General features: G+C 60.1%; 53 protein-coding genes and 2 tRNA genes (2 of these 55 running past the window's edge). 16 read left to right on the top strand and 39 right to left on the bottom strand.

The window, feature by feature from the left end; genetic code table 11:
* The 8 genes from scpA to NZ453_RS07785 form a co-directional block, all read right to left on the bottom strand.
* Positions 1–1,595, bottom strand: the 5' portion of a protein-coding gene (gene scpA, locus NZ453_RS07820; protein ID WP_263769929.1) for a methylmalonyl-CoA mutase. 571 nt of this gene lie to the left of the window's left edge; 1,595 of the gene's 2,166 nt are visible here — the first part of the coding sequence; its start codon is at positions 1,593–1,595; its stop codon lies beyond the left edge, outside the window.
* Between the two features lie 230 nt (positions 1,596–1,825).
* Positions 1,826–2,626 carry a sulfite exporter TauE/SafE family protein gene (locus tag NZ453_RS07815; RefSeq protein WP_263769928.1) on the bottom strand — a complete coding sequence of 267 codons (801 nt, stop codon included), beginning with the start codon at positions 2,624–2,626 and terminating at the stop codon, positions 1,826–1,828.
* Positions 2,627–2,728: 102 nt separating this feature from the next.
* Positions 2,729–3,910, bottom strand: a complete 1,182-nt coding sequence (locus NZ453_RS07810) for an iron-containing alcohol dehydrogenase (protein WP_263769927.1) — start codon at positions 3,908–3,910, stop codon at positions 2,729–2,731.
* A 182-nt stretch (positions 3,911–4,092) separates the two neighbouring features.
* Positions 4,093–4,644 (bottom strand): tetratricopeptide repeat protein, encoded by a 552-nt coding sequence (locus tag NZ453_RS07805; RefSeq protein ID WP_263769926.1) that lies wholly within the window; start codon positions 4,642–4,644, stop codon positions 4,093–4,095.
* Between the two features lie 595 nt (positions 4,645–5,239).
* Positions 5,240–6,238: an ABC transporter permease gene (locus tag NZ453_RS07800; RefSeq protein WP_263769925.1), complete on the bottom strand. Its 999-nt coding sequence runs from the start codon at positions 6,236–6,238 to the stop codon at positions 5,240–5,242.
* The gene (locus NZ453_RS07795; protein ID WP_263769924.1) at positions 6,235–7,770 is read right to left on the bottom strand and encodes a sugar ABC transporter ATP-binding protein; all 1,536 of its coding nucleotides are present in this window, start codon (positions 7,768–7,770) and stop codon (positions 6,235–6,237) included. The genes NZ453_RS07800 and NZ453_RS07795 overlap by 4 nt, the downstream gene beginning before the upstream one ends.
* Positions 7,767–8,774 (bottom strand): ABC transporter permease, encoded by a 1,008-nt coding sequence (locus NZ453_RS07790; protein WP_263769922.1) that lies wholly within the window; start codon positions 8,772–8,774, stop codon positions 7,767–7,769. Before NZ453_RS07790 ends, NZ453_RS07795 begins: the two co-directional genes overlap by 4 nt.
* A 72-nt stretch (positions 8,775–8,846) precedes the next feature.
* Positions 8,847–9,785, bottom strand: coding sequence for a sugar ABC transporter substrate-binding protein (locus tag NZ453_RS07785; RefSeq protein WP_263769921.1), 939 nt, complete (start codon positions 9,783–9,785; stop codon positions 8,847–8,849).
* Between the two features lie 281 nt (positions 9,786–10,066).
* Here NZ453_RS07785 and NZ453_RS07780 point away from each other — a divergent pair, with 281 nt between their 5' ends.
* Positions 10,067–10,921, top strand: coding sequence for an L-ribulose-5-phosphate 3-epimerase (locus NZ453_RS07780; RefSeq protein WP_263769920.1), 855 nt, complete (start codon positions 10,067–10,069; stop codon positions 10,919–10,921).
* A complete protein-coding gene (locus tag NZ453_RS07775) occupies positions 10,921–11,616 on the top strand; it encodes an L-ribulose-5-phosphate 4-epimerase (RefSeq protein ID WP_275983102.1) in 696 nt (231 codons plus the stop codon). Before NZ453_RS07780 ends, NZ453_RS07775 begins: the two co-directional genes overlap by 1 nt.
* A gap of 71 nt (positions 11,617–11,687) precedes the next feature.
* Here NZ453_RS07775 and NZ453_RS07770 read toward each other — a convergent pair whose 3' ends face one another.
* Complete coding sequence (locus tag NZ453_RS07770) at positions 11,688–12,500, bottom strand: DeoR/GlpR family DNA-binding transcription regulator (protein WP_263769919.1); 813 nt, start codon at positions 12,498–12,500, stop codon at positions 11,688–11,690.
* Complete coding sequence (locus NZ453_RS07765) at positions 12,497–13,990, bottom strand: FGGY-family carbohydrate kinase (protein ID WP_263769917.1); 1,494 nt, start codon at positions 13,988–13,990, stop codon at positions 12,497–12,499. Before NZ453_RS07765 ends, NZ453_RS07770 begins: the two co-directional genes overlap by 4 nt.
* 169 nt (positions 13,991–14,159) lie before the next feature.
* Here NZ453_RS07765 and NZ453_RS07760 point away from each other — a divergent pair, with 169 nt between their 5' ends.
* Both NZ453_RS07760 and ulaG read left to right on the top strand, forming a co-directional pair.
* On the top strand, positions 14,160–15,200 hold the full coding sequence (locus tag NZ453_RS07760; RefSeq protein WP_263769916.1) for a P-loop NTPase family protein: 1,041 nt from the start codon (positions 14,160–14,162) through the stop codon (positions 15,198–15,200).
* A gap of 159 nt (positions 15,201–15,359) precedes the next feature.
* Positions 15,360–16,424, top strand: a complete 1,065-nt coding sequence (gene ulaG, locus NZ453_RS07755; protein WP_263769915.1) for an L-ascorbate 6-phosphate lactonase — start codon at positions 15,360–15,362, stop codon at positions 16,422–16,424.
* Between the two features lie 54 nt (positions 16,425–16,478).
* Here the strand turns inward: ulaG and NZ453_RS07750 are convergent, their stop codons facing one another.
* The 3 genes from NZ453_RS07750 to NZ453_RS07740 all read right to left on the bottom strand — a co-directional run bounded on the left by NZ453_RS07750 (position 16,479) and on the right by NZ453_RS07740 (position 20,494).
* A complete protein-coding gene (locus NZ453_RS07750; protein WP_263769914.1) occupies positions 16,479–17,474 on the bottom strand; it encodes a 1-phosphofructokinase family hexose kinase in 996 nt (331 codons plus the stop codon).
* 66 nt (positions 17,475–17,540) lie between these two features.
* Positions 17,541–19,544 (bottom strand): transketolase, encoded by a 2,004-nt coding sequence (gene tkt / locus NZ453_RS07745; protein ID WP_263769913.1) that lies wholly within the window; start codon positions 19,542–19,544, stop codon positions 17,541–17,543.
* Positions 19,545–19,669: 125 nt separating this feature from the next.
* On the bottom strand, positions 19,670–20,494 hold the full coding sequence (locus NZ453_RS07740) for a pyridoxal phosphatase (protein ID WP_263769912.1): 825 nt from the start codon (positions 20,492–20,494) through the stop codon (positions 19,670–19,672).
* A gap of 234 nt (positions 20,495–20,728) precedes the next feature.
* On the opposite strand from NZ453_RS07740, the gene NZ453_RS07735 reads away from it, so the two are divergent.
* Positions 20,729–21,529: an IclR family transcriptional regulator domain-containing protein gene (locus NZ453_RS07735; protein ID WP_263769911.1), complete on the top strand. Its 801-nt coding sequence runs from the start codon at positions 20,729–20,731 to the stop codon at positions 21,527–21,529.
* On the opposite strand, the gene NZ453_RS07730 is transcribed toward NZ453_RS07735, so the two are convergent.
* Entirely contained in the window at positions 21,502–21,792 is a 291-nt protein-coding gene (locus tag NZ453_RS07730; RefSeq protein ID WP_263769910.1) for a hypothetical protein, read from the bottom strand. The two genes, NZ453_RS07735 and NZ453_RS07730, sit on opposite strands and share 28 nt — an antisense overlap.
* 100 nt (positions 21,793–21,892) lie before the next feature.
* Here NZ453_RS07730 and NZ453_RS07725 point away from each other — a divergent pair, with 100 nt between their 5' ends.
* Genes NZ453_RS07725 through uxaC form a run of 4 tightly spaced genes read left to right on the top strand, consistent with a single transcriptional unit; the run spans position 21,893 to position 25,317 of the window.
* On the top strand, positions 21,893–22,231 hold the full coding sequence (locus NZ453_RS07725; protein ID WP_263769909.1) for a cupin domain-containing protein: 339 nt from the start codon (positions 21,893–21,895) through the stop codon (positions 22,229–22,231).
* Positions 22,232–22,241: 10 nt separating this feature from the next.
* Positions 22,242–23,078 carry a 5-dehydro-4-deoxy-D-glucuronate isomerase gene (gene kduI / locus NZ453_RS07720; protein ID WP_263769908.1) on the top strand — a complete coding sequence of 279 codons (837 nt, stop codon included), beginning with the start codon at positions 22,242–22,244 and terminating at the stop codon, positions 23,076–23,078.
* A gap of 10 nt (positions 23,079–23,088) precedes the next feature.
* Entirely contained in the window at positions 23,089–23,859 is a 771-nt protein-coding gene (kduD, locus tag NZ453_RS07715) for a 2-dehydro-3-deoxy-D-gluconate 5-dehydrogenase KduD (RefSeq protein ID WP_263769907.1), read from the top strand.
* 36 nt (positions 23,860–23,895) lie between these two features.
* Positions 23,896–25,317, top strand: a complete 1,422-nt coding sequence (gene uxaC / locus NZ453_RS07710; RefSeq protein WP_263769906.1) for a glucuronate isomerase — start codon at positions 23,896–23,898, stop codon at positions 25,315–25,317.
* A gap of 213 nt (positions 25,318–25,530) precedes the next feature.
* On the opposite strand, the gene NZ453_RS07705 is transcribed toward uxaC, so the two are convergent.
* The 16 genes from NZ453_RS07705 to ruvC all read right to left on the bottom strand — a co-directional run bounded on the left by NZ453_RS07705 (position 25,531) and on the right by ruvC (position 36,268).
* Positions 25,531–25,606, bottom strand: a tRNA-Lys gene (locus tag NZ453_RS07705).
* 48 nt (positions 25,607–25,654) lie between these two features.
* Positions 25,655–25,730, bottom strand: a tRNA-Lys gene (locus NZ453_RS07700).
* 72 nt (positions 25,731–25,802) lie between these two features.
* Positions 25,803–26,510: a 7-cyano-7-deazaguanine synthase QueC gene (queC, locus tag NZ453_RS07695; RefSeq protein ID WP_263769905.1), complete on the bottom strand. Its 708-nt coding sequence runs from the start codon at positions 26,508–26,510 to the stop codon at positions 25,803–25,805.
* A 78-nt stretch (positions 26,511–26,588) separates the two neighbouring features.
* Positions 26,589–26,972: a PilZ domain-containing protein gene (locus NZ453_RS07690; protein WP_263769904.1), complete on the bottom strand. Its 384-nt coding sequence runs from the start codon at positions 26,970–26,972 to the stop codon at positions 26,589–26,591.
* A gap of 21 nt (positions 26,973–26,993) precedes the next feature.
* Entirely contained in the window at positions 26,994–27,653 is a 660-nt protein-coding gene (gene queE, locus NZ453_RS07685; protein WP_263769903.1) for a 7-carboxy-7-deazaguanine synthase QueE, read from the bottom strand.
* A gap of 3 nt (positions 27,654–27,656) precedes the next feature.
* Positions 27,657–28,460, bottom strand: coding sequence for a tol-pal system protein YbgF (gene ybgF / locus NZ453_RS07680; RefSeq protein WP_263769902.1), 804 nt, complete (start codon positions 28,458–28,460; stop codon positions 27,657–27,659).
* 1 nt (position 28,461) lies between these two features.
* Positions 28,462–28,989 carry a peptidoglycan-associated lipoprotein Pal gene (pal, locus tag NZ453_RS07675; protein ID WP_263769900.1) on the bottom strand — a complete coding sequence of 176 codons (528 nt, stop codon included), beginning with the start codon at positions 28,987–28,989 and terminating at the stop codon, positions 28,462–28,464.
* A 49-nt stretch (positions 28,990–29,038) separates the two neighbouring features.
* The gene (tolB, locus tag NZ453_RS07670) at positions 29,039–30,331 is read right to left on the bottom strand and encodes a Tol-Pal system beta propeller repeat protein TolB (protein ID WP_263769899.1); all 1,293 of its coding nucleotides are present in this window, start codon (positions 30,329–30,331) and stop codon (positions 29,039–29,041) included.
* A gap of 90 nt (positions 30,332–30,421) precedes the next feature.
* Positions 30,422–31,291, bottom strand: coding sequence for an energy transducer TonB (locus NZ453_RS07665; protein ID WP_263769898.1), 870 nt, complete (start codon positions 31,289–31,291; stop codon positions 30,422–30,424).
* 28 nt (positions 31,292–31,319) lie between these two features.
* A complete protein-coding gene (gene tolR, locus NZ453_RS07660) occupies positions 31,320–31,727 on the bottom strand; it encodes a protein TolR (protein ID WP_263769897.1) in 408 nt (135 codons plus the stop codon).
* Between the two features lie 12 nt (positions 31,728–31,739).
* A complete protein-coding gene (tolQ, locus tag NZ453_RS07655) occupies positions 31,740–32,417 on the bottom strand; it encodes a protein TolQ (protein ID WP_263769896.1) in 678 nt (225 codons plus the stop codon).
* Complete coding sequence (ybgC, locus tag NZ453_RS07650) at positions 32,414–32,857, bottom strand: tol-pal system-associated acyl-CoA thioesterase (RefSeq protein WP_263769895.1); 444 nt, start codon at positions 32,855–32,857, stop codon at positions 32,414–32,416. The genes tolQ and ybgC overlap by 4 nt, the downstream gene beginning before the upstream one ends.
* 70 nt (positions 32,858–32,927) lie before the next feature.
* Positions 32,928–33,992 carry a Holliday junction branch migration DNA helicase RuvB gene (gene ruvB / locus NZ453_RS07645; RefSeq protein WP_263769894.1) on the bottom strand — a complete coding sequence of 355 codons (1,065 nt, stop codon included), beginning with the start codon at positions 33,990–33,992 and terminating at the stop codon, positions 32,928–32,930.
* A gap of 9 nt (positions 33,993–34,001) precedes the next feature.
* Positions 34,002–35,075, bottom strand: a complete 1,074-nt coding sequence (locus NZ453_RS07640) for an AI-2E family transporter (protein WP_263769893.1) — start codon at positions 35,073–35,075, stop codon at positions 34,002–34,004.
* On the bottom strand, positions 35,075–35,650 hold the full coding sequence (ruvA, locus tag NZ453_RS07635; RefSeq protein ID WP_263769892.1) for a Holliday junction branch migration protein RuvA: 576 nt from the start codon (positions 35,648–35,650) through the stop codon (positions 35,075–35,077). Before ruvA ends, NZ453_RS07640 begins: the two co-directional genes overlap by 1 nt.
* Positions 35,651–35,710: 60 nt before the next feature.
* Positions 35,711–36,268: a crossover junction endodeoxyribonuclease RuvC gene (gene ruvC, locus NZ453_RS07630; protein WP_263769891.1), complete on the bottom strand. Its 558-nt coding sequence runs from the start codon at positions 36,266–36,268 to the stop codon at positions 35,711–35,713.
* Positions 36,269–36,720: 452 nt separating this feature from the next.
* Between ruvC and NZ453_RS07625 the strand changes: the two genes are divergently transcribed.
* The 5 genes from NZ453_RS07625 to NZ453_RS07605 all read left to right on the top strand — a co-directional run bounded on the left by NZ453_RS07625 (position 36,721) and on the right by NZ453_RS07605 (position 43,476).
* Positions 36,721–37,683, top strand: coding sequence for a TAXI family TRAP transporter solute-binding subunit (locus NZ453_RS07625; protein WP_263769889.1), 963 nt, complete (start codon positions 36,721–36,723; stop codon positions 37,681–37,683).
* 110 nt (positions 37,684–37,793) lie between these two features.
* The gene (locus NZ453_RS07620) at positions 37,794–39,860 is read left to right on the top strand and encodes a TRAP transporter permease (RefSeq protein ID WP_263769888.1); all 2,067 of its coding nucleotides are present in this window, start codon (positions 37,794–37,796) and stop codon (positions 39,858–39,860) included.
* Between the two features lie 2 nt (positions 39,861–39,862).
* Entirely contained in the window at positions 39,863–40,234 is a 372-nt protein-coding gene (locus NZ453_RS07615) for a DUF1850 domain-containing protein (RefSeq protein WP_263769887.1), read from the top strand.
* Between the two features lie 42 nt (positions 40,235–40,276).
* A complete protein-coding gene (locus NZ453_RS07610; protein WP_263769886.1) occupies positions 40,277–42,130 on the top strand; it encodes a sensor histidine kinase in 1,854 nt (617 codons plus the stop codon).
* The gene (locus tag NZ453_RS07605; protein WP_263769885.1) at positions 42,127–43,476 is read left to right on the top strand and encodes a sigma-54-dependent transcriptional regulator; all 1,350 of its coding nucleotides are present in this window, start codon (positions 42,127–42,129) and stop codon (positions 43,474–43,476) included. The genes NZ453_RS07610 and NZ453_RS07605 overlap by 4 nt, the downstream gene beginning before the upstream one ends.
* 72 nt (positions 43,477–43,548) lie before the next feature.
* On the opposite strand, the gene NZ453_RS07600 is transcribed toward NZ453_RS07605, so the two are convergent.
* Together NZ453_RS07600 and NZ453_RS07595 are read right to left on the bottom strand one after the other, a co-directional pair.
* Positions 43,549–45,798 carry a DUF6600 domain-containing protein gene (locus NZ453_RS07600; RefSeq protein ID WP_263769884.1) on the bottom strand — a complete coding sequence of 750 codons (2,250 nt, stop codon included), beginning with the start codon at positions 45,796–45,798 and terminating at the stop codon, positions 43,549–43,551.
* Positions 45,799–46,066: 268 nt separating this feature from the next.
* Positions 46,067–46,792, bottom strand: coding sequence for a YebC/PmpR family DNA-binding transcriptional regulator (locus NZ453_RS07595; protein WP_263769883.1), 726 nt, complete (start codon positions 46,790–46,792; stop codon positions 46,067–46,069).
* Positions 46,793–46,922: 130 nt separating this feature from the next.
* On the opposite strand from NZ453_RS07595, the gene NZ453_RS07590 reads away from it, so the two are divergent.
* Both NZ453_RS07590 and leuE read left to right on the top strand, forming a co-directional pair.
* Complete coding sequence (locus NZ453_RS07590; protein WP_263769881.1) at positions 46,923–48,461, top strand: DUF853 domain-containing protein; 1,539 nt, start codon at positions 46,923–46,925, stop codon at positions 48,459–48,461.
* A gap of 55 nt (positions 48,462–48,516) precedes the next feature.
* On the top strand, positions 48,517–49,167 hold the full coding sequence (gene leuE / locus NZ453_RS07585) for a leucine efflux protein LeuE (RefSeq protein ID WP_263769880.1): 651 nt from the start codon (positions 48,517–48,519) through the stop codon (positions 49,165–49,167).
* A 32-nt stretch (positions 49,168–49,199) separates the two neighbouring features.
* Here leuE and NZ453_RS07580 read toward each other — a convergent pair whose 3' ends face one another.
* The 7 genes from NZ453_RS07580 to ahcY form a co-directional block, all read right to left on the bottom strand.
* Entirely contained in the window at positions 49,200–50,375 is a 1,176-nt protein-coding gene (locus NZ453_RS07580) for an ABC transporter substrate-binding protein (protein WP_263769879.1), read from the bottom strand.
* A 167-nt stretch (positions 50,376–50,542) separates the two neighbouring features.
* A complete protein-coding gene (locus NZ453_RS07575; RefSeq protein WP_263769878.1) occupies positions 50,543–52,990 on the bottom strand; it encodes a PAS domain S-box protein in 2,448 nt (815 codons plus the stop codon).
* A 35-nt stretch (positions 52,991–53,025) separates the two neighbouring features.
* Positions 53,026–53,667, bottom strand: coding sequence for a response regulator transcription factor (locus NZ453_RS07570; protein ID WP_263769877.1), 642 nt, complete (start codon positions 53,665–53,667; stop codon positions 53,026–53,028).
* Between the two features lie 251 nt (positions 53,668–53,918).
* Complete coding sequence (locus NZ453_RS07565; RefSeq protein WP_263769876.1) at positions 53,919–54,281, bottom strand: TfoX/Sxy family protein; 363 nt, start codon at positions 54,279–54,281, stop codon at positions 53,919–53,921.
* On the bottom strand, positions 54,281–55,117 hold the full coding sequence (gene metF, locus NZ453_RS07560; RefSeq protein WP_263769875.1) for a methylenetetrahydrofolate reductase [NAD(P)H]: 837 nt from the start codon (positions 55,115–55,117) through the stop codon (positions 54,281–54,283). Before metF ends, NZ453_RS07565 begins: the two co-directional genes overlap by 1 nt.
* 16 nt (positions 55,118–55,133) lie before the next feature.
* Positions 55,134–55,481 carry a phage holin family protein gene (locus NZ453_RS07555; RefSeq protein WP_263769874.1) on the bottom strand — a complete coding sequence of 116 codons (348 nt, stop codon included), beginning with the start codon at positions 55,479–55,481 and terminating at the stop codon, positions 55,134–55,136.
* Between the two features lie 19 nt (positions 55,482–55,500).
* On the bottom strand, positions 55,501–56,599 hold the 3' portion of the coding sequence (ahcY, locus tag NZ453_RS07550) for an adenosylhomocysteinase (RefSeq protein WP_263769873.1). Its footprint extends 305 nt past the window's final position; 1,099 of the gene's 1,404 nt are visible here — the last part of the coding sequence; its start codon lies off the right edge, out of view; it ends in the stop codon at positions 55,501–55,503.

Below are 56,599 nucleotides of genomic sequence, written 5' to 3'. Positions count from 1 at the left end.
ATCGCTTTGACCGTAAGGTCGAGCAGGTTGCCTTCGCCCGTTTCGGCACACTTGGTGAGGGCGGCGAGGGCGGCCTGGACGGCGGCGCTGTCGCGCGTGGCGCGGATTTGCTTCAGGCGCGTGATTTGCGATTCGCGGACGGCGTGGTTGTCGACCTCGAGAATCTCGATCGGGGCTTCCTTCGCCAGCTTGTACTTGTTGACGCCGACGATGACCTTCTTGCCGGAGTCGATCTGCGCCTGCGTTTCGGCCGCGCACTTCTCGACTTCCATCTTGGCCCAGCCCGACTCGACGGCCTTCACCATGCCGCCCATCTTGTCGATTTCCTGGATGATGGCCCACGCCTTGTCGGCCATATCCTGGGTCAGCTTCTCCATCATGTATGAACCGGCCCACGGATCGACGACGTTACAGATCTTCGTTTCTTCCTGGATGACGATCTGCGTGTTGCGGGCGATGCGCGCAGAGAATTCGGTCGGCAAGGCGATCGCTTCGTCGAGGGCGTTGGTGTGCAGCGACTGCGTGCCACCGAAGACGGCAGCCATGGCTTCGATCGTCGTGCGGATTACGTTGTTGTACGGATCCTGCTCGGTCAGCGACCAGCCGGACGTCTGACTGTGCGTACGCAGCATCATCGACTTCGGGCTCTTGGCGCCGAATTCGCTCATGATGCGGTGCCACAGCATGCGGCCAGCGCGCATCTTCGCGATTTCGAGATAGAAGTTCATGCCGACGGCCCAGAAGAACGACAGGCGACCGGCGAAGTCGTCGACGTCGAGGCCCGATTCGATACCGGTGCGTACGTATTCCTTACCGTCAGCGAGCGTGAAAGCGAGTTCGATTGCCTGGTTGGCTCCCGCTTCGGAGATGTGGTAGCCGGAGATCGAGATCGAGTTGAACTTCGGCATGTTCTTGGCGGTATATCCGAAGATGTCGGCGATGATCTTCATCGACGGCTTCGGCGGATAGATGTAGGTGTTACGCACCATGAACTCTTTGAGGATGTCGTTCTGGATGGTGCCGGACAGCTTGTCCTGCGGAACGCCTTGCTCTTCCGCGGCGACGATGTAACCGGCCAGAACCGGCAAAACGGCGCCGTTCATCGTCATCGAAACGGAAACCTTTTCCAGCGGGATGCCGCTGAAGAGGATCTTCATGTCCTCGACGGAGTCGATCGCCACGCCGGCCTTGCCGACGTCGCCGACGACGCGAGGATTATCGGAGTCGTAGCCGCGGTGGGTCGCCAGGTCGAAGGCGACGGAAACGCCCTGGCCCCCGGCGGCGAGCGCCTTGCGGTAGAAGGCGTTGGATTCTTCGGCCGTCGAGAACCCGGCGTATTGGCGGATGGTCCACGGACGCACGGCGTACATCGTCGCCTGTGGGCCGCGGATATAGGGAGCTTGACCCGGCAGCGTATCGGCGTAGGGCAGGTTCTCGACGTCGCTCTTCGTGTAGAGCGGCTTGACGACGATGCCTTCGGAGGTGACCCAGTTCAGGGCTTCAACGTCACCGTTCGGGGCGGACTTGGTAGCCGCTTTTTTCCAGAGATCCAGATTCTTGGAATCTGGAAATACCGGCTTGCTCTCGCTAGACATGGTATGACCTTTCAGGAAGTAAAAACTTGGGGGCGGCCTTGGCCGGATAACCGTGAATCGGAAACCGACTGCAAGGGTTGCGCGGACATTGTGCGGATGTACGCTGCAACGGCGCCTTGAATACGCGATGGTACTTTATCGATTGGCCCGAAGCAAGGAAAAGCGGGCGTTTCCGGCGATTCTCCCGTTACAAATCAAGGACTACGGAGCGGTTCCTGCCCCCTTCAGGTTCACGAGAAAAGCTTCCATAACATGCGGACGGCAAGCGCGATGAGAAGCCCCGCAAAAACGCGTTTGAGCGTCGCCACGGGCAGGCGATGCGTGAGCATGGCGCCGAATGGAGCGGCGAGCATACTGGGCACCACCATCCAGATGAGCGCGGGTACATACACGAAGCCCAGACTCCATGCAGGCAGCGCGGCGTGGTCCCAGCCGTTGAAAACGTAACCGAGCGAACCGCCGAGTGCGATCGGAAAACCGACCGCTGCCGAAGTGCCGATGGCGTTCTGCACTTTGACGTTGCACCACGTCAGAAAAGGGACGGTGAAAGCGCCTCCTCCGATAGCGGCCAATGCCGAGACGGTGCCGATGCCCAAGCCGACCGAGAACACGCCTGCTGCCCCCGGGAGTTCGCGCGACGGTTTTGGCTTCAGGTTCAGGATCATTTGCGTCGCTACGAGGCAGACGAAAACGGTGAAGAAAACCGCCAGCGGGCGGGCCGGCACGTGGGCCGCGAACAGCGTTCCGATACCCGTTCCGACCAGGATGCCGGGGGTGATCTGACCGACCACGCGCCACAGAACCGCGCCGTGCCGATGGTGGGCGCGCAGGCTCGAGAATGAGGTGAAAAGGATCGTCGCCATCGAGGTACCGAGCGCCATATGAAGGACTTCGGCGCGCGGAAAGGCTTCCTGCGCCGAGAACAACATGGCGAGCATCGGCACCATGACGAGTCCACCGCCGATTCCCAGCATTCCGGCAGAAAAGCCGGTGAAGAGTCCCAGGGCGATGTAAGCCAGCCACCAATCCACGGTGCCTCCCAATGTGCTTTTTGTCTTGTTTTGCTGTCGCGGGATTTCTTTGTTGCCTGACGCCGACCGAGAGCCGGGTCGGCGTCGCTAGAATTGTTTTGCCTAAAGCCGGGACCGCAATACCCCGGTCATCTGTTCGCGTGACAATTGTACCGGTGCGTTCTTGTTGTTCGACTTGTCGAGGATTTTGTCCAGATCCGTTTCGCGCACGCCGAATTGCCCCAGCCTCGGAATGCGCGTCCTCTCGATCCATGTCTCGAGCGTTTCCACAAGCAATCTGCTGTCGCCGACGACGTCCCCGGTGGTCCGACCGGTGAGCAATGCGCCTGCTCTCGCGTATTTGTGCAGCGCAGCGTGGTATCTGCCGGTATCGCTGATCAACGCGTCGACGACCGCTCGCGTCGCGGCGCCGACCAGTGTGCCGCAGACGACGCCATGCGGAATCTCATGGAAGCCTCCGATCGGTCCGGCAAAGCCGTGAACGACGCCGAGGCCCGCGTTGGCCAGTACGGCGCCTGAGATCAACGCGGCATAAGCCATGTCGCTACGTGCCTCACGGTTTGTGGCACCCTGTTCGAATGCGGCCAGGAAACCTGACGCGGCCCGGATCAAGCCGCTCTCTGCCAACGCATCAGTGATGGGCGACGCTTTCGTGGAGACGTAGGCTTCAATCAATTGCGTCAGGGCGTCGAGGCCGCAGGCGGCGGTCACGTCCGGCGGACAAGTCAGAATGAGTTCGGGGTCGACAAGCGCAATGTCGGGAACGAAAGCGTCGTGCCGTAAAGATGACTTGTAACCGTCGGGTCCGATGTCGCTCAGCACGGCATTCTTGGTCGATTCGGCGCCCGTTCCGGACGATGTGGGTACGGCGATGAAGGGTACCTTGCGGCCGTCGTGCTTGCGCGTTTCCATGCCTTCGAGAAAGGCGGTAACCGAGCCTTCCTGCAGCAGCATTGCGGAGATCGCTTTACCAGCGTCGACGACACTGCCGCCGCCAATCGCGGCCACGCAGTCTACCGTGCCGCGAAGCCGCGCCACGGTATCGTCAACGAAGCGGGGAGAAGGTTCGCCGGACACCGACACATGGTCGATGGCGACCCCATTTTCAGCCAGCGACGACGTCAGTTGGTCGTAATGTGGCGAGCGCAAAAAGGACTTTGCCCCGGTAACCAGCAGAACCTTGCGCCCTTTTTGCGCAATCAGGTTCGGCAGTTGTCTGATTTTTCCCGGCCCGAAATGAATTTCCGGCATGCGGGCGAATACAAACGGCTCGATGGTTTCCATGGCGTTTCTCGATTGGCTGCGACCGGGCCGGCAGGGCGAAACAAATCGTTGTACGACGAAGTTCGCTCGTCGCCCGATGTCTTGGTTTAGGACATTGTAGCGATTGCTTGCCGTCGGAACCTGCTTGTCTCGCGGAGGGTTGGGGCCGGATTGGCTCTTGGCTAGTGCTCGTTGTCGGGGCTTCAGTGGGCGGTCGACGTCTTTACCGTTTCCTTCTCGCCACTCGCATGGTCTGTGGCGGAAAGGTTTTGAGCCTTGCGAAGTTCGTCCACGGTCAAAACACGGGCAATGGCTTCGCGCTCGCGAACCGCGTCAATATTGCGAGCGGCTGACGCGCGGTTGAACCACGCGTAGGCAAGAATCAGGTCTTTATCGACCCCGATCCCATCTCGATAGAGGCGCCCCAACTCGAGCATACCTTCCGGGTGGCCACGCCGCGCCGCGGTTCGTATCCATTTGGCAGAAAGATCGAAATCCTGCAGGACGCCGACGCCGGTCCGCGAGAGTCGCCCAAGGTAGATCATGGCCTCGGTATGTCCGTTTTCCGCTGCTGTTTTCAGCCAACGCACGGCATCTTTTGAATTCTCCGGCGTGTGCGCCGGGTCGAGAAGGAGCGCTTCTCCCAGTCGGAACTGGGCTTCGGGGTCACCGGCCTCCGCAGATTTCCTGACTTCCGGGTCAAGAGACGCGACCGTGGGAGAGCCATCCAGCGGCGACTCGCTACTGTCGGGCAACAGCCACAAAAGCGCTGCGAAGACGACGACCGCAACGAACGCCGCCGGTGCGTACGCAGTCGCCGGGTTTTTAGCCGCAGGCGCAGGTTTGGCCGCAATGAAACGGTGCGAGCACTTGAGGCACCTGTACGGCGCGCTCTCAGGGTGATTGTTTTTTTCTGTCGCGGAAAGCCACCGGGAATCACGACATTCCGGACTCTGGCAGCGTGGGCATATCACGGCGGAGGGGCGAGACATAACGTTGCATCACCTCGATTCGATGGCGTCCGGCCAGCACATCATAAATGGTAGTCCGGGAGTGCCCGGAAACAACCAACTATTCTAATTGAATTATTGCTCGTGCTTATCGCCTGATCCTGGGCGGCATTTCGCCCGGGGCCCTGGGACTTCGCGCAAACGTCGGCGGCGCAGTACCGGTTGGCTCATTGACTGCTAGCGACCCGAGACAGGCCGTTTTGGTTCCACGTACGCACTCTAAGTACCCGCCTGTTTAGGGTTCCTCGACGTCGGACGAAAAAAATCCCGGGAAACCCCGGGATTTCGAAAGCGGTAATGGAAAGCTCTTCTTGGAACGGCCTTCAGCCGTGGAATTTCGCTACTTTGCCGTACCGACGGCGGTTCCCCGGGAAAACCACTTTCGGAATACTGTAAGCGGGCTGACCCCCTGGTTCATGATCAGCGCGAGCAGGATGACGATGCCGGTAGCGATCGGGTGGAAAGCGGACGGCATGTCGAGCAGGTTCAGGCCGTTATTGATGAAGCCGACCATGATTGCACCGATCAGGGCCCCGGCGACGGACCCACTGCCGCCCATAAGGCTCGTACCGCCGACGACGACGGCTGTAATGACATCCAGCTCGTAACCCGAGGCGTTCATGGCGTAGGCCTGCTGGGTGAGCGAAGCCATCACGATGCCGGCGATCGTCGCGGTGAGCGAGGAAATGACGTAAGCGTAGATTCTCGTGCGATCAGGATTCACTCCGGACAGCTTGGCTGCCACTTCATTGGCGCCCACCGCAATCGACTGCCGGCCGAATACCGTGTGCCGGAGAAGGATGTGGCTGACCACAGCCAACAGCGCCATGATGTAGATCGGGATCGGTATGCCAAGGAACTTCCCTACGCCGATGGCCAAAAACGGTTTGGGTTCCATGATCGTGATCTGGTCGCCGTTTGAGATCAACATGGCGAGACCGAAAAGATAGGTCTTCGCCGCCATGGTGACGATGAACGCCGGGACCATGAATTTGGTCGTAACGATTCCGTTGATCCAGCCGATGAGAATCCCGAAAGCCAGCGTCAAGAGCAAGGCGACAATCCAGTTCATGCCATAGGTGTTCATCAGCACGTTGGCCACGATTCCGGCCAGCGCCGCCATCGAGCCCACCGACAGGTCGATGCCACCGGTAATGGGCGAGTAGATGAAGCCAGCCGACATGATCCCGATCAAACAGACGGACCAGAGAACGTTGGTCAGGTTGTCCACCGTGAGGAAACGGTTGGAAATAAGCGACAGGAACAGCATCAGCAAGAGGAGGATTCCGAACAGGCGGAACTCTTGCGGAAGCTTCCTGGAACCGAGCAGGCTTTTCATTGGACACCCCCTTCGACGATACCCGAGGCAGCACGCAACACCTGTTCCTCGGTGACCACGCCTTGGGTGAATTCCTTGATGATCCGACCCTTGCGCAGAACGATGATCCGGTCGGAGAGGCGCGTCAGTTCGGGAAGGTCGGACGAGATCACGATGACGGCAACACCTTCTTGTGAGAGTCGTTCGATCGTCTGGTACATCTCTTCCTTGGCTCCGATATCGATACCGACTGTGGGTTCGTCGACAATCAGAAGCTTGAGGTTACGGATCAGCCATTTGCCGACGACCACCTTTTGCTGGTTACCTCCCGACAAGTTGCCTACAAGAACGTCGGGATTGGCCGGTTTGACGTTGAGCAAGGTGATCGCTTTGTTCGACAACTCGAGTTCCTTGCTGTCGCTGACGAACCCCGCACCATTGGAGATTGAGTCGAGGTTGGGAATGCCGATGTTGCCGGTAATCGAGATGGCTCCCATGATTCCTTGCAGGCGCCTTTCCTCCGGTACAAAACCGAAGCCGCTGGCGATCGATTTTTCGACGGTCGGTGCATAGGGTTTGCCCTGGTACTTGATCGTCCCGCTATCATACGGATCGATTCCATAGATTGCGCGCATCAGTTCGGTTCTGCCCGAACCCACGAGGCCGCCAAAGCCGAGAACCTCGCCTTTGTGCAGTTTGAACGAGATGTCCTTGAGCTTGCCTTCGGAGCTGAGCTGGTTGACTTCGAGGACCACTTCGCCGGCGCTTTTGTCCACCATCTGGTGGTGCGACTCGTCGGCTGTGAGTTCACGACCGATCATCAGGCGAATGATCTCGGCTGGGCTGATTTCGTCGCCTTCAAGCACCGAGACGAGCTTGCCGTCGCGCAGCACGGTCACGCGGTCGGAGAGGTCGTAAACCTCTTCCATCCGATGCGAGATATAGACGACGGTGATGCCTTCGGCCTTGAGCATGCGAATGATGCCGAACAATCGCTCGCTTTCGGTGGCGGTGAGCGAACTCGTCGGTTCGTCCATGATCATCAGGGACGCCTTGTTCGATAGCGCCTTGAGGATCTCGACGGTCTGCCGCTGTGCGATCGGAAGCCGGTCGATGACGTCGGTGGCCTTGAGATCGAAGCCGTATTTTTCGATCATCGCTTGTGCCATCTGATTCATCTTCTTGATGTCGATGATCGGCAGTCCTGGTAGCAAAGGCTCTTTGGTCAGAAAGATATTCTGTGCGACCGTCATGCCATGAATCAGGCTGAGTTCCTGGTAGATGACGGCGATGCCGAGTTTCTCTGAAGCGCTCTTGCTGTGTTCGAGAGGGACGTCGTATCCGTCGAATGCAATCGTCCCGGCGTTACGGTTCGTGATGCCGGTGATGATTTTGATCAGTGTTGACTTGCCGGCGCCATTCTCCCCGACGAGGGCGTGGATTTCGCCACGCCGCAGGAAGAAATCGACACCGCTCAGAACCTGCGGACCGTTGTAGTTCTTGTCGATGCCTCGGCATTCGAGCAGCAGTTCGCTTTTGCCGTTGGTGCTCATGCTCCCGCCTCCTTGCCTTGCATCGCCTTTCTCCGTGCCGCTTGCGCTGCCTTCTTCTCCGCGAACGCCTTGTACCAAACGTCGACGACGACCACGACGATAATGATGCCGCCAATGACGATCGGCTGAATATAGGGCGACAGGCCCAGCTTGAGGATGCCGTTCTTGACGAGCGCAAGGAACAGCGTGCCGATGACCGTTCCCCAAATGTCGCCGATACCGCCGGTAAATGGCGTACCGCCAATGACCACCGAAGCGATGACGTCCATTTCCGAGCCAATACCGAACTCCGGCATGGCGGTCATCATCCGCGCCGCCAAGAAGATCGAGGCCAGTGCCGCGCAGAAGCCCGAGAACATATAGACGCCAATCAAGGTTCGATCCGTGTTGATGCCCGAAAGGCGGGCCGCCGTCGGGTTCGCGCCTGTCGCATACACGTTGGTGCCGGCGCGGGTCCGCTTCAGGAAGAACTGAGTTGCCGCGGCGAGCAGTACGAATACGATGGTGACGATATAGACCGGGCCGATCGTTTCTCCGAGTGAGAGGAAGAGTTCGTCCTCGATGAAGACGTTCTTCACGAATCCCTGGTCGTCTTTCACCGCGACGATGAGCGCAAGCCCGGCCAAGATGCCGCGGGTTGCCAGGGTGACGATGAATTCCGGAAGCTTGAAATGCGTGATGAAGAACCCGTTAACCCAGCCGATGGCACAGCCGAAAGCCAAGGCCACTGGTATGTAAACGTAGGCCGGCAGCTGCGTGTAGGAGATGAAGTTGACGCAGATCATCGACGTGATAGCGATGACGGCGCCAATCGACATGTCGATCCCGGCGGTGATCAGAATCAGGGTGAAACCGATCGCCACGATACCCGTCAGCGACGCGTCCTGAAGCAGCGTCATCAGGTTATCCAGCGACAGGAAGGTGGGGTTGGCGAACGACAGGGCGATGCCGATGGCAACAAGCAGCCCGGTCAGAATTAAGCGTCGTATAGCACTGACCGACACAATGCGACCTCCGAACTTGTTTCTCGTGATGTGGCAGGCGGCAGAGCGTGGCCCCGCCGCCGCGTCAGAGGCTTACCAGCGTTCTTCCGGCTTGATTTGCGCGACGGTGTCTTTGGTCGCCGCGAAAGGCGGGACCGTGACGATTTCCGTCTTGTCGCCCTTCTTCTTCGCTCCGGAAAGCATGTCGAGTGCGTACTTCGCCGCCGTCGCGCCCTGGTTGTAGGCGTTGGTGTAGGCGGTGCCGGTGATCTTGCCTTGTTCGATCAGCGTCAATGTGCTCTTCTGTCCATTGAATCCCCAGATCTTCACCTTGTTCAGGCGGCCGGCGGATTCGGCGGCGATCATTGCACCTTCGGCCATGTTGTCGTTAACCGCGAACACAGCATCGAGGTCCTTGTTGACCTGCAGGAAGCTGTTCATGATCTCGATCGCCTTGTCCTTGTTCCACTGGCCATTCTGCGCCCCAACGATCTTGATCTCCGGGAAGAGCTTCGCCATGGCGGCGCGGAACCCTTTTTCGCGTTCTACGCCGGCTTGAGCTCCCGGAGGCGATTGGATGATGGCGACGTTACCTTTGCCGCTCAGCGCCTTGCCGATCTGCTCTCCGACCAGGTAGCCCGCGCCTTCATCGTCCATCGTCACGCAGGCGGCGTGCGGGAGCTTGGTGTCCGTATTCAGCGTGATGACGGGAATCCCTTTGCCCTCGGCCTTTTTGACACTTGCCGTGAGAGCGGCGGCGTCGATCGGCTGCAGGATGATGGCGTTGTAACCCTGGTTGATGAAGTCGTCCATCATCGTCACCTGGATTTCGGCCTTCATTTGCGCGTCGAGCGCCTGGAAGCTGACGTTCTGTCCCTTCAGGGTGTTTTCAATCCCGGTCTTCCATGCCTGGGTCAGCGCCTGACCGACCGTGCTCGGCAAGTACCCGATCTTCATCGTCTGTGCTTGAGCTACGCCGCAAGCCAGTCCGCATACGGCTAATGCGGTTGCGATCCACTTTTTCGTTGCCATCGTCCCCTCCTAGAGATTTGGTTATGCTGCGTGTGGCGAAACGATCAATATGAACGTTACGGAACCATTCTATATTCAAAATGTCAGCTTTGGCAAGCTGAATTTGTAAGGGCTATATATTATGAAAATCAACAAGTTAAACGCTAGCATGTGATTGGAGAAAAATTCGTGTTGATCGGTGATAAGAAAAAATGTGGTCGTTTAATCGCCAAATAGCGATCATAATGTGCTTATTGAGGTAGAATGCGCTCGTCTTTGTAAGGGGTGGAGTCGGAGGGGGCATGGAAAACCTAGTCGGCATCTATGAGAAAGCGCTGCCGAGACAAATGTCTTGGGGGGAGCGTTTCGCTGCTGCGCGCGACGCCGGATACGATTTTGTCGAGATATCGGTCGACGAAACGGCGGAACGCATGTCGCGTCTCGACTGGAGCGTGGCCGAGCGGTTGGCGTTCTTCCGCGCGTCGCGAGAGAGCGGAATCCCTGTGCCGAGCATGTGCTTGTCGGGGCACCGAAAAATTCCTTTCGGCAGCGCGGACCCGGAGGTGCGCTCCCAGGCGGCCGCTTTCATGGAGAAGGCGATCCGCTTTGCGAGCGACACCGGAATTCGCGTCATCCAACTCGCAGGGTATGACGTGTACTACGAACCTACGACGGCCGCCTCGCGCGAGCATTATTACGAGGGCATGGCACGGGCGTTGGAAGTCGCGGCGCGGTACCAAGTGACACTCGCTCTTGAGATCATGGACACGACGTTCCAGAACTCGATTAGCAAGTATTTGCGGCTCAAGGAGCGCCTTCCGTCTCCTTGGTTCTTCGTCTACCCGGATCTTGGCAACCTGACGGCTTGGGGGAACGATGTGCCGGATGAGTTGCGGCGCGGCATCGAACACATCGTCGGCGTGCACGTAAAGGAAACGTTACCCGTTACGCCGGGGTTTCCCGGCGCGTTCCGCGACATTCCATTTGGCGAGGGAACGGTGGACTTCGTCACCTGCTTCAAAACCCTGCACGACCTGCATTATGCGGGGCCGTTCCTGGTGGAGATGTGGACCGAGAAGGCTGCAGACCCGTTACGTGAGATTGCTGCGGCGAGATGCTGGGTCGGCGAGCGGCTCAAACAAGGAGGATACGAGTAATGCTGGAACAATTGAAGGAAGAAGTCCTTGGGGCCAATCTCGAGTTGCCGCGCCTGGGGTTGGTGGATTTCACCTGGGGCAACGTCAGTGGGAAAGATCAGGAAACCGGGGCGATTGTCATCAAGCCCAGCGGCGTGCCGTACGAGAAGATGAAGGTTTCCGATATGGTCGTGGTCGATGCAGGCGGCCGCGTGATCGAGGGCGATTTGCGCCCGTCGTCCGATTTGCCAACCCACGTGGTCTTGTACCGCGATTTCCAGGGAATCGGCGGCGTAGTGCATACCCACTCCACATGGGCGACGGTTTGGGCCCAAGCAGGCAAAGGAATTCCTGCCCTCGGGACAACGCACGCCGACTATTTCTTCGGCGAGATTCCCTGCACACCGGTCCTGTCACAGCAGCAGACGTCCGGCGATTACGAAGTGGAGACGGGGCTGGCAATCATCGAGCGGTTCCGTGCCGGGAAACTCAGCGCAGTCGACATGCCGGCCGTCCTGGTCGCCAACCACGGGCCGTTCGCCTGGGGGGCAAGCGCGGAAGACGCCGTGCATAACGCCGCTGTCTTGGAACTCGTCGCCCGCATGGCAATGCTTACGTTGCAGATGGATGGCGCTTTACCCGCGATGCCGCAGCATTTGCTGGAAAAACACTTCTTCCGCAAACACGGGCCTAGCGCTTACTACGGGCAGAAGTAGTTCTTCGGCAAGAGGGCGGGTGGGTCGGCGGTTGTACCCAACCACCTGACTCTTGTCTCGCTCCCTCGTTCCTAGTCCTCGTCCTGAACGCGAACGACGGCGACCCCCGCTTCTTCGAGCTCGGCGCAGAATGCAGCCGGCGTCCCCCAGTCGGTGACGATCATGTCGATACGGGCGAGCGGGCAGGTGAGAAAACTCGAAACACAGTTCATCTTCGAGTGATCGGCGACCACGATCACTTTGCCGCTCGAGTTTTCGATCATCGCCTTGTTGACGCCCGTCTCTTGGTGGACGGCGGAAGTGCAACCCTTCTTGATGCTGACGCCATTGATCCCTAGCACGGTGATGCTCGAGAAAATGCTGTGCAGGCCGGCGATGGTGAGATCGCCCACGAGGGACTTGGATTGGCTGCGATACTCGCCGCCTAACAGAATGAGCTCCGTCTTAGGGTCAAGATCGAGTCCGAGGCAGGCCGCATTGTTGGAGACGAGACGCACCTTCTTGCCATTCAGATGACGTATGACTTCGAGCGTAGTCGACCCGGCGTTGACAAATACCGTGTCGTTTTCCGCGATCAGGTCGGCCACGTAACGGCCGATAAGCAGCTTCTCGCGTTTGGCGACGCTGTCTTTCTCTTCGAAGAATTCTTCCAGGCGAAGCCCCGAGGCGAGCACGGCACCGCCACGCGTACGCTCGAGGAGTTTGTTATTGGCGAGCGTGTCGAGGTCGCGGCGTATCGTGATTTTCGAGACGCCGAATTCGTTCGACAGCTCATCGGCCGAGACCGATTGCCGTTGATACAGCATCTCCAGAATCTTCTTGTGCCGATAGTTCGTGATGATCATTTTCGGGCTGGCAGCGGGTTCGATATGGGGTGTCGTCACTTCATCCTCTCCCGCAAGTCAGGTGTGGCAAGCGCTTCATAGAGAGCCTGCGCGCGTCGGCGCTGGCGTTCATACAGAGGCGCTAAGGCGGGATCGGGTCGATATGATACCGAAGAACCTTCCCGAGTAGCTGCCGCGAAAGCGTCCGGGTAACTGCCGTGCGCGCCGCAGGCCACGGCGGCGGCCATCCAGGCGCCCCGAGATGTCGCCTCGTTGTCGCTGAAGCGGACAACGTCGCGTTCCAGAACATCGCTTTGAATCTGATTGAATAGGTCGGAGCGCGTCAGGCCCCCCGATACGCTGACGGACTCCACCCGACCGCAGAGGTTCTCCACGAGTTCGAGGCTGCCTTTCATTTCGACGGCGATGCCCTCGAGGATCGCCCGAGCCATGTCGCCGCGCGTAGTTTCCAGCGAGAGATTGAAGAACGTCCCTTTTGCCCCTGGATCCCAATACGGTGTCCCGCTGCCCTTGAAGTGCGGGAGAAGAATCAGGTCGCTGGCTCCCGGGGGCGACTGAGCGGCTTCCTTGTTCAACATGGCAAAGCCCTCGCCTCCGTGGCAGGTTTCGGAGAACCACCGGTAAATGCTGCCCGATGTAAGCACGGCCGCTTCCACAATGTAGGCTCCGGGAATGGCGGAAACGTTGCACGATACGCGCATGCGATCGTCGAACACGGGGTGGCCGGAATGCCCGATCAGGTATGAACCGGTACCCGTATTCGTTACGGCGCGCTTACCGGAGAACAGTCCGAGTCCGAGCGCGGCGCACTGTTGATCACCGCCCGCGCTGACGATCGGCAAGCCGGATGGGAGGCCCACGGTGGCCGCGATCGAGGATTGCAATGTGCCGACGATCGACCCGGGTGGTACGAGATCGCAAAGTTTCTCGCGGGGAACCTCGAAAATGCCGAGCAACTCGTCGTCCCAACTGCGCGTTGCCAGGTCGAGTAAATTCGTGCGGCCGCCGAACGTCTGATCGGTGACCAGTTTGCCGGACAGGAGAAACACGATCCAATCCTGGATGCCGATGAGGCGCGCGGCGCGCGTCCACAGGTCGGGGCGTTCTCGCCGCAGCCATCTCATCTTCAAGGCAGAGAAGACGGGCGAAATCTGCAATCCCGTTTTTCGATACACGATCGCGTTGTGCTCCGCCATCTCCCCGGCGAGCGAGGCTGTCCGCCGGTCCTGCCACATGATCGCCGGGTGTAGCGGCGTCCCGTTCCGGTCAATCGGAATCAGCGATGAGCGTTGTGCCGTTAGAGAAAGGCAAACGGGGGCAATGCCCGCGCTTTTCGCGAAACGGCTGATCGAGCTCAAGAGTTCGACGAGCAGGCTAGACCACGCGCCGGCGTCCTGCTCCACCCTCCCATCGTTGAAATGTTGGGGAGCGTTGTCCTTTTGCTCTATCCGAACGATCTTGCCGTCGGGTGCATGCAACGCGGCGCGCATGCTGGTCGTGCCCACATCGATCGAAACAATACCTTCCATGAGCCTCGTTTCCCGGGCAGGTCCTTATCGACGACCTTTCCCGATTCCGCGCCAGCGGAAAAATCCGTTCTAAGTCACACAAACGATCGATATGATCGTTATTGGCTTCTTGTTTTTACCATAATGATATAAAATTTGTCAAAACAAGTCGTTTTGATAAGAGGCCAGAATGAAAATCGAAAAGCGTTTTCTGACAGAAATGAACCGTTGCTATTCCGCTGCCAGTATCCAGGTCGACGGCGGTACGCGGATACTTCTCGCCACGGAAGGGGAGGGCCCTTGCTTGGCATGGAACGCCCCAGATTACGCTACGCCGCACACCGTGTGGGAGGGGCCTGGGGGGACGATGTCAATGGTGCCCATTCCCGGAACGAACGGCGAGTTTCTCGCCGTGCAAAAGTTCTTCAAGATGTTCCAGTGGGAAGAAGCCAAAGTGGTGCACGTGCGGCCCTTGGCTTCTGGCGGCTACGAAGTGACGGACATTCTACAGCTGCCGTACATCCATCGCTTTGATCTCCTGTCGGTCAATGGCCGTCACTATTTCATCGGCTGCACCTTGGCGACGCACAAGGACTCCAAAGAGGATTGGTCTTCGCCAGGCAAGATCTGGGTCGGTGAGTTTACAGGGCCGGGGCCGCTTGAGGTCCGCGTTCTCAAGGATGGTTTGACCAAGAACCACGGGTACAGCCGGCTGGTGCTTTCCGGTGCCATGCATGGCCTCGTGACGTGCGAGCAGGGCGCTTTTCGCGTCTCGCCCCCCCAAACGCCTGGAGCGGACTGGACGGTCGAGCAGTTCATGGACTGGCCGATCAGCGACATATCTGCGATTGACATCGATGGGGACGGCGAACTCGAGTACGCGACGATCGAGCCGTTCCACGGCCAGTATTTTCGCATCTACAAGAAGGTGGGAGGCGCTTTCAAGCGCGTTTATGAACACCCCGAGGTAACCGAGTTTTATCACGTCGTCGTTGGCACGCACTTGGCGGGAAGGCCCGTGTTTATTGGTGGCTGTCGGCGAGGAAAGCAGCAGTTGTTCTACGTTCGAGCGACTCAAACGTCGCCGTTGCGGCTCGAGGCGACAGTGATTGAAGAGGGCGTTGGGCCGAGCAACGTCCATGTCCTACACGAGAAAGAACGCGACATCATCGTCGCTGCGGATCGGGAAGTCGCGCAAGCGGCTTTGTATGTGGTCACAAAGAGCGAGTAATCCCCCGATAACGATCAAAACGATCTTGTAAAAGAATAGTTTTGATCGTACTATGAGCGCATTCGACATGGCGACCGGCAGAAAGATCGGCGCTGTGGCTGACCTGACAACATCGGCAAGTCGGCGGTACGCCGATAAGGATTGACTGGAGAAGATGGCATGGCGAAGGTAGACGAGATCACCAAGGAATCCTGGGTGCTGAGCACGTTCCCGCAATGGGGTACCTGGCTTAATGAAGAAATCGAGCGGGAAGCGGTCAAGCCCGGCACATTCGCCATGTGGTGGCTGGCCTGTACCGGCATCTGGGTGAAGACCGAGGGCAATACCAATATTTGCATCGATTTCTGGTGCGGTACTGGCAAGCGTTCGATGAAAAATCCATTGATGGATCCGCATCACCAGATGGCGCGCATGAGCGGCTGCGTCGCGCTGCAACCGAACCTGCGCGTATCGCCGTTCGTTCTCGACCCGTTCGCCATCAAGCAGATCGATGCCGTCATCTCGACGCACACGCATAACGACCACATCGACATCAACGTCGCCGCCGCCGTGCTCAAGAACGTCGAGGCCAAAGTGCCGTTCATCGGCCCGAAATCCTGCGCCGACCTGTGGAAGAAATGGGGTGTGCCGGAAGACCGCATCATCACGGTCAAGCCTGGGGACACGATCAAGATCGGCGACATCGAACTCGTCGCGCTCGAGTCATTCGACCGCACGATGGCCATCACGCTACCCAAGGAAGAAACCGCCAAGGACAAGATGCCGGTCAACATGGACGACGTGGCGGTCAACTACCTTGTCAAGACACCAGGTGGCAACCTCTACCACAGCGGTGACTCGCATTACTCGAATGGTTACGCCAAGCATGGCAACGAGCACAAGGTCGATGTGGCGCTCGGCTCCTACGGCGAAAACCCGCGCGGCATCACCGACAAGATGACCTCGTCGGATATCCTGCGCATGGCCGAGGCGCTCAACACCAAGGTGATGATCCCGTTCCACCACGACATCTGGTCGAACTTCATGGCCGACCCGATGGAGATCACGACCTTGTGGAACATGAAGAAGGACCGCCTGAAGTACCAGTTCAAGCCGTACATCTGGCAGGTCGGCGGCAAGTTTGTCTATCCCGATAACAAGGACGACATGGAGTTCCACTTCTACCGCGGCTTCGACGACGTATTCACCAAGGAAACGGACCTGCCGTTCCCGTCATTCCTCTAGTTTCCAAGTTCTGGACGGTGAGGGCCTTTGCCGGGTTTCCGGAAAGGCCTTTTTTTAAAGTCTCGGTTGGGTGCCCGCATCCATGACGCCCGGGCTTAACGTTCGCGCGCTTGCTTGCGCACAGAGCGCGCCGAACTCGATGGCCGGACCGAGCTCGCCCGGTGCATTCGCGCCTCGTGTGGAAAGCTGGCCGGAGGCGAGCAGTTTCGCGACCAAACCGGCGAGGAACGTATCTCCGCAGCCAATCGTGCTCAGCGTCTCTGAAGGAGAGAGCGGGAACACACCGAATTCTTGCAAGAAATTGCCTTGCGCTGCGAGGACGCTCTTTGCGCCTCGGGTTAGGACGAAGGTCGTTGTCGGATACCGCTGCACAATGGAAATGACCGCCTTCCGCAGTGCTTCCCCGACGGTGTCCTCCGCGAGAATGCCGCTGTGTTCGCCGCCGGCGAACGAGGTGTCGAGAAACGCGGCAGCAAACTCGGCGAGGTTGATTTTGACCAGCGTCGGTCGGGTCGTCATTACGTCGCGTAGCGCGACGCCTTGCAGGTCGACAATCACGGGTATGCCTCGATCGCGGGCGGCCGCCGCCAATCGTGTCTGGTATCCGGATGGGAAACCGGGAGCCATCGATCCGGCAATTACGAGAGCCGTCGCGGTCCGCAGGTGGTCTTCGAACGCCCTGTCCATCGCGGCGACGCACTTCGCCTCAACTGGCGCCGTCGGCTCCACCAATTCCGTGACACGCCTCCCGCTGGGTGGCGTCAGCTCGACAATCGAGGTACAGGTACGCAGGCGACCCGATGAGGGAATCAGATGCAAATTGAGACCTTCGCTCCTCGCCAGATCCAGAATCTCGTCTGCGTTGTCGCCTCCTTGGCCCAGGCACACAGCATCGAGGTCAAGGCGCTGCAGGACTCGGCATACATTCACGCCCTTCCCGGCGACGTCAATGGCTACTGACTGCAGGCGATTGACTTCTCCTACCGTCAGAGAACCGATCGTTACAGTGCGTTGCAGGCCCGGACTCAAACAAATGGTCAGGATAGTCATGGCTTCGATGGCTCCAAAAAAAAGACCCGGCGCGGCGGCCGGGTCCTGATTGGGTAACAGCTCGCGTTAGCGGGCAACCACGCTTTCGACCGCCTCTACCACTTTGGCTGCGGTTACCCCCAAGTACTCGAACACTTGAGCCGCCGGACCGCACTCGCCGAAGCGGTCGATGCCGACCACCGCCCCTTCGAGGCCGACGTACTGGCGCCAGTATCCGGTGACGCCCGCCTCGACAGCTACCCGCGGCACGCCGCGTGGAAGGACGGATTCGCGGTAAGCCGCATCCTGTTGCTCAAAGATGAACGACGAAGGCAGCGAGACGACGCGCGTCGGCATGCCTTTCTCAGCGAGCGTAGCCTGCGCGGCAACGGCAAGGCTAACTTCCGAGCCCGTGGCAATGATTACCGCCTTGGGTGTTCCTACGCAGTCCTTCAGCACGTAGCCGCCGCGGCGAATAGCCTTCAATTGTTCCGCATCGCGCGTCTGATGTGGCAGGTTTTGGCGCGTGAGAACGAGGGCCGTCGGGGTCGCCTTGTGTTCGACGGCGATTTGCCAGGCGATGAACGCTTCGACGCTGTCACAGGGACGCCACACGTCGAGGTTGGGCATCAGGCGCAACGTGGCGGTCTGCTCGATTGGCTGGTGCGTCGGGCCGTCTTCGCCCACTCCGATCGAGTCGTGCGTGAACACGTAGATCGGGTTGATCTTCATCAGCGCTGCCATGCGGATCGCATTGCGAGCGTATTCGGAGAACATCAGGAAGGTGCCGCCGAACGGCCGGAAGCCGCCGTGCAGGACGAGGCCGTTCATGATCGCCGCCATCCCGAACTCGCGTACACCGTAATGGATATAGTTGCCGCCGCTCGCCATCGCTTTCACGCTCAGATCGCGCGAACCTTTCCACTGCGTCAGGTTGGACGGAGCGAGGTCGGCCGACCCGCCGACGAATTCAGGGACCACCGGCGCGAGCGCCTGGATGGCGTTCTGCGAAGATTTCCGGGTGGCAATCGCTTCACCCTTGGCGATGATGGCGTCCAGCGCTTCGGTTGTTTTCGCAGCATAGTCCGGGTGCAGGTCGCCCTTCACGCGCCGCTCGAATTCGGCGGCCAGTTCCGGATACGCCTTGCGATAACCGGCGAAGAGACTTTCCCATTCGGCCTGACGTTTTGCGCCGGCTTCGCGTGCATTCCATGCGGCCAGTACATCTTGCGGCACTTCGAAAGCGCCGGCAGTAATGCCGAGCACGGCCCGGGTCGCCGCGATCTCGTCCTTGCCGAGCGGAGCACCGTGAACGTCATGCGTACCCGCCTTATTGGGCGAGCCTTTGCCAATCACCGTCTTGCAGCAGATCAACGTCGGTTTCTCGTTCTGCGCCTTGGCGGCCTGGATCGCACGGTCGACCGCTTCGACGTCGTGCCCGTCAACGTTCCGGATGACGTTCCAGCCATACGCTTCGAAACGCTTCGGCGTATCGTCGCCAAACCAGCCTTCGACGTGACCGTCGATCGAGATGCCGTTGTCGTCGTAGAAGGCAATCAGCTTCGACAGCTTCCATGTGCCGGCAAGCGAACAGACCTCGTGCGAAAGCCCTTCCATCATGCAGCCGTCACCCATGAAGGTGTAGCTGTAGTGGTTGACGATCGGAAATCCCTCGCGATTGAATTCGGCGGCCAGCAGCTGTTCCGCAAGCGCCAGGCCAACGGTGTTCGCGATCCCTTGCCCGAGCGGTCCGGTTGTCGTTTCAACGCCAGGCGTATGGCCGTACTCTGGGTGTCCGGGCGTCTTGCTGAGCAATTGGCGAAACTTCTTCAGTTCGTCCAGCGGCAGATCGTAACCCGTCAAATGCAGCAGCGAGTAAATCAGCATCGAGGCGTGACCGTTGGAAAGGACGAAGCGGTCCCGGTTCGGCCATTTCGGGTTCGCCGGGTTGTGTTTCAGGTGCCGGGTCCACAAGGCGACGGCCATTTCGGCCATGCCCATCGGCGCTCCGGGGTGTCCCGAGTTGGCTGCCTGAACTCCATCCATGGACAATACGCGAATCGCGTTTGCCAACGAGGCCTGAGAAACCATTTGCATACTCCTGATCATTCAGCAGTGGAAAAAACGTCGATCAGCCCAGGTTTCTACGCCTTTTTGACTCGGTCGGAGAATGGAAAAATCGGGGCTGATCAAAAGTATTCTATTTTATACAAATGTTACACGGGTGTCAGTACGAAGCGGTTCAATGCAGCGGCGATTCCGTTGCTGTCGTTATTGCCGGTAACCCAGTCGGCGCAAGCCTGTATCTCCACTCCGCTATTGCCCATCGCGACGCCGCGGCCCGCCATACGCAGCATCTCAATGTCGTTCTGTTCGTCGCCGAAAGCAATCACTTCCTCGGGTGAAATACCTTGCTCCGTAATCCATTCCGCGAGGCGTCGCCCTTTGCTATTGCCGGGGCGGGTGATGTCGAGCCGCGTTTCGCCAGACCAAACGCAGGCGAGCCCTAGCGTTTGCCGCACCTCTTCGACAAAGGGCGCAAGTTCTTCCCGGTGACCAGCACAGATGAACTTCCAGATCGACTGTGCGTTCTCAATCAATGCTTCGAACGACTGGACATGGTCGATCCGTGGGCGAACATGCTCTGGTAACCCTGTGGCCCAGCGGAGCATTTTCTCGAGATGGGCGTTTTTCGTTTCGTACGCCATAGATTCCTGGATATAAACCATCGAGTAGATCTTTCGACGTCGTACCGTGTTCAACAGCGTTCGTGCCTCGGGCAAAGTCAATGGGTCGTTAGCGAGCGGACGACGCGTCTTGAAGTCGTACATGTAGGCTCCGTTGCAGCAGATCGCCGGGAGCTCCAGGCCGAGTTGATCCCAGTAAGGGTAAGCCGCGATGTGGTGCCGCCCGGTAACGATCATGGCCTGCACGCCGCGTGCCCGGGCGCTTCTCAGTGCCTCAATGGTCTCATTGCGAATCCGAAGGTTGCTATCGAGTAGCGTTCCATCCAGGTCGAGGGCAATCAGGCGGTACGTCATCGTTTCTCCGTTGGCCGGTTCCGCGCATGGACGCGGCCGTTTGCGATGGGTGCGATCAACTTGGTAGACCGCGAGTGTCAAGTATACTGGCCGCCCACGTGCTGGGTCGGGCTTTCGACACAAACCCTCGATCGCGCCTGTGGCTGCAACGAGCGGAGCTTTAATTGCAGCAAAGTGGATGGTACTGCTTGACGTCAAGGTGGATAATCCCGAGAATGGACCGAAGGTCCAAAAATGGCAAAAAAGAACTCTTCGAAATCACCCGCTGTTCCGCTCGTGAGCGCCGCCGTGCGCGTGCTCGCGGTGCTCGATCGTCTCTCCCGGCAGCGCAGTATCGGGCTCGAAGAGATTTCGCGTGAGATCAAACTAGCAAAGCCGACGGTTTATCGCTTCCTGCTCACGCTGCAAGAATTGGGATACGCGCGGCGCGTAGACGGTGACCGTTGGGCGATCACACTGAAGATGTTCAACCTTGGGTCGCGCGCTCTCGACTACCTCGATTTGTATGCGGCGGCGCGTCCGGTGGCCGAGGAGTTGTCTGAGGAACTTGGCGAAACGATCCATATGGGAGTCATGGACGGCGACTCGGCGGTCTACGTGCTGAAGATCGAATCCAGATATACCATTCGCATGTATTCTCGTGTTGGACGCCGCATGCCGCTCTATTGCACGGCGATCGGCAAGGTTTTGCTGGCATTTTCTACCGACGAGGAGCGCGAAGCGGCGCTCAAGGGCGTCCGTATGCTGGCGTTCACCAAAAAGACACTTACGTCGCGCACGAGTCTATTCGCCGAATTGGAACAAGTGCGTGAACGCGGCTTCGCGATCGATGATGAGGAACGCGAAGAAGGTCTGCATTGCATCGGTGCGCCGATTTTCGACTACACCGGAGCTGTAGTGGCGGCACTCTCCGTGTCCTGGCCCGGCTTCCGCTACAGTCGCGGCGAAGAAGGTGAGAAGGTGAACAAAGTCACCGAAGCCGCCGCCCGTATTTCCGCCGTTCTCGGTTATAGCGAAGAAGCGGTCGTCGCCTGAACGTCATTCCGCCGTAAACCAAACACTTTCGCGTCGGCGAATTCTCTGTTGCGCATTTCTTCCCGGTTCTCGGGTAGCGCGACTTTGCGTGCCGCCAGCCACGCCTGGTTCTCATCCTTCGCCTGCAAGCTTGTCCATACGGGCGTTTGTCGGCTTATGGATAAAAATGAAACGACGTTCCAAAAAAACTTGAGCCGCTCAGGAGCTTGGTGTAAATTGGCGAAGTCGGCGGGAACGGTCGAAGCTCTGAAAGGCTTGGCCATTTTGCCAGGCTACATCCGCGGGGTCGCTTCTCATGTCGTGAACACCCCGGTGGCTCGAGGCCGAAAGAACGCCACTCCACACTTGAAAGGCATAAGTACGATGAGCAATCTCTTCTTTCCTGATTCCGAACTGCCGTTGGAAGTCCTCGAACCCGGTAAGGTCAGCCGGAAGATTCGCGCCCGGGGCGGGAGCTTGATGATGGTCGAAGTCTTTTTCTCCACGGGCGGCGAGGGTTACGAGCACCGCCACGTGCACGAACAGACGTGCTACTGCCTTTCCGGGGAGTTCATTTTCAACATCGAGGGCAAGACGACCACGTTGCGTGCTGGCGACTCGGTCTATATTCCGGCGTCTGCACTGCACGGAACGACCTGTGTTGCCGAGGGGCGCTTGCTCGATGTCTTCACCCCGCAACGTGAAGACTTTCTCAAGTCCTGAAGGAGATTTCATGAAGCTCGACATCCGCTACTCCCACCACCCGGAAGACGTCAAAGGCTACGATACTGCCGCTCTGCGCCGTCACTTCCTCGTAGAGAAGATTTTCGTCCCGGGCGAGCTGAACCTCGTCTATACACACGTCGACCGTGTCGTCTTCGGAGGCGCTGTGCCCACGGGACAGGATCTTGCACTTGAGGGAGGGAAAGAATTCGGAACGCCGAATTTCCTCGATCGGCGCGAGCTCGGTGTCGTCAACCTCGGCGGCGCCGGCCGGGTGCGCGTTGAAGGCGAGGCGTATGCGCTCGGGAACGGCGACGGCCTGTATGTCGGCATGGGGGCCAAATCCGTCTCGTTCGAAAGCGAAGATGTCGCCAATCCGGCTAAGTTCTATATCATGAGCTGCCCGGCTCACGCGACGTACCCGACCGTCCGTATTACGCGCGCCGATGCCAATCCGCGCAAACTCGGTGCGGCGGAAAGCTGCAACGTACGCACCATCTACCAATATGTCCATCCGGCTGTTTGTAAGAGCTGCCAGTTGGTCATGGGCGTTACGGTGCTTGAACCGGGAAGTGTGTGGAACACGTTCCCCCCGCATACGCATGAGCGCCGCATGGAGGTGTACCTCTACTTCGGCATGTCGGAAGCGACGCGCGTATTCCACCTGCATGGTCAGCCCGCAGAGACGCGTCATATCGTCGTGGCCAACGAACAAGCGGTTATTTCCCCGTCGTGGTCCATTCACTCCGGCGTAGCTTCCGGACCCTACTCTTTCGTTTGGGGTATGGCTGGGGAGAACCAGACATTCGACGACATGGACAATCTTGGGCCGAACGATCTTAAATAAGGACAAAACAATGAGCGGAATTCTTGATGCATTCAAACTCGACGGCAAGGTCGCTATCGTCACCGGCTCGGAACGTGGCTTGGGACGCGGCATGGCCGTTGCGCTGGCTCAGGCCGGCGCTGATATCGTCGGCGTGACGTACGCTGAAAACGCCGAAGAAACTGCCGCCGCGGTCGCTGCCGCTGGACGGAAATACGTTCACGTGCAGGCGAACCTGCTCACCATCGAGCCGATCGAGCGCGTCGTCAAAGAGGCTCTGACTGCATTCGGTCACATTGACATTCTGGTGAATAACGCCGGAATCATCATGCGCAACGACTCTGTGGACTTCACTGAGAAGGAATGGGATGACGTTATGAACGTCAACCTCAAATCGACCTTCTTCATGTGCCAAGCCGTGGCGCGGCAGTTCATCGCCCAAGGTAAAGGCGGCAAGATCGTTAACGTTGCCTCGATGCTTTCGTTCCAGGGTGGCATTCGCGTTCCTTCGTATACCGCTTCCAAGAGCGGTGTGAAGGGCATCACGATGTTGATGGCGAACGAGTGGGCCAAGCACGGTATCAACGTAAACGCTATTGCGCCGGGCTACATGGCCACCGACAATACAGCCCAGCTGCGAGCCGACGACAAGCGAAGCGCGGAGATCCTCGACCGTATTCCGGCAGGGCGTTGGGGCTTGCCGGAAGACCTGGGTGGCGCAGTAGTGTTCCTTGCGTCGAAAGCAGCCGACTACGTGAACGGATATACCGTTGCGGTGGATGGTGGCTGGCTCGCGCGTTGATTTGACACGTGCAAGAAACAATCTGGGAGTGAGTTAATGAAGCCGTTCATGAATGCCGATTTCCTGTTGCCGGACGAAAGTTCGCGCAGGCTGTTTCACGATTACGCGGCGGCGATGCCGATCATCGATTACCACTGTCATCTGCCGCCGGCGGACATCGCTTCCGACTCGCGCTTCGAGAACATCGCGCACGCCTGGCTGGGGGGCGATCACTACAAATGGCGCGCGATGCGTTCCAATGGGGTCGCCGAAGAGGACATCACCGGGCATGCGCCGGATTACCGCACTTTCCTGGCATGGGCCCAGACCGTGCCGCGTCTTGTGGGTAACCCGCTGTACCACTGGACACATCTCGAGCTGCAACGTTATTTCGGCATCAATGAGCCGCTGTCGGAAAAGACGGCGCCCATGATCTGGGAAGCATGCAACGCGCAAATCGTCAAACCGGAGTTCGGGGCCCGCACGCTGCTCAAGCGGATGAAGGTAAAGGCTGTTGGCACGACCGACGATCCGGCCGATACGCTTGAACACCACATCGCCTATGCGGCTGCGCGTCATTCCGATGACCCAGTGATGGTGCCGAGCTATCGACCGGACAAATCGCTGGCTATCGAAGATCCGCAGACCTGGAAGGCGTATCTCCAGAAGCTTGGATCGGCGGCCAACGTGACGATCGGCTCGTACAAAGATCTCATTGCCGCTCTCGACAAACGGCATGCCGCTTTTCACGACCTCGGCTGCCGGGCATCTGATCACGGCTTGGTCGTTCCGTTTGCGACGCTCGTTTCGGACCAGGAACTGGAACGTCTCTTTGCGAAGGCTCTGGCGGGCTCAGTGCTTGCTGCGGACGAAGTGGAGGCGTTCAAGACAGGGGTGATGCTTGAAGTCGGGCGGATGAATGCAAAACGCGGCTGGGCCATGCAATTGCACCTGGCAGCGATTCGCAATCTCAATGGCCAGATGTTCAAGCGGCTTGGCCCGGACACCGGTTACGACGCCGTAAGCGACGAGCGGATCGCCGTCCGCTTGGCTTCCTTCATGGACGCCTTGCAGCGCGACGGCATGCTGCCCAAGACCATTCTGTATTCGCTCAACCCCGGCGATCTCGAAGTGTTGGGGACAATCATGGGCTGCTTCCAGGATGGCTCGGTGCCGGGCAAAATCCAGATGGGTTCGGCGTGGTGGTTCAACGACCATATCGAGGGCATGCGGCGTCAAATGGTGAGTCTCGCGAACCTCGGCCTGTTGTCGCGCTTCGTCGGCATGCTGACCGACTCGCGCAGCTTCCTGTCCTTCCCGCGCCACGAGTACTTCCGCCGTATTCTCTGCGGGTTGATTGGCGGCTGGATTGAGGCCGGAGAAATTCCTGCCGATTTTGAGACGTTCGGCGGCATGGTGCAGGACATCTGCTATCGCAATGCCAAGAACTATTTTGCCATCCCGGGCGTCGAGGACTAACGACAACAGGATGACTTGAGGCGATTCAACAAGCCTTTGCTGGGGCGCGTACCGTGAGGTCCGCGCCCTTTGCGTTTTTGGAAGCGCGGCGGATTCTTCAGATTGTCCCAGTTCCCGCGCAAGACAAGCAAAGCGCTGGTCAGGCGGCACGGTCCGATGTGATAAGAAGCAAATGAAAAGGGCGTGACCTGTTCGGTCAAGCCCTTTGATATCTGGTAGGGCGTGTAGGGATCGAACCTACGACAAACGGATTAAGAGTCCGCTGCTCTACCAACTGAGCTAACGCCCCACGAAGTGGTTTCGGGCAATTGTAACACGGCATTGCCCGGTGTTTTTCTGGTAGGTCGGGGGAGATTCGAACTCCCGACCAACGGATTAAAAGTCCGCTGCTCTACCGACTGAGCTACCGACCCGAAAAACAAGAACGCCGGATTATAGAGAGGGCACAGAGGCCTGTCAACGCGCGGTGCTGCTACGGTATCCGGCTAGGAAACTACGGTGGCATATCGAGTCGGATCGGGTAGACCTGCGGCGGAGAATCCTTCTCTGCGCAGTCGGCAGGAGTCGCAAACCCCGCAGGCCTCGCCTACGTCGTTCGCCTGGTAGCAGGAAATAGTGATGCCGTAGTCGACGCCGAGGTCGGTGCCGCGACGAATGATCTCTGCCTTGGAAAGATCGATCAAAGGGGCGTGAATGGTCAGTTTTGCGCCCTCGACGCCTGCTTTTGTGGCGAGATTTCCTAACGTCTCGAACGCCGCAATAAATTCGGGCCGGCAGTCCGGATAGCCAGAATAGTCGACCGCGTTGACGCCTACGAAGATATCTCGGCTGCCAAGTACCTCTGCCCACGCCAAGGCCAGCGACAGCATGATCGTGTTGCGCGCAGGGACATAGGTCACAGGAATGCCGGGCTGCACACCGTCGACCGGAACATCGATCGATTTGTCGGTAAGCGCTGAGCCTCCGAAGTCTCCCAGGGCGAGATTCAACACGCGATGCTCGCGGGCACCCAGCGCTTGCGCCACGCGCGCGGCAGCGGCGAGCTCGCTGCTGTGTCGTTGCCCATAGTTGACGGAAAGGCAGTAACAGTCGAAACGCTGACTGCGGGCGATAGCCAGTGTGGTGGCTGAGTCCAGGCCGCCGGAAAGCAAAACGACGGCACGCACCGGGGACGATGAAGCTGAGATAGTCATGGCGATAAATTGTGTCTCGGTGATTGTGGCGAATTCCGCGACGCTAGCACGTCGCTTCGCTCTTGCCTGCGAGTCGCTCTACCGCGGCGAATCAGCCACAAGGGCTGAAAGCTCGCGCTCAAGCAAGGTGGAATCACCCAGATTGAGTTCGACAAGGCGGCGCAGATGGGTGATGCTGTCAAGGTCGATGGTTAGGCAGGCGATTCCCACGCAGTCGTTATCGGTATGTGCGATACGTCCCTGAAGCGCGATGTCGACATCCGCCGTTGCGTCATTCAAGCGTAGCTGCAGCGTGCACGGAGCCCCGAGTCCAGGCTTTGCTTGGTCCGCCGGGAGACGAACCAAGGCCCCCTTGAGCGACAGGTCCAGTACGCGCACGTCCGCACGCCGATCGGGTAGAACGAGTGTCGCGGACGACGATTGAAAAGGGATGCGCGAGTGTAGACGGCGTTCGTCGGTCATTGCGTGGTTTCGCTGGGGCAACTATTTGCCCTGCATGTTACCCCAAAGCAGCTTGTGAAGCTGCATTTGAAAGCGGACAGGTAGCCGGTCAGCGAGCACCCACTCGGCGAGATCACGTGGCTCCAACTCTCCCTGAACCGCCGAGACAAGCAACGGGCAGCGCGAGTCAAGCCGTCTTGCGCGGATTGTCTCGCGGGCCCATTCGTAATCTGCGCGATCCTTGAGCACGAACTTCACTTCGTCGCGCGGCGTGAGCAAGTCAACGTTGCTCCAGAGGTTCTTCGCCGATTCGCCGGACCCTGGCGCCTTGAGGTCGACAATACGCGACACGCGGGCATCTACGCCGGAGATGTCGAGAGCGCCCGAGGTCTCAAGAGAAACGTCGTAACCAGCGTCACACAGGGCGGTCAGCAGTTCAAGGCATGGCTTCTGAGCCAAAGGCTCGCCGCCCGTCACGCACACCTGCCGTGCGCCGTAGCTCGCGACTTCCTCAAGAATCGCCGGCAAGAGCCGCGTGCGACCACCGGTAAACGCATGCTCGGTGTCGCACCACGTGCAGCGCAAGGGGCAGCCTGTCAGCCGTACGAATACGGTCGGTAAACCAGCGCGCGAAGCTTCGCCCTGAATAGAAAAAAAAATCTCGCTGACGCGCAGCGAGACGGTCTTCGTTACGGTATTCACTTGCTATTTCTTCAGGCGTTGGCGCGCCGTTGCGGCGGCTGAACTGTCGGGATATTTGGCGAGAACGGTATCCAGCGTCGCACGGGCGCCCTTGGCGTCGCCTTGCTCCTGCTGGCATGTGGCGATGTTGATCAGCGCGTCGGGTGCCTTCGGATGCTGCGGCCATTTTGCGACCACCACGCGGTGGGCATCGATCGCCTTCTTGCAATCGCGCAACGAGTAATGCGAATTGCCGAGCCAGTATTGTGCGTTCGGCGCTAGGGTGCTATCAGGGTGGGCGCGTACAAAGCCTTCAAAGGCTCCTGCGGCGTCCTTGATCTTGTTGGCGCGGAAAAGGTTAAGCGCCGCTTCGTATTCGCGTGTTTCGGCGGCTGGATCGCTGGTGGCGGCTTGAGGCGGTGCGGCTTCGGCCGTTGCACCACCATCGGCTGTAGGCGGCGCTCCCGTATTCGAGGCGGCTGGCGGCGTTTCCAGTTTGCGGACGCGGGTATCCACATCCACATAAAGATCCTGTTGCCGCTTCTTCGCTGAATCGAGTTCGTAGGTTAGCGTTTCGATCTGTCCGCGCAGGCGGGCATTGTCCTCCCGTAACGCCTGGATCTGGTTCACGAGGTCGATTTGTGCTTTGGAAAGTGTATCGAATCGTTCGTTGCTCTGAATCGAGAGATCCTTGATCTGCCGTCGCGCCTCTTCGTCGTCAAACATACCGGCGCGCGCCGGCTGCCCGCCGATGAGGGCGAGCAGCACCGCGAGCGCCGTCAAGCGGCGCGGAAGCTCCGAAGCGGAACGCAAGCGGCGCGCCGGCATGTCAGAACTCGCCGGAGTACAGCATGTCGCCGCGGCGGTTTTCTGCCCACGCGGCTTCGTTCTGGCCTTCGTTCTTCGGCTTCTCTTCGCCGAGGCTGACGGCTTCGACTTGGTCTTCGCGTGCGCCGAGCATGGTCAAGGTACGCTTGATCGCGTCAGCACGTTTCTGGCCGAGTGCCAGGTTGTATTCCCGGCTGCCGCGTTCGTCGGTATTGCCCTGCACCAGCATCTTGAATTGCCGGTTGTTGGACAAGAATTTGGCGTGAGCGGCCACGAGGTCTTTGTACTCGGCTTTCACGTCGAATTTGTCATAGTCGAAGTAGACGCTGCGCTTCGAAAGGATGCTCTTGGGGTCGGTCAGTTCCGGCGGCAGCTTGCGCGCATCCATGTTGCCGGCGGTTACCGTGGCAACGCCAGAATCCCCGCGGGACTCGACCGGAGCGCCGGTTTGCTGGTCCCCGGTATCCGGCGTCGAGCTGCAGCCGGCGATCAAAAGAGCGAGAAGTGCGGGAATAACGAGTTGTTTCATTGTGTTTCTCCTACGGCGTAAAAGCGGAAAGGTTGAAAAGCGCAAACGATCACTTGGCGAATGGACCCCATGCCGGTTCGCGAACATCGCCGGCCGGGATCGAGAGACGCTGTTTGATACGCCCATCGACCGACACGGCCGACAGTACGCCGCGTCCGCCCGTATCAGTCGCGATCAGGATCATGCGGCTGTTGGGGGCGAAGGTGGGCGATTCATCCTTGTACGAGTCGGTGAGGACTTGCACTTGCCGGCTCGCGAGGTCCATGACCGCGAGCCGAAATCCGCTTTCGCGCCGGGTGATGAAGGCAAGGGTCTTGCCGTCCGGCGAAATACGAGGTGATACGTTGTAGCTGCCTTCGAAAGTGACGCGTTGAGCATCACCTCCGCCAAGACCGCTGCGATAGATTTGCGGGCTACCGCCGCGGTCCGAGGTGAAATAGATCGATTGGCCGTCCGGCGAGAAGAACGGCTCAGTATTGATGCTCGGCCCGTTGGTTATCTTCTGCACGCCCGAGCCGTCGGCGTTGACGGTAAATATCTGCGAGCCGCCGTCCTTGGAGAGAACGACCGCTAACTTCCGTCCGTCTGCCGACCACGCGGGCGCCGAGTTCGAGCCCTTGAAGTTGGCCACAACGACTCGCTGGCCTGTGGCGAGCGTATGAACATAAACGATCGGTTTCTTGTTCTCAAAAGAAACGTAGGCGATACGGGTACCGTCGGGCGACCAGGTCGGTGAAATGATCGGTTCGCGTGATGTGAGTGCCGCCTGCGCGTTTTGTCCGTCAGCGTCAGCGATATGGAGTTCATATCGCGCGGCGCCGCTTTTCACGACATACGCGATGCGGGTGGCGAAGACCCCCGGTTCGCCGGTCAGTTTTTCGTAAATCATGTCGGCGATGCGGTGACCGACCGCTCTCAATCGGGGCGCCGGGGCGACGAAGGCAGTGCCACCGAGACCCGTTTGCCGGGTAACGTCATAAAGCTGGAAACGGGCTTCTTGTCTGCCATCGCCCGCGGGACCCAAACTGCCTGCCGCCAGCGCGTCCGCTCCTCGGGACTTCCAGTCGCCATAGTTAGGTGCTGTCGCTTCGGTCATGGCGACGCCCGCGGTATCGACAAGACGGAATAGGCCGCTACGCTCAAGATCGCTTCGGATGACGGAGGTCACGGCGCGGCCGGCTCCGGTATCTCCACCGAAGTCAGCGATGGCGACGGGGATCTTGTTGGCGCCGGAACCGGTGATCTCGATCGTCAGCTCGGCGTAGGCGGGCGTCTGGAGCAGCGCGAAAGTGCTGCAGACGATCAAGCCCAGGCTGCGGAGTCTAAGCAATGGTCGAAGCATGAAATGCAGACGTCCTCAGAAGAATTGAAAATTATAGTCCGGCAATGTATGGACTTTGTAACGGAACGTAATTGCTCGTAATGGGCCGCGTCATTCGTCGAGCGGCCGGTACTTGAGGATAAGAACGCGCTCGAACAATTCCGGTTGATCTGGCTTCGGTAGCGGCGACGATTTCAGGATCGCGCGCTCAATTGCCTCGTCAAGTTGCTTTGATCCGCTCGAAGTCCGAACTTTCACACTCAACACCTCTCCGGTTGGCAGCTGAGTGACTTCGAAGACGGCCTCGGGGTTGCCCTTGAAGGAAATACTAGCCGTACTTGCATTGCCACGGACCTTGGCGCGGATCTTCGAAATGTATCCATCCAGAGCGCGGGCACGGCCCGCGGCTGCCTGTTCCGCTTTGAGTTGCCCCATTTGATTCAGTTCTGCCTCAGCCCGTGCTCGCTGGTCTTGCGCGGCCTTCTGTTGTTGCGCCTGAGAAAGCTCGCGTTTCAACTCGTCGTCGAAACTCCGACGTTCTGGTTCGGGCTTTTTCGGCTCCTCTTTCTTGGGCTCCGATTTCTTCGGCTCTTCTTTTTTCGGTTCCTCTTTCTTAGGTTCCGGTTTTTTCGGTTCTTCCTTCTTGGGCTCTTTCTTCTTCTCGTCCTTGACCGCGATATCGGGCTTGGCCGGCGTCGGTTCGGCTTTGGGAGTGGGCTTAGGTTCGGGTTTCGGCTCGGGCTTGGGTTCCGGCTTGGGCTCGGGTTTTGGCTCCGGCGCGGATTTCGGCTCGGGGGCTACAACGGAAGCCGGAGGCGGCGAACCGCGCCAAACCTCGACTTGGACCGCCGTCGGAGCCGAACTCTTCCATTGCACGCCGAGAAAGAGCGCGCCGATGAGCACGATATGCACCAAGGCCGACAAGACCAGCGCAGTGACGCTTTTCTTTTCGTTGGGGGGCGGCGGTGCGGCGAGATTCACGATATGGAAATGCGGGCGTGCCCGTCTTCTACTTGCCGGTGGCCTGAACGAGCAGACCGATGCGCTTGACCTGCTGGCGCTGCAGCTCGTCCATCATGCTGAGAATAGCTTCGTACTTCACGTTCTTGTCGCCGACGATCAGCACAGGCTGTTCTGGGTTCTTGCTTTGCGCAGCCGCGACGGCTTGTGACACCTCGCTGCGCGACATATCGCGCTGTTCCGGCTTTCCAGGAAGCGTGAGGGACAACGATTGGTCGGCCCGGATATTCACTTGCAGCGCTTGTGCCGGGGCTTCGGCGGCCTTGCCGACCGATGGGACGTCGATGCTGGCCGTGGTCATCATGGGGGCCGTCACCATGAAGATGACGAGCAACACGAGCATCACATCGATATACGGCACGACGTTGATCTCGTTCTTGAGGCGGCGTTCGCGCATGATCGCTCCGGCTTAGCGCATCTGGCGCTGGAGGATGTTGGAGAACTCTTCCATGAACGATTCGAAGCGTGTTGCTAACCGATCGATCTCGTGGGAGAAGCGGTTGTAGGCAACCACGGCAGGGATGGCCGCGAAGAGACCGATCGCCGTGGCCACCAATGCCTCGGCAATACCGGGGGCCACCGCCGAAAGCGTCGCTTGCCCCACATTTGAAAGACCGCGGAACGAATGCATGATTCCCCAGACCGTTCCGAACAGACCCACATAAGGGCTTACCGAGCCGACGGAGGCGAGGAAGGCAAGGTGCGCGTCGATGCTGTCGACTTCGCGCTGGTAAGTGGCGCGCATCGCGCGGCGCGAGCCATCGATGACGTCCTTCGGATCGAGGTTTTTCTGGCTGCGCAGCTTGGTGAACTCGCGGAAGCCTGATTCGAAAATTCGCTCCATGCTCCCAGTGCCGTGCCGGTTGTTGACGGCGCTTTGATAGAGATTGTGCAGGTCGCCGCCGCTCCAGAAATCGCGCTCGAACTGCTCGGTCTGTGAACGCGCTTCCTTGACCGTGAACCACTTGCGGAAGATGTAGTACCACGACATGAAGGAGACGCTGGCGAGCAGGGCCATGACGACCTGGACGACCGCGCTGGCGTTGAGGATCAGGTGCAGGATGGAAAGGTCTTGCGAGACGTTCATTGGAGTGCTTCCAGTTTTGTGCGCAATGGTTCGGGTATTGAGCTGATCTTCATCTTCGCCGCGTCGACGCACACGACCTGAATCTTTCCGGTGACGAGTTCGTCCCAACCCGTCGCGGCTTCCGGGTTGGCGCGGCGAATGTGCTGACGGAAGAAAATCTGCGACCGCGTGATGCGCTCGACTTCGAGACCGACGCTCAACTGGTCGTCCAGGCGGGCCGGTTTCAGGTACTCGAGATTGACGCTGCGTACGACGAATGCGATGCCTGGATTACGCAGCAAGTCGCCCTGGTCGTGTCCCGTTGTGCGCAGCCACTCGGTGCGGCAGCGCTCGAGATACTTGAGGTAGTTGGCGTAGTACACCACGCCGCCGGCGTCGGTGTCTTCAAAGTAGATGCGGATGGGAAGCGTGAAGGCGTTTGGTTTTTGTTCGTGCTTCATGGTCGGATTTTACTGGGGCAGGCTCCGAACAAATGTAAAAAATTGTGACAAAGGGGATTGGCTACCTCGGTTATTGGCCTGGCCAAAGCCTCTCCTGGCCGCCATTCGTAGGCACGTTGAGTCCCAGGTGACGGTACACGGCCGGCGTCGCGATGCGCCCGCGCGGTGTGCGTTGGAGAAGTCCTTGCTGGATCAAGTAGGGTTCGAGGACGTCTTCGATCGTGTCGCGAGCTTCACCGATTGCGGCCGCGAGGTTATCTACGCCGACCGGCCCGCCTCCGAATTTGTCGATCACTGCCGAGAGCAGCTTGCGGTCCATGATGTCGAGGCCTCCGTGATCGACGTCGAGCATCGACAGGGCTTGATCGGCCACTTCGGCGGTAATGCAACCCGTGGCTTTCACTTCCGCGAAGTCGCGCACGCGCCGCAACAGGCGATTGGCGATGCGTGGCGTTCCGCGCGAACGACGGGCAATTTCGAGCGCGCCCGCCTGTTCCGTCGGAACATTGAGCAGTTGAGATGAGCGGGTGACGATGTGCGTGAGTTCGTCGGGTGTGTAGAACTCGAGCCGGGCGACGATGCCGAAGCGGTCGCGTAAAGGGTTGGTCAACATACCGGCTCTTGTCGTGGCGCCGACCAGCGTAAAGGGCGGCAAATCGAGCTTTACCGAGCGCGCGGCCGGCCCTTCGCCGATCATGATGTCGATCTGAAAATCCTCGAGCGCCGGGTACAGGATTTCCTCGACGACCGGCGACAAGCGGTGGATCTCGTCGATGAACAGCACGTCGTGCGGTTCGAGATTGGTCAGGATGGCGGCAAGGTCGCCGGCACGTTCGAGCACAGGGCCGGAGGTTTGGCGCAGTCCGACCCCCATTTCGGCGGCGATGATATGCGCCAGGGTCGTCTTGCCGAGTCCGGGAGGGCCGAACAACAGAACATGGTCGAGCGTATCCTGACGGCGCTTCGCGGCTTCGATGAAGATTGAAAGCTGTTCCCGAATCTTCGCCTGGCCGACGTAATCCGCGAGTCGCTTCGGCCGTAGAGCGCGCTCGATCGCTTCTTCCTGCGACGACTTTGACTGCGCCGATACCAAGCGGTCGAACGGCTCGTCGGCAAAGGTATCGGTTTCGATCATGGCGGTAGGCTAAATGGATGGAGTCTCGTTGTATTCAGCGAGCGCGAGCCATTCGCGGATCAGCACCTGGCCCAGGGCGAGCAATGTCGGCCCGAGAAAGAGACCGATGAATCCGAAGACCAGGACGCCGCCGAAAACGCCGACGACGATGAGCAGAAGCGGGAGGCTCGATGTGCGCGAAATCAGGATCGGCTTCACAAAGTTATCGACGCCGCTGATGCCGAACATGCCCCACAAGATCATGAAGATCGCCCAGCCCGTCTGGCCGCCGTCGTACAGCCACGCCGCCGCGCCGAGCCAGATCACGGTGGCGCCGACGACGGGCACCATCGAAAAGAAGAAGGTGGCGACGGTGAGCATGATCACGCCGGGAACGCCCGCGATGATGAAGCCGATCATCGCCACCAGGGCTTGCGTGGCCGCCGTGCCGACGATACCGACCATGACGCCGGTAACGGTAGCTTCGGCCAATGCCACCATGCGCACGCCCAGATCGCCGGCCAGCTTGCGGCCGCCGTTGCGCAATGCTTCCGCATAGTGTTCTGCGTCGCGAAAGATGAAGAAGACGAAGAAGATAACCAGCAGCGACTGCAACAGACCTTGCGCGAACAGGGCCACCGCCGCCAAGGCCATACGCCGCGTCGGGGCGATCAGTTGGCGTAGTAGTTCGTTCATTTCCTCTCGGCTGGCGACGAGGTTGTGCCAATAGCTTCCGAGGTGAGGGCCGACAACCGGCAGGTCGGCGACCCACGCAGGTGCTTCCGTCGGAATTCCACCTTCGAGGATCGGCCTGAAGTAACCAATGACCATTTCGACACCGTCGGCGAGCGAACCGGATAGCAGCGCCATCGGCAGGACCATGACGATCGTCAGAATCAGGCACATGAGTGTCGCGGTCAGTGAACTTCGTCCGCGCGTGAGTGCCAGCAAGCGGTTGCGTAGTGGCGCGGTCGTGATGCAGATGACGCCCGCAAAAAGCAACGTGCCGGTGAACGGCAGCAGCACGGCGATGCAGCCGATCAGCAGCAAGGCCACGATCGCGGTCTGAATGATCTGCTTCTGTGCCGGGGAAATCTGTTGCATTAGGCTTTGGAAAGAAGTTTGAGCGCCTGACGGATACCTTCGGAGGTGGATATCCCCGCAGGAAGCGGTTTCATGGCCGCTGCCGCTTCGCGGTCATTGTACCCTAGGGCCAGCAGGGCATTGAGGATGTCATGCTGGCTGTCCTCGACGGCCAGCGCGGCTGTCGGCAACGCTTCGGCAAGTTTTCCTTTGAGTTCGAGCAGGAGCCGTTCGGCGGTCTTCTTGCCGATTCCCGGAACCTTCACCAAGCGGCCCACTTCTTGTCGGGCGATTGCTTGGGCAAGATCGTTGACCGAAAGCCCCGAGAGAACGGAAAGCGCGGTGCGAGCACCGATCCCTGAAATTTTCAGCAATTGGCGAAAAGCGAAACGTTCCGCTTCGGTTGCGAAGCCGTAGAGGAAGTGGCCATCCTCGCGGACGGCGAAATGCGTCAATAACGTCACTTTCTCGCCACCGGCCGGAAGGTTGTAGAACGTGCTCATCGGCACGTCGATTTCGTACCCGACACCGTGAACGTCGAGCAGAACCTGCGGCGGGTTCTTTTCCAGCAAGGTTCCCGCAAGGCGGCCGATCATAGATGTTGTTCCCCGACAGATAGTTGTGTAGTCATCTCGTTGCGCCGAACGATCGGCCGCTCATCGTATTCCGGTCATGCGCCCATTACGAACGCGAAAACCCTTCGTTGCCAACGTGCCCAAACCCTGGCCGCCGTGAGCGTGGGCAATGGCGCAGGCGAGAGCGTCCGCGGCATCCGACGCCGGGTCGCCGGGCAGCGAGAGCAACCGGCGCACCATGTGCTGCACCTGCGTTTTGTCGGCGTGGCCGTTGCCGACGACCGCTTGTTTCACCTGCAACGCCGTGTATTCGGCGACCTCGATCCCTCCGGCGACGAGCGCGCAGATGGCAGCGCCCCGGGCTTGTCCCAGGAGCAGAGTCGATTGTGGGTTAACGTTCACGAACACGATTTCGATGACCGACTGGTCCGGACGGTATTGCGCGACCAACTCGGAAACACCGGCGTGGATCGTTCCCAAACGATGAGGCAGCGTGTCGTCACCGTCAGTGCGAATGCAACCACTTGCCAAATAGGTAAGTTTGCTTCCGGTCTTTTCGATCACCCCGAAACCGGTTACCCGCAGTCCAGGGTCAATGCCGAGGATGCGGATCGGCGCGTTGCGCGCGCTGCTCAACACGGAAACCTCGTTGCAGCGCCGCTTCTCCTAGAAAAGCCGCCTTCCCGGTCCAGGTTCGTGGTTGTCGATGCACTCGGGCGAAACCGGTCCGGAGCGTCGTGTAGCGACGCCAGAGCGGGTTCGGGGGGCGTGTTGGTCATGAAGAACCCATTATACCGGCACCCGCTTCGTCATCCGGGTTTGCGATTCCGTGACCGGATGGGGTGTTAGTGCGGATTATCGCGTGGGATTCGCTTGGGGTTCCGGGATTTCGCAACGCCGTTCCCTGGTGCTTCGTCGCGGGAACGAAAGAAGAACAACATTATCAGATAGATGCGCCGCACGACGCGTAGGCGCGTTGCTGGAACGGACCTTGCGAAAGGATCCACGAAGTCGGCGGGGGATGCCGCCAAAAAAGCCGAGGACTCCTGCCCGGGCAGGAAGGGTCGATCACCAAACGGAGGAGAAAACCGATGAGAAAACCGCTTAACCGTACTCTGCGTACCTTGATCGTAGGCGTGTTCGCCGCAAGTCTTGCCGTTTCCGCTTATGCGGCGGAGTTCATCAATATCCTCACGGGAGGAACCAGCGGCGTTTACTATCCGCTCGGCGTCGCGTTGTCGCAGATCTACGGTAAGGCGATCCCCGGTTCGAAGACGGCTGTCCAGGCCACCAAGGCCAGCGCCGAGAATTTGAATCTCTTGCAGGCCGGTCGCGGCGAGGTGGCGATATCGCTTGGCGATTCGCTTTCGGATGCCTGGAAAGGCAAGGAGGAAGCCGGCTTCAAGTCGCCGCTGAACAAGCTGCGTACGATCGCCGCGCTCTACCCGAACTATATCCATTTCGTCGCAGTTGCCGACTCGGGCATCAAGTCGCTCGCCGACATCAAAGGCAAGCGGATCTCGGTCGGTGCCCCAAAATCGGGAACCGAACTCAATGTGCGCGAGATTCTGAAAGCGGCCGGCATCAGCTACAAGGATTTTGCGAAAGTCGAGTATCTCTCCTATGCCGAATCGGTCGAACTGATGAAGAACAAGCAGCTTGACGTCACCTTGCTGTCTTCTGGCCTCGGCGTCGCGGCGTTGCGCGACCTTGCCGTGTCTCAGCCAGTGGTGTTTCTGACCATCCCGCCGGAAATCGTGGCCAAGATCAACGACCCCGCCTTCCAGGTCGGCGTGATCCCGGCCAAGACCTACGAAGGGCAGAACGCGGACGTGACGACGATCTCCGTGCAGAACTATCTGGTGACGCATGAAAAGGTATCGCCGGAAACCGTCTATCTGATGACCAAGTCGATGTTCGAGAACCTCGATCAAATGATTGCGGCGCATGCGGCGGCCAAGGCGATCAACAAGGACAATGCGGCTCGTACTCCGCCCGCCCCCTTGCATCCGGGCGCCGAGAAGTACTACCGCGAAATCGGACTGATCAAGTAAAAAAGCCGTATCCGGCGGCAACCCGTCGCACGGTAGCGGGGGCTGGTGTTTGCCGGCTCCCGTTCGTCGTGTCTTCGTGCCGCACGGTCAACAATAGATCGAGGGCCACCATGACTGAAAGCACCGTCGCAATTCACCCGGAACCCACCGATTTTGAGGAACATGGCCATCAACGCCGATTGGTCGGTTGGCCGGGGCGCATAGCAATGGCGGCGGCCTTGGGCTTTTCTTCGTACCAGATCGCCGTGGCTGCATTCCACCCGTTTTCCAGCTTGGTGATACGTGCGATCCATGTCAGCTTCCTGATCCTGTTGATCTTCTTGCTTTACCCCGGAGGCAAGGAGCGGGACAAAGGTGCTCTGCCGTGGTATGACGTTCTCTTGGGGCTTGCCGGATTCTCCCTTGGCTTCTACCACCTGTTTTTCGAAGCCGACCTGATCGAGCGTTCCGGCGATCCGAATACCGCCGACCTCGTGGTCGCCACGGTGGCAACGATCCTCGTTTTCGAAGCGGCTCGCCGCGTCATGGGTTGGGCCCTGCCGCTTGTCTGCGGTACGTTTCTGGCATTCGGGTTCTTCGGGCAGTATCTTCCCGAGGCGATCGCGCACCGGGGCTTCGGTTTTGACCAAGTCGTCAGTCAGCTCTACCTCGGCAGTGACGGTATTCTCGGCACGCCGACGCTGGTTTCCGCGACGTACATCTTCCTCTTCATTCTGTTCGGGACCTTTCTTGAGCACGCTGGCATGATCCGCTTGTTCAATGCGCTGGCTCTCGGACTGGTCGGCCGCGCACAGGGGGGGCCGGCGAAGGTCGCAGTGATCTCGTCCGGCATGATGGGAACCATCTCAGGCTCAGGAGTTGCCAACGTACTGACGGTGGGGCAGTTCACGATCCCGCTGATGAAGCGCTTCGGTTACACCCCGGTCTTTGCCGGCGCGGTGGAGGCGACGGCCTCGATGGGTGGGCAGATTATGCCGCCGGTGATGGGGGCCGTAGCCTTCATCATGGCCGAAACCTTGAACGTTCCGTATGCCGAGATCGTGAAGGCAGCCGTCATCCCGGCCATTCTCTACTACTTCACCGCATTCTGGATGGTGCACCTTGAAGCCGGCCGGCTGGGGCTGCTTGGGCTGCCCAAGGATCAATGTCCGAACCCGTGGACGGCGCTCAAGGAAAACTGGTTCCTGGCGCTACCGTTGGCGGCCCTTGTTTACATGCTCTTCCATGGTTTTACACCGATGTTTTCCGGCATGATGGGCCTTGCCCTGACGGCCATCCTGATCCTCGGCGCAGCGTTGGCAGCGCGCATTTCGGCAACCGCCTTGCGGTACGTTTTCTGGTTCGCTCTCGGTCTCGGCGCGGCAACGTTTATTCGCTGGGGAATCGTTCCAGTGCTGGGCGTAATCGCCCTGCTCGTTGTGGTGTGCTACGCGGTCGGCGGGACGAGACGGACCTTGCACACGATGCGCGCCGGTCTCATCGATGGTGCCAAGCAGGCGCTCGGAGTCGGCATCGCCTGCGCGATCGTCGGCGTAATCATCGGCGTCCTGACGCTCACCGGAGCGGCGACGAACTTCGCGGGTTTCGTGCTTGAGATCGGCGAGAAGAGCTTGTTCCTGTCGCTGTTGCTGACGATGATCGTGTGCCTGATTCTTGGCATGGGAATTCCGACGATTCCGAACTACATCATCACGAGTTCCATCGCGGCGCCCGCTCTCCTCAAACTCGGCGTCCCGCTCATCGTCAGCCATATGTTCGTGTTTTATTTCGGCATCATGGCGGACCTGACGCCACCGGTGGCACTTGCCGCTTTTGCGGCGGCTTCGATTGCCAAGGCGCCGGCGATGAAGATCGGGTTTAAGGCGACGCAGATTGCCATCGCTGGTTTCGTCATTCCGTTCATGGCGGTGTATGACCCGGCGCTGATGCTGCAGGGCGACGCTCCAATACTTGCCGTCGTCTACGTGGTCTTCAAGGCCACGTTGGCGATTTTCCTCTGGGGGAGCGCGGCCGTGGGTTATCTCTGGGCTCCGCTGAAGTTAGTCGATCGACTCGTCGCCATAGGGGCGGCGTTGTCGTTGGTCGTTGCGTTGCCGATAACGGATGAAGTCGGCTTTGCCGTCGGTGCGCTGTTCATCGTCTGGCAATGGATGAGGGGCCGAAAAATGGAGCCCTGATCATGCTGTGTATGGGCGCCGGCGCTGTTTCGGCGGTGCTTGCCGTGCAGTCCTTTACCCTGGCATGGATGCACTCGATAGAGAAGGTACGCTGGGAAGAGGATTGGGTGATCGAACAGAACCGGCTGCGGCCGGTTGCCGCACGTGTCAGGGGCACCGGCGCCGGCATGGAGCCTCCGCCGGACGCTGTGTTCCGTGACGGTGCCTGGCATTACCGGCCTCTCGTTGGAGCAATGGAACGGGTGAACCTCGCGCATTCTCCCTATACCTCGGGCTACGAACTCTGCCTGGCCAATGGCTGTCGCCCCCTGGCGGATTTCCTGCCAGGCATAAGCGAGGTCGCCGTGATCGAGCTTCGGGCTTGTCCCGAGTAACATGGAGCAGCGGCGAGCGAGAGATACGATCGAACGGACGACATGGAGAGCGCCCCTTCCCCTAGAAACCACTACGCTTGGCTGGCTCCCCGGCCAGTCGTACGTATTCTGGCCGCCGTTACCATCTGTGCGTGTGTCGGTTGGCTTGTCCGCGAGATGGTTCTTTTACGGCAGGTCGATTTGCTGGCGCAGCAATCCCGTCACCATGGCGAGTTCTATCGCCTGAGTCTCGAATCGTTTCTCGCGCGCAATGAGTCCCTGCCCCGCATCCTGGCCATGGAAGAGCGTCTCAAGGAGCTTCTGCGCAAGCCGGGCCAGCCGGCACGCCAGAAAGCGAATGAATACTTGCTCGACGTAAGGGACGCGGCCGACATCAACGCGGCCTTCGTTATGGATGCAAATGGTCTGACGCTGGCATCGAGCAATTACGCCACGCCAGGTTCGTACGTTGGCCAGAACTACGGTTATCGCCCCTACTTTCAGCAGGCGATGCAGGGACGGCTTGGGCGCTTTTATGGCGTCGGGGCGACAACCGGGGAGCCGGGTTTTTTCTTTGCCGCACCAATCTCGGATGATGGCAAATCGCTGGGCGCGATCATCGTCAAGATCAGTCTGGAGAATTTCGAGTCGGCCCTGGTGAGGAGCGGTGATCCGGTGCTTCTGGTCGACGCCTACGGCGTCATCTTTCTCGCCTCGGTCTCCGATTGGAAGTACCGCTATCTGACGCCGCTCGAACCTGGGGTTTTGCAGCAACTTGGACTTTCGCGTCAGTACGACCATCAGAACTTGCAACCCGTGGGCGCGAACCTGCGGCTGAGTGGAGAGGCCGGGACGGCCAGAATCGCTTTACCGGGGTCCCGCGAGCAGGAGTACGTCGTCCAGTCGATCAAGAGCGGCCCTCTAGGCTGGTCGATTGTGCTCCTGGCGCCCACCGGACAAGAACGTCAATTCGCGTTGTATGCCGGCATTGCGGCGGCGTTCGCCATGGCTTTGGCAATCTCGGGGCTGGTCTTCTATCGACTGAACAACAAGCGTTATCGAGAGCGGCGGCAAGCGGAAGCGGCGCTTCGGCAAGTGCACAAGGAACTCGAACAGCGCATCGCCGAGCGCACGGCGGATCTGCGGGCGACCAACAACTCGCTTGAAGAAAAAGTGAGCGCCCTGAAGACGACGGAGCGGATTCTGCACGAAACGCGAGACAGCGCGGTCCAAGCCGGGAAGCTGGCTGTGCTTGGGCAGATGGCCGCCGGGATCAGTCATGAGGTGAACCAACCGCTCACCGCACTTCACACCTATACCGATAACGCCGTCGATCTGCTCGACCGAGGGCGCCTCGATGAAGTCCGCGAGAACCTCGGCTTCATCAAGGAGATGGGGCAACGCATGGGTCACATTGTCGGCGAGATCAAGACTTTCGCCCGCAAGCCGCCCACCGAACGTCAGCCGGTCCGACTCTCCGCCGTCATCGACCAGGCGTTGATGATGATTGAGCCTCGTCGACGGCAACATGCGATTCGCATCGAGAGGGATCCGTATGCCGAAGGTCTTTCCGTTCTTGCCGACGTGCAGCGAATTGAACAGGTCCTCGTCAATCTGCTGCTCAATGCGCTCGACGCGGTGGCCGAGCTTTCGGAAGGCCGTGTTCAAATAGCCGTGGAAAACGATGGCGGATGGGTGAGTGTCGCTGTTCGCGACAATGGTCCGGGCATTTCCCCAGAGATGCTGCCGCGCCTCTTCGAGCCTTTCTACACGACGAAATCATCAGGGCAGGGACTCGGACTCGGGCTTGCCATTTCGCGCATGATCGTTACTGAGTTGGGCGGGCGGATCGAGGTGTGCAACCATGCGGAAGGCGGCGCGCAATTCAAGGTCATTCTGGAGGAAGCACGGTCATGAGCGGGGCGGGAGCAGCAGGCAAGTATCCGGTTTATCTGATCGATGACGACGCGGCGGTACTGCGCGCGTGCGAGCAGACGTTGCGGCTGGCCGACATCGATGTGGCGACCTTTTCCAACGCTGAACGGGCGCTCGCTGCCTTGGAAGACCTTCACACTGCCGCGGTGGTGAGCGATGTGCGCATGTCGGGTATGGACGGTCTTGAACTTCTCGCCGAACTGCGTCGCGGCGACAAGGACCTTCCTGTGATCTTGATTACCGGACATGGCGACGTATCGATGGCGGTGGAGGCGATGCGTGCCGGCGCATACGACTTCATCGAGAAACCGTTTAACTCGGCTCGGCTGGTCGACGTCGTCCGCCGGGCGTTGGAGAAACGTGCTCTCCTGCTCGAAAACAAGGCATTGCGCGAACAACTCGGTAGCTTGCGCGAGAAGCCGTTGATCGGCCAGTCGGAGAGCATCCAGAAGATCGCACGTACGATCGATTCGTTGGCTTCCACCGACGTTGATATCCTGATCCTCGGCGAAACGGGAACGGGCAAGGAGGTCGTCGCGCAAGCCTTACACGAACGCAGCCGACGCAAAGGCCCGTTCGTGGCCCTCAACTGCGGCGCACTGCCCGAATCCGTGTTCGAGAGCGAGATTTTCGGGCACGAGTCGGGCGCTTTTACGGGTGCCGAGCGGCGGCGTATCGGAAAGATCGAGTACGCCACCGACGGAACGCTGTTTCTGGACGAAATCGAGTCAATGCCGTTCCCGCTGCAGGTCAAACTGCTGCGCGTATTGCAGGAACGCCGTGTCGAGCGCTTGGGGAGCAACGCGAGCATTCCGGTAAATTGCCGCGTCGTAGCGGCGAGCAAATGCGACCTCAAGCGCCTGGCGGAGCAAGGGAGCTTTCGTGCCGACCTGTACTATCGGCTGAATGTCGTGACGATCGAATTACCCCCCTTGCGCCAGCGGCTCAATGACATCCGGCCCTTGATGAGTTATTTCTTGTCTCAGGCGGCACAGCGATTCAATCGCGAGGTGCCGACGTTCGACGAGCAGGATGTGTTCCGCTGGCAGCACTACGATTGGCCCGGCAATGTGCGCGAGCTACGCGCCGCTGCCGAGCGAATCTGCCTCGGACTCGGCGACGGCCTCGAACCTGTCCAGACGGCCGCCGTGTCCTTGCAGGCCCGCATGGAGAATTACGAGCGCGGTCTGCTGCGTGACGCGTTGCGGCAAACCAACGGCAACGTCGCAGAGGCCGCCGAACACCTCAACGTGCCGAAGAAAACACTCTACGACAAGCTCGCAAGGCATCAACTCGACCCGGAAACATTTCGTCGCCAGGGTACTTGAATAGGGCTTGCGTACGAGGATGGTTCTTCCAGTGTTCGGGGCGGGCTGGAGCAGACATCCCCGGCGGCGTCCTCAGGGTTTCTGGCGCTCGTCCTGACCACCTTTTGCATCACGCCGTTCGCCGTGCTCGGGCCGCGCTTGGCGAGGCGGCTCAGCTCGCGGCGCTTGCACATTCGCATTGCCGTGGTCGCGAATCGGTGCCGGTGCCGGTACAGCGGCGGGCGGCGACTGCGCGGGAGGTGCGGCGAGACGGGGCGGGGGAGGCGCCTCGCGGCGGATCTCGGCGTTGTGCTGCGGGACGACCGCTCGTCCTGAGTCTCTTTCTCGTGCCTCCGGTCGCTCCCGCGTCCGCAAGTCGAACGATCGGCGATCCTGCTCCGGCGACGATTGCATACGCTCCGGGCGGGGGTTCTCCTGGCGCGGTTGCGCCTGCGGGCTGCGTTCGCGTTCGAAGGAACGCGGAGCGTCGCGCGTTTGAGGCGCGACCGGGGCCTCACGGGCCGTTGGTTCGGGACGCATATTCGGACGATTGCCGACAGCTCCTTCGCTGTCGCGGCGTAGGTGATCTTGCCGCGGTTCTCGCGATGGCAGAGGACTTTCCTTCCTCTCGGGACGTGGTGGAGGCTGCGTCGTCGTAACCGTGGCCGGTGCTGGCGTCGAGGCCATTCCAGCCGCCGGGTTCGGTTGTCGCTGATCCGAACGGTCCGGTCGAGTGTCAAGGCGTGTTTCTGGATTGGCGCGCTCATCACGCGGCCTGTTCCTTCCAGTTCGCCAGGACGGAGGATCGTCGTGACGTGCCGCCTCTTGGGATCGCTCGGGCAATCCCCGTCCGGGGGCGGCTACCGGATCGCCTGCGGTTCTTGGCGCTTCTGGGGAGAGTGCGGATTCGGGGTGTCCGCGTCCTTGCTCAATGGTCGCCTGCGGTTCTTGGTGCCCGGGCCGTGCGAACCGCTCGGGTCGTTCGGCCCGTTGTGGGGGACCACGCCTTTCAGGGGCCGGCGGGGCGATTGGCGCAGCGGCTTGTACCGGCTGTAGACGTACCGCGCGTTGGTCGCGCGGCGTAACAGCCGCCGCGGCGACTGGGCGGCGCTGCGCGAGCACTTCGCTGGGGACCATGGTCACCGCGTGCGGGGTTTCGCGGTGCGCGTAGCGCATGTGGCGGACGGCGGCCTGTGGTTCGTTGATAATCGTGTTGATGTTCGTGATATTCGTGACGTGGGTGATATTCACGTTGCGGACGTACTGTGGGCTCGTTCGGTAGCCGGGAACGTAAACCTCATGCGGTGCCAACGGGAACCAGCCGACGGTCGGCGCCGTGCCGATCGAAACCGAAACCCCGGCGCTCGGCGTTCCAATCCAGGCGACCAGCGCGGGCGCGAAGACGGGGCGCGCGACGCGAGCCCCCGGTACCCAGCCCCAGGCGCCGCGGTAGCGCACCCAGCGGCCGTAATGGAAAGGTGCGAACCCCCACGGCTCGTCGTCTACCCAGGTCCACCCCCAGGGGGCAACCCATGCCCAGCGCCCGGTACGGTAGGGGGCCCAGCCGCTGTTCACCGCACGCGGATACCAGACGGCGCCATACTCCGGTGTGTCCGCCCACGTGCCATAGGCATCGAGATCTTCGGCGCCCGTCATTTCAGGGGAAACGTAGCGCGCATACGTCGTCGGCCTTTGCCGCTGGTCACGCACGACGCTCCAACGCGTAAAGTCGTCGTTGAGTGCCGATGACAAACGGTTGTGAGGCTGTCCATCGTTCCAGAATTGCGCTGTTTCGTCCGGCCGGATGTCGAGCGTACCGCTATCGCTCTCCGCCTGTAGCCGCCCATAATAGGTCGTGCCGCTGGAGCTTCCGTTATCCGCGTCGAACCGATAGATGCCCGTCTCGCGCGGCGTGAAGCGGCCGTCACGGGTAGCCAGATCGAAGTCGCGCATCGCGTCGCGCGCCGAGAGCTTGGCGATCGCCCGTCCGTTGCTCAGATAAAGGGAGACTTGCTGGTCGTCGACCCGGTCGAATTCGAGCGTGGTTCCGGAGTCGAGGCGGATCGTCTTTGATCCGATCTGGATTTCGGCGCGCGAGCCAGGGTCGGTGGTCAGAATATCGCCGCTCGTAAGCGGTTGGTTGACTAGCGCAGTGGAAGATTCACCGCCATCGCGATTCTGCAGCGTCGCGGTTCCCGACAGCCAGGCGAGGCGTCCGATGCGACCCGGCGGATCGGCGAAGGCGGCCGACGCACCAAGCAGCAGGCCCAGAACCGCCAAAAGAAAAGCGATGAGAGGTCTTGGAAAACGGGGGCTTGCTTGAAACAGGCTGGATCTGTCCATCTTCGGTCCTTCCGTTAAGCAATTGAGCAAGAGCGCGGCGGACCATTCCACCGGGCAGGCCGATACTTTTCGACCTCGTCGATTGTTTAACGTCGCTCCGAACCTACGGATGGACGGCCGACACACTTTGTTGCATTCCGTTCCAAAGCGGAAACGCCTCAGCCGCAGGGGAAATCCGCCGTGGAGATCCCGCAGAGGCTCACATGTCGAGGTTCGGAAAAAGAAAAACGGCGCCGTGGCGCCGTTTTTGAGGAGAATGCCGCCCTGACTACTCTTCGAGCACCACGCTCGTATAAACCTCCTGGACGTCGTCCAGGCTTTCGAGTACGTCGATGAGTTTCTGCATCTTCGCGGCGTCATCGCCGGTCAGTTCGGTCTCGTTTTCCGCCTTCATTGTCACCTGCCCGAATTCGGCCTTGAAGTTCGCCGCTTCGAGCGCTTCCTTCACCGTCATGTAGTCGTTGGGCGCGGTGACGACCTCGATCGAGCCGTCGTCGTTGGTCAGTACATCTTCGGCTCCTGCTTCGATCGCCGCGTCCATCAGGGCGGCTTCATCGGTTCCCGGGGCGAAGATCAACTGCCCGCAATGCTTGAACTGGAAGGCAACGCAGCCGTCGGTACCCATGTTGCCGCCGTGCTTGTTGAATGCGTGTCGCACTTCGGCCACCGTGCGCGTCTTGTTGTCGGTGAGACAGTCGACCATGACCGCCGCGCCGCCGATACCATAGCCCTCGTAGCGCACTTCTACGTAATCGACGCCCTCGAGTTCGCCGGTGCCCTTCTTGATCGCGTTATCGATCTTGTCCTTGGGCATGTTGACGCTTTTCGCTTTGTCGACCGCAAGACGCAGGCGCGGGTTGAACGCCTGATCGCCGCCGCCCATCTTGGCGGCCACGGTGATTTCCTTGGCGACTTTGGAAAACGCGGCTCCGCGCTTCTCATCCTGGCGACCCTTCCGGTGCTGGATGTTGGCCCATTTGGAGTGACCTGCCATGTCTACCTCTTCTCTATCCTGCTTTTACGCCGCCGGTCTGTCAGACGGCATCGCTCGTTGATAAAATCGGCCGGTTGCCGAGCCGAGCATTCTAACATTCCTCGAACCCCTGTTCCTGCCGGAGTCCATCATGGCCGAACCTCTTCTCGTTGCCCGCAGTGGGCAAACCGACCTTGCCTTGCTGCCGGCGCTTGCCAACCGCCACGGTTTGATTACCGGCGCGACGGGTACCGGCAAGACGGTGACGTTGCAGGTCCTTGCCGAGCGCTTTTCGGCTATCGGCGTGCCCGTGTTCATGGCCGACGTCAAAGGCGATCTGTCGGGGCTGGCGGCTGCCGGTGCCGCCACGCCCAAGCTTTCCGAACGGTTGGCAACGCTCGGCGTCGAGGGGTGGGCGCCTGCGAGTTACCCGGTGACCTTCTGGGATGTGGAGGGAGTGCAGGGGCACCCCGTACGAGCGACGATTTCCGACATGGGGCCGATGCTGCTCGGACGCCTGCTCAATCTTAACGAGACTCAGGCCGGTGTCCTGCAACTGGTATTCAAGATCGCCGACGACGAAGGGCTGCTTCTGCTCGACCTGAAGGATCTGCGGGCGATGGTGCAGTACGTCGGCGAAAATGCGCGGACCTACACCACCGAATACGGCAACGTCTCTGCGGCTTCGATCGGCGCTATCCAGCGCGGTCTGCTCGCCTTGGGCGAACAGGGCGGAGACCGGTTTTTCGGTGAGCCGATGCTGGACATCAACGATCTGATGCAGACGGTCGACGGTAAAGGCGTCGTGAATATTCTGGCCGCGGACAAGCTGATGGCGTCGCCGCGCTTGTACGCTACCTTCCTGCTCTGGCTCTTGTCGGAACTCTTCGAGCAGTTGCCCGAAGTCGGCGATCTCGACAAACCGAAGCTCGTATTCTTTTTCGATGAAGCGCATCTTTTGTTTGCCGATGCGGCGCCGGCGCTCTTGGAAAAGATCGAACAGGTGGTGCGTCTGATCCGGTCGAAAGGCGTAGGCGTTTACTTTGTCACGCAAAACCCGCTCGACGTTCCGGACCGGGTGCTGGGGCAGCTTGGTAACCGAGTCCAGCATGCGCTGCGGGCGTTTACGCCCCGCGACCAAAAGGCCGTGCAGACGGCGGCTGAAACGTTGCGCGCGAACCCGGCGTTCGACGCCGCGAAGGCCATTACTGAGCTTGGCGTCGGGGAAGCACTGATTTCGTTTCTCGACGAGAAGGGCCGACCAAGCGTTGTGGAACGGGCACATATCCTGCCGCCTGCATCGCGAATCGGGCCGCTGACCTCCGACGAACGCAACACTCTCATCGAGTCTTCGCTGGTTGCCGGCGTTTACGAAAAGCCGCTCGATCGCGACTCGGCTTATGAGCGGCTGAAAGGGCGGGCGACCCCAGCGGGGCAAGCGAAGTCCTCAGCACCGACTCAGACTCCGGCTTCGGCTCCAGCCCCAAGCGAAACTGATGCGGGTACAGGCGGCTGGCTGGGTGGGCTGGGCGGAATCCTGAGTGGGGGAGCGACCGGTGGTTCCCGGCGCGGTGATTCGATGATCGAGGCGGCGGCCAAGAGTGCGGCGCGGGCGATCGGCACCCAGGTCGGGCGCGAAATCATCCGCGGCGTGCTCGGTTCCATCCTCGGCGGTGCCCGTCGCCGCTAGCAGCTGGTATTGGCTTCGGCCCACTTAACGACTACTTGGAAAGCGGAAACGCGCAATGTTCTACGGCATCACCGATATCGCGACCTTCTTGGCCGGAACGATTTTCATTGTCCTTCTCCCCGGGCCCAATTCGCTCTACGTGATGGCTGTCGCGTCCCGGTGGGGAGTGCCGGCGGGCTATCGGGGTGCGTTTGGCATCTTTCTCGGTGACACGGTGCTCATGGTGCTTTCGGCTACCGGCGCCGCTTCCGCGCTGCGCGCCAACCCGACGTTATTCTTGGTGCTCAAATACGCCGGAGCTCTTTACCTGGCCTGGCTCGGCATCGGCCTGTTGCGTTCGGCTTGGGCTATGTGGCGAGCGCGGGGTGGTGATGCTGATGGGGTGCAACCCGAGGTCGACGCGAGCCGTCCGTTCCGCACGGCCTTGCTCATCAGCCTGATGAACCCGAAAGCGATCCTGTTTTTCGTTTCCTTCTTCATTCAGTTTGTCGATGCGAGCTACTCGCACCCGGTACTGTCGTTTTTCATTCTGGGCGCGATCGTTCAATTCTGCAGCGCGCTTTATCTTTCAATCCTGATTTTCGGCGGGGCTCGGCTCGCCATGCAGTTCCGGCGCCGGCGGCGTTTCTCGGCCGTTGCCACGGGTGGGGTCGGCGGGCTGTTCATCAGCTTTGGCGCCAAGCTGGCCAACGCGACACTCAGCTAACTCGTCGGGCCTTACCGCAGTACGGCGACCGGTTATCGACCGCGGCGCTCGAGAGGAAGCAGGACGCCTTCCGAGGTGAAGCGGGCAAAGAATATCTGCGCTGGAGAGAGCGCGTCATGGCGCTCGGCCGTGAAGGGCTTGGCATAGCGCCGTACGAGCCCGTCGTACGGACCGAGCTGTTCGAGAGCATCGCGGATCTTGCGCCGGTCCGTGCTGCCGGCCTTGCCAATCGCTTTCGCCAGAAGGTGCATCAGGTCGTAGGCGTGGGCGACGCCGACGGGGCTGCGGATCGACTCTGCTGAAGTCGCTCCATAATCACGTTGCATGGCGCCCATCACCCGCCGCGCTGTCGGCGTATTGAGGTCGATGAAGCTGAACGTCTGAATCACCGAGAAATCGACCTGCTGCAAAGCCTCGCCGCTCAGTTCGAAAAAGCGACCACCGGTGATTCCCCAATGGCTGATGATCGGCAGTCGGCTTGTCTTGTCGAGGGCGGCCACGTCGCGAACCAGCGTCGCGGCCTCGCCTTCGTTGGCGACGAGAATGATCGCTTCAGCTCCCACGGTGCGTAACGTTTGATATTGGTCGATCAACGTCGTGTCGCCCCAGTTGTACCAACGTTCGCCGACGATCAGCGCGCCCTGCTCGGCAGCAGCGATCGAAAGCGCGCGGGCGTTGCTGCGTCCCCACGCGGTATTGGGTAGCAACACGCCGAGCCGGTTTGCCTTGTACTGTTGCTTGGCGAAACGAATGAACGCCGGGGCTGCCCAGGCGTCCTTCAAGGATAGGCGAAACGTGTAGCTCGGTTTGAAATCGTGGTCGGTGATCGGGTCGGCGGAGCCCCAGGGTGAAAGCAGCGGGATACCTAGCTCCTGGGCGACTGGAAGACATTCGACGTACACCGGGCTGAATCGTCCCCCGAAGACGGCCACCATGTCTCTCATGGCAGCGAGTGCGCGCAAATTGTCCACGGCGATTGCCGTTACCGATTTGTTGTCGCGTGTGACGAGTTTGAGCGGACGTCCGCCAAGTACGCCTCCCGATTGATTGATCTCGTTGATGGCAATCTGCAGTCCCTGTTCTATAGCCTGTGCCGAGGTGCTCGTTTTGTTGCCGAACTCGGCATCCAGTCCGATGAGTACAGGTTCTCCGGCGCGAGCCGGCGGTGCAACGAGCAAAAAAAAGAGAATGCACAACGAGCGGAGCATGGTCGGCTTTCAGGGTAGCCCGGTATGACGCAGGTGTTTCACGGGGTGGCGTGAGACCCGGGATGTTTATTCGGAAATCATACGCGCAGTGAGCGGCCGCGCCATCGGGGATACCCTGATATGGAGCTGCGATTTTCCGGAATGGCGGTTACACGTCCGAGCGGTTCTCAGGTCGCCGGCCGTTCGATGTCGAACGTGGCCACGACCTCAGTTCCTTCGCCTTTCGCCGAGCGGATCTGCAGTTGCCCGCCGTTGGCCGCCACGCGCTCGCGCATGCCGACGAGCCCCAGCGACGGGACGTTCCCCTGTGCTGAGTAGTAGCGGCTGATATCGAGGCCGATTCCGTCATCCTTGACCGAGAGCCGGAGCCCATCGGCGTCCCAATGCAGGGCGACCTCGAGTTTCGAGGCCTGAGCATGGCGCAGACTGTTCGTGAGCGCCTCCTGAACGACACGGAAGCAACACAGTTCGAGGTTCGGTGGTAGACGTGCATCACCGAGGTTCTCGATCAGCGTAACGTTCTGGCCCAGTGGACGGATGGTCTTGTCGAGGTGCGAACGCAGTGCGGCGACAAGGCCGAGCTGATCGATCTCCGCCGGGCGCAGCCGGTGTGCGATGCTGCGTACGTCGTCCATCAGCTGCTCGAGAACGCGATGGCCGTGGTCGAGGCAGGAGTTCACGCGCCGCTGGTCCGCCAGATCGGACTGTGCGCGTTTGAGCGTGATCTTCAAGGCCGTCAGCGACTGTCCGATTTCGTCATGGAGTTCGTGCGACAGTTTGGCGCGGTCCTGTTCCTGTGCGGCGAGGATCCCGGTGGCCAGTTCATGAAGCTGCGCCTGTTTGCGTTGCGAAATGTCCTCGATACGCGCAATGAAACCTATCGGCCGCCCGCGACTGTCCCGGATCCGGGTCAGGGTGAAGATCACAGGCACGGCTTGCCCGTCGTGACGCAGCGCGGTCCGCTCCTCCGACAATACGGCGGCGGTGTCCCCGGCTTCTAGTGCCAAGACGATACGTTGCCAGCCGGTCTCTCCGTCGACAAACAAGCGGGCGAGCGACGTTCCGGCCAGCTCGTGCTGGGCATAGCCGAGCATCCGGCAAAGGGCGGGGTTGGCATCGCTCACCTCCCCATCGAGAGCGACGACCGCGATGCCGAGCGGCGCGTAGACGAACGCCTGCCGGAAGCGTTCCTCGCTTGCCTGCAACGCCTTTTCCGCAAGAACACGCTCGGTGATGTCATGCACGATCGAAAAGAGGACCAGGCGATCCTGAATCTCGATCGGGGTCAGGTATACCTCGACGTGACGCTCCTCGCCCCAGGCCAAGCGGTGTATGGCCGTCAGGTGGTTGCCGCCGTTGCGCAGGGTGTACCGCGCATACTCGGCGAGGCGCGCGGGTTCCGTTGAACTGATCTCGGTAATCACCATGTTGGCGAGGCGTTCCAGCGGGTAGCCGTAATAAGCCGCTGCCGCCCGGTTCGCCTGCAGAATTCCCCCCGACTGGGGGTCCACGATCAACAACACCGACGAATTTTTTTCGAAGAAGCTGCGAAACCGAGCCTCACTGACGGAGAGCGCGTGAGTCTTCTGCTCGACCATTTGTTCCAGCCGTTCGGCGGCCTGTTCTTGGGCCGTCAGGGCACGGTGCAGCGTTCGCGCGAGCATACCGATCTCGTCCGGGGTTGGATCTTGCGGGATTAGCACGCGTTGGCCTTCCGAGATCGCCGCACACGCCGCCGCCAGCGCGTTCAAGCGGCGTGTGATACGCCTCGCGGCCAAATCGGCGAGTTGCCAAATTAACGCGCCGAACAGGACAGCGAGCAGAACGGCCAGGAGAACGCGTTTGGCAATCGGCAGAAACCATGGGTTCTGCATCGAGTAGACGCTCAGCGAGAGCAACTCGTCGGCCTCATCGCTCCCCAGATTGAGAGCGAACCGGGCCGGGAAATACTGAGCCGGCCGCTCGTCGGGACGGAAAACGATCGCCGTGGCCTGATAGAGTAGATCGGCGCCCATGTCTTCGGCGAGTCCGGAAGATCGGCGTTGAAAGACCGCGGTGAGATCGACCGCGCCGGCCAGAGCACCGATAACGTCATCCGTGTAAGGAAAGGCAACCGGATAGACGCCAACGAGGGCCGGGCGACCCGGCTGTCTCGATACAGCCACTTGCGCCTGTTTAGTGCTCAGCACGTTCGCCGTGATCGTACTCAGCCAGGTTGGGTCGATGCCGGGCAGATTGCCCACGACGGGCCGACCTTGATAATCGAGCAACAAGGTCGGTACGGCGCGTGCGCGCTGTCCGCGGGCTTGCAGGAAGGGCTTGAGATAGGCTTCGCGCCCAGTGGAATCCAGTAACGCAGTAGAAACCAGCGAACTCAGACTGAGTGCGTGCAGATTCTCCAGTTCGTTGCGCAGGTCGGCGGACATCGCCTCGCCGATGACCCCGGCGGTGTTCTGGTTGGCCTTCGTCTCGTTGGTTGGGATCTCGAACAGGGTAACCACGAGTAGCAACCCGGCGAGTGCCGCTACGGTTAACATGGTGAGCGTGAATGCCGTCCGCTTGATGCGCGCGGCGAGGGACGGGTCGCGGCGAAGGGGCGTCCGGCTTAGCTCCATGCTGGCATTGCCGTTACTTTTCGGAGCAGGCCGGGTCAGAGGGGAATGATTCCGTTGCGGATCGCATACCGCACGAGGCCCGGAATGTCGCGAATATCGAGCTTGTCCATGATCTGGGCGCGATACGTCTCGATTGTCTTCACGCTCAGGTTGAGCTCGTAACCGATGTCCTTGGTACTTCGCCCTTCGGCGATCATCTTCAGAACTTGGTTTTGTCTCGCCGTCAGGAGGTTCAGGCCTTCCTCGTTGCCGCTGCGTTGAACATAACTGCTGATGACCGTTTTTGAAACGGCCGATGAGAGCCAGGTATGGCCCTGATTGATGGCTTTGACCGCCTGCGCCAGTTCTTCCGGCGCGGCGTCTTTGAGCATGAAACCTGTGGCGCCGAGCTTCAGTGCGCGCAGCACATGTTCTTCGCTGTCGTGCATCGACAGGATGACAACCTTGACTTCAGGATGTGATTCGTTGATCAGCGCCAACGCTTCCAACCCCGGCATGCCCGGCATCGCCAGGTCGAGGAAGAGAATCGATGGTAAAAGCTCTTCGACCAATCGTACGGCTTCACTGCCGTCGGCGGCTTCTCCGACGACTTCGACATCCGGGATATCGTCCAGCAGCGCGGCGATTCCAGCGCGGACGAGTTGGTGATCGTCAGCGATTACGACGCGGGTCACCATAGTTTCACCAATAGGAGAGAAAGGCGGGAGGCCGCCCCACGCATAGTGATGACGTTTTTGCCCCTGGATGGAAGTCCGTGGAGGCAGCCTGGGTGGCGGCAAGAGGACGAAGGCCGGTGGGGATCGGAAACCATTTCGTTACCGCGGATCGGACGCAACGATGATGCGGCCTAGGATACCGCGAATCGGCGGTGCGCTCCATGCCTGGTAGCGACATGAGACGCTACCAAAAGCCTTGCCCTTTGGAGCAGTTATTTCTTGTGCGCGGGCTTCTTTGACCGCCGGCTGCGGATGGCGGCATCAAGCGCCCGCCGAGCCCAGGGGCGCATTTCGTTCGGCGTCTCGAAGGCTTCCTCGGGCGGCGTCCAGTAGTTCATCGTTTCTTCGCGCCCGTCCCTGTAGCTGACGCGAAACGGGATTCCGCCTGCCTGGCGAAATGCTTCGGCGGATTCGACATCCGCTTTGAGGTACAAGGTTTCATCGGCGACGATGGCGAAGAACAGGTCGTCGCAATAGAAGCCCCAGCCGCCGAACATGCGTCGGGTACGGATCGTACCGAGCGGAGCGAACAACTCGCAGGCTTGTTGTACAAGCTCCGGCGGCGGGTTCTTCATTACTTGCGGAGACCGAGCCGCCGACAGATTTCGAGCGTGAGCGCCGACTGGTTCATTGAGTAGAAGTGCAGGCCAGGAGCGCCTCCGCCGAGCAGCCGGGAGCAAAGTTCGGTAACGACGTCGAGGCCAAAAGCCCGGACCGACTCCGTGTCGTCATAGAACGCCTCGAACTTGCGCCGCATCCAGCGCGGCAATTCGGCTCCGCAAGCATCAGAAAAGCGCGCGAGCTTGGAGAAGCTGACGATCGGCATGATGCCGGGCGTGATAGGGACGGTGACGCCAAGCGCCCTGGTTTGCTCGACGAAGTGAAAGTAAGCGTCGGCGTTGAAGAAATACTGCGTGATGGCCGAGTTGGCACCTGCCTTTACCTTGCGCGCAAAGGCGGCGAGGTCGTCTGCCGGGGTGCGCGCTTGCGGGTGCCACTCCGGATAGGCGGCGACTTCGATACGGAAATGATCGCCCGTTTCCGCGCGGATGAACTCAACAAGTTCGTTGGCATAACGGAACTCGCCCGCCTCCGCCATGCCGGAAGGCAAGTCGCCGCGCAACGCCACGATGCGGCGGATGCCTTCGGCTTTGTAGTCGTCGAGGATGTCGCGGATGTTTTCACGCGTTGAACCGACGCACGAGAGATGCGGCGCTGCGGCGAAACCTTCTTGAACGATTTCTTTTACCACCGCAAACGTGCGTTCGCGCGTCGATCCACCGGCACCGAAAGTCACCGAGAAGAAATCGGGTTCGAGTACGGCGAGCTTCTGGCGCTCTAGCCGCAATTTGACGACGCCTTCGGGCGTTTGCGGCGGAAAAAACTCAATCGAAAGCTCTGTCTTTTTCATGCGCTTCTCTGGGAGATCAATCCCTGTCGGGAACGAGCAGGCTGGCAAGCACCGAGGACACGACGCTGTACAGCAGCGATCCGATCACGGCCGGCCAGAAGCCGGAGACGGTGAAGCCTTCGATCAACGAGCCAGCCAGCCAGAACATGAGGCCATTGAGCACGAAGATGAAGAGGCCGAGCGTCAATACCGTGACCGGCAGCGTGAGCAGCAGCAGGAGGGGGCGCACGACGGCATTGATCAGCCCGAGAACCAGCGCCGCGAGCATTGCCACGCCGAACGAAGTGACCTGCACCCACGGCAGCACGTAGGCCACCGTGAGCAAGGCAACAGCGTTGAGTATCCAGAGCAGAATCAAGCGCATGCGTCCTCCGGCAGAGTGCTCAATAGCGGTAGTGGTTCGCCTTGTACGGGCCTTCGACCGGCACACCGATGTACTTGGCCTGCTGCTCGGTGAGCACGGTCAGTTGCGCGTTGAGCTTCTTCAGCTGCAGACGTGCGACCTTCTCGTCGAGATGCTTGGGCAGCGTATAGACGCCCACAGGATAGGCCGCATGACGTGTGAACAGTTCAATCTGCGCGATCGTCTGGTTGGCGAACGACGACGACATGACGTAGCTTGGGTGTCCGGTGGCGCAGCCAAGGTTAACGAGGCGCCCTTTGGCGAGCAGAATGATGCGGTTGCCGGAAGGCATGACCACGTGATCGACCTGCGGCTTGATCTCTTCCCACGTGTATTTCTCGATCGACGCAACGTCGATTTCGTTGTCGAAGTGGCCGATGTTGCAAACGATCGCCTGGTCCTTCATGCGCACCATATGTTCGTGCGTGATGACATGGTAATTGCCGGTGCAGGTGACGAAGATGTCGGCCTTGTCGGCGGCGTAGTCCATCGTCACCACGCGGTAGCCTTCCATCGCCGCTTGCAACGCACAGATCGGGTCGACTTCCGTTACCCATACTTGGGCCGAAAGCGCGCGCAGCGCTTGGGCCGAGCCTTTGCCAACATCCCCGTAGCCGCAAACGAGGGCGACCTTGCCGGCGACCATAACGTCGGTGGCGCGCTTGATGCCGTCGACGAGCGACTCGCGGCAGCCGTAGAGGTTGTCGAACTTGGACTTGGTCACCGAGTCGTTGACGTTGATTGCCGGGAACTTCAGTTCGCCGCGTTCATGCATCTGATAGAGGCGATGCACGCCGGTTGTCGTCTCTTCGGTCACGCCCTTGATTTGCGCTAGTCGCACCGAGTACCAGGCGGGATCCTCGGCCAGCTTGGCCTTGATCGCCGCGAAGAGGACGCGCTCCTCCTCGGAGCCCGGATTGGCGAGAACGGCAATGTCTTTTTCGGCGCGGGCACCGAGGTGCAGCAACAGCGTCGCGTCGCCGCCGTCGTCGAGGATCATGTTCGAATAGCCGCCGTCGGCCCATTCGAAGATGCGATGGGTGTAATCCCAATAGTCGGCGAGCGATTCGCCCTTAACC

It is taken from the genome of Propionivibrio soli, from assembly GCF_025770765.1.
GTDB classification, from domain to species: domain Bacteria; phylum Pseudomonadota; class Gammaproteobacteria; order Burkholderiales; family Rhodocyclaceae; genus Propionivibrio; species Propionivibrio soli.
This window is presented reverse-complemented; position numbering and strand designations above follow the sequence as displayed.

What these genes read in the sequence shown, in the direction of transcription:
- NZ453_RS07810 (WP_263769927.1), bottom strand. Translation starts at nt 3,910, where the DNA reads ATGGAAACCATCGAGCCGTTTGTATTCGCCCGCATGCCGGAAATTCAT.
- NZ453_RS07800 (WP_263769925.1), bottom strand. Translation starts at nt 6,238, where the DNA reads ATGAAAAGCCTGCTCGGTTCCAGGAAGCTTCCGCAAGAGTTCCGCCTG.
- NZ453_RS07795 (WP_263769924.1), bottom strand. Translation starts at nt 7,770, where the DNA reads ATGAGCACCAACGGCAAAAGCGAACTGCTGCTCGAATGCCGAGGCATC.
- NZ453_RS07785 (WP_263769921.1), bottom strand. Translation starts at nt 9,785, where the DNA reads ATGGCAACGAAAAAGTGGATCGCAACCGCATTAGCCGTATGCGGACTG.
- NZ453_RS07780 (WP_263769920.1), top strand. Translation starts at nt 10,067, where the DNA reads ATGGAAAACCTAGTCGGCATCTATGAGAAAGCGCTGCCGAGACAAATG.
- NZ453_RS07775 (WP_275983102.1), top strand. Translation starts at nt 10,921, where the DNA reads ATGCTGGAACAATTGAAGGAAGAAGTCCTTGGGGCCAATCTCGAGTTG.
- NZ453_RS07765 (WP_263769917.1), bottom strand. Translation starts at nt 13,990, where the DNA reads ATGGAAGGTATTGTTTCGATCGATGTGGGCACGACCAGCATGCGCGCC.
- NZ453_RS07760 (WP_263769916.1), top strand. Translation starts at nt 14,160, where the DNA reads ATGAAAATCGAAAAGCGTTTTCTGACAGAAATGAACCGTTGCTATTCC.
- ulaG (WP_263769915.1), top strand. Translation starts at nt 15,360, where the DNA reads ATGGCGAAGGTAGACGAGATCACCAAGGAATCCTGGGTGCTGAGCACG.
- NZ453_RS07750 (WP_263769914.1), bottom strand. Translation starts at nt 17,474, where the DNA reads ATGACTATCCTGACCATTTGTTTGAGTCCGGGCCTGCAACGCACTGTA.
- tkt (WP_263769913.1), bottom strand. Translation starts at nt 19,544, where the DNA reads ATGGTTTCTCAGGCCTCGTTGGCAAACGCGATTCGCGTATTGTCCATG.
- NZ453_RS07740 (WP_263769912.1), bottom strand. Translation starts at nt 20,494, where the DNA reads ATGACGTACCGCCTGATTGCCCTCGACCTGGATGGAACGCTACTCGAT.
- NZ453_RS07735 (WP_263769911.1), top strand. Translation starts at nt 20,729, where the DNA reads ATGGCAAAAAAGAACTCTTCGAAATCACCCGCTGTTCCGCTCGTGAGC.
- NZ453_RS07730 (WP_263769910.1), bottom strand. Translation starts at nt 21,792, where the DNA reads ATGGCCAAGCCTTTCAGAGCTTCGACCGTTCCCGCCGACTTCGCCAAT.
- NZ453_RS07725 (WP_263769909.1), top strand. Translation starts at nt 21,893, where the DNA reads ATGAGCAATCTCTTCTTTCCTGATTCCGAACTGCCGTTGGAAGTCCTC.
- kduI (WP_263769908.1), top strand. Translation starts at nt 22,242, where the DNA reads ATGAAGCTCGACATCCGCTACTCCCACCACCCGGAAGACGTCAAAGGC.
- kduD (WP_263769907.1), top strand. Translation starts at nt 23,089, where the DNA reads ATGAGCGGAATTCTTGATGCATTCAAACTCGACGGCAAGGTCGCTATC.
- uxaC (WP_263769906.1), top strand. Translation starts at nt 23,896, where the DNA reads ATGAAGCCGTTCATGAATGCCGATTTCCTGTTGCCGGACGAAAGTTCG.
- queC (WP_263769905.1), bottom strand. Translation starts at nt 26,510, where the DNA reads ATGACTATCTCAGCTTCATCGTCCCCGGTGCGTGCCGTCGTTTTGCTT.
- NZ453_RS07690 (WP_263769904.1), bottom strand. Translation starts at nt 26,972, where the DNA reads ATGACCGACGAACGCCGTCTACACTCGCGCATCCCTTTTCAATCGTCG.
- ybgF (WP_263769902.1), bottom strand. Translation starts at nt 28,460, where the DNA reads ATGCCGGCGCGCCGCTTGCGTTCCGCTTCGGAGCTTCCGCGCCGCTTG.
- pal (WP_263769900.1), bottom strand. Translation starts at nt 28,989, where the DNA reads ATGAAACAACTCGTTATTCCCGCACTTCTCGCTCTTTTGATCGCCGGC.
- tolB (WP_263769899.1), bottom strand. Translation starts at nt 30,331, where the DNA reads ATGCTTCGACCATTGCTTAGACTCCGCAGCCTGGGCTTGATCGTCTGC.
- tolR (WP_263769897.1), bottom strand. Translation starts at nt 31,727, where the DNA reads ATGCGCGAACGCCGCCTCAAGAACGAGATCAACGTCGTGCCGTATATC.
- tolQ (WP_263769896.1), bottom strand. Translation starts at nt 32,417, where the DNA reads ATGAACGTCTCGCAAGACCTTTCCATCCTGCACCTGATCCTCAACGCC.
- ybgC (WP_263769895.1), bottom strand. Translation starts at nt 32,857, where the DNA reads ATGAAGCACGAACAAAAACCAAACGCCTTCACGCTTCCCATCCGCATC.
- ruvB (WP_263769894.1), bottom strand. Translation starts at nt 33,992, where the DNA reads ATGATCGAAACCGATACCTTTGCCGACGAGCCGTTCGACCGCTTGGTA.
- NZ453_RS07640 (WP_263769893.1), bottom strand. Translation starts at nt 35,075, where the DNA reads ATGCAACAGATTTCCCCGGCACAGAAGCAGATCATTCAGACCGCGATC.
- ruvA (WP_263769892.1), bottom strand. Translation starts at nt 35,650, where the DNA reads ATGATCGGCCGCCTTGCGGGAACCTTGCTGGAAAAGAACCCGCCGCAG.
- NZ453_RS07625 (WP_263769889.1), top strand. Translation starts at nt 36,721, where the DNA reads ATGAGAAAACCGCTTAACCGTACTCTGCGTACCTTGATCGTAGGCGTG.
- NZ453_RS07620 (WP_263769888.1), top strand. Translation starts at nt 37,794, where the DNA reads ATGACTGAAAGCACCGTCGCAATTCACCCGGAACCCACCGATTTTGAG.
- NZ453_RS07615 (WP_263769887.1), top strand. Translation starts at nt 39,863, where the DNA reads ATGCTGTGTATGGGCGCCGGCGCTGTTTCGGCGGTGCTTGCCGTGCAG.
- NZ453_RS07610 (WP_263769886.1), top strand. Translation starts at nt 40,277, where the DNA reads ATGGAGAGCGCCCCTTCCCCTAGAAACCACTACGCTTGGCTGGCTCCC.
- NZ453_RS07605 (WP_263769885.1), top strand. Translation starts at nt 42,127, where the DNA reads ATGAGCGGGGCGGGAGCAGCAGGCAAGTATCCGGTTTATCTGATCGAT.
- NZ453_RS07600 (WP_263769884.1), bottom strand. Translation starts at nt 45,798, where the DNA reads ATGGACAGATCCAGCCTGTTTCAAGCAAGCCCCCGTTTTCCAAGACCT.
- NZ453_RS07595 (WP_263769883.1), bottom strand. Translation starts at nt 46,792, where the DNA reads ATGGCAGGTCACTCCAAATGGGCCAACATCCAGCACCGGAAGGGTCGC.
- NZ453_RS07590 (WP_263769881.1), top strand. Translation starts at nt 46,923, where the DNA reads ATGGCCGAACCTCTTCTCGTTGCCCGCAGTGGGCAAACCGACCTTGCC.
- leuE (WP_263769880.1), top strand. Translation starts at nt 48,517, where the DNA reads ATGTTCTACGGCATCACCGATATCGCGACCTTCTTGGCCGGAACGATT.
- NZ453_RS07580 (WP_263769879.1), bottom strand. Translation starts at nt 50,375, where the DNA reads ATGCTCCGCTCGTTGTGCATTCTCTTTTTTTTGCTCGTTGCACCGCCG.
- NZ453_RS07575 (WP_263769878.1), bottom strand. Translation starts at nt 52,990, where the DNA reads ATGGAGCTAAGCCGGACGCCCCTTCGCCGCGACCCGTCCCTCGCCGCG.
- NZ453_RS07570 (WP_263769877.1), bottom strand. Translation starts at nt 53,667, where the DNA reads ATGGTGACCCGCGTCGTAATCGCTGACGATCACCAACTCGTCCGCGCT.
- NZ453_RS07565 (WP_263769876.1), bottom strand. Translation starts at nt 54,281, where the DNA reads ATGAAGAACCCGCCGCCGGAGCTTGTACAACAAGCCTGCGAGTTGTTC.
- metF (WP_263769875.1), bottom strand. Translation starts at nt 55,117, where the DNA reads ATGAAAAAGACAGAGCTTTCGATTGAGTTTTTTCCGCCGCAAACGCCC.
- NZ453_RS07555 (WP_263769874.1), bottom strand. Translation starts at nt 55,481, where the DNA reads ATGCGCTTGATTCTGCTCTGGATACTCAACGCTGTTGCCTTGCTCACG.